General features: G+C 37.3%; 42 protein-coding genes, 3 tRNA genes and 3 rRNA genes (2 of these 48 cut by a window edge). 28 read left to right on the forward strand and 20 right to left on the reverse strand.

From position 1 onward, the window contains the following. Positions 1–649: the 3' portion of a glutamate-1-semialdehyde 2,1-aminomutase gene (gene hemL, locus AC5SR4_RS10055; protein ID WP_495356118.1), read on the forward strand. It extends 638 nt beyond the left edge of the window; 649 of the gene's 1,287 nt are visible here — the last part of the coding sequence; the start codon falls outside the window, past its left edge; it ends in the stop codon at positions 647–649. 88 nt (positions 650–737) lie between these two features. Here hemL and AC5SR4_RS10060 read toward each other — a convergent pair whose 3' ends face one another. From AC5SR4_RS10060 to AC5SR4_RS10085, 6 genes are all read right to left on the reverse strand, one after another. Next, positions 738–1,202: a DUF4890 domain-containing protein gene (locus AC5SR4_RS10060; protein ID WP_495356119.1), complete on the reverse strand. Its 465-nt coding sequence runs from the start codon at positions 1,200–1,202 to the stop codon at positions 738–740. Between the two features lie 117 nt (positions 1,203–1,319). Continuing rightward, positions 1,320–2,534 carry a hypothetical protein gene (locus AC5SR4_RS10065; protein ID WP_495356120.1) on the reverse strand — a complete coding sequence of 405 codons (1,215 nt, stop codon included), beginning with the start codon at positions 2,532–2,534 and terminating at the stop codon, positions 1,320–1,322. A 344-nt stretch (positions 2,535–2,878) separates the two neighbouring features. After that, positions 2,879–4,927 carry a response regulator gene (locus AC5SR4_RS10070; protein ID WP_495356121.1) on the reverse strand — a complete coding sequence of 683 codons (2,049 nt, stop codon included), beginning with the start codon at positions 4,925–4,927 and terminating at the stop codon, positions 2,879–2,881. 66 nt (positions 4,928–4,993) lie between these two features. Beyond that, the gene (lysS, locus tag AC5SR4_RS10075; protein ID WP_495356122.1) at positions 4,994–6,685 is read right to left on the reverse strand and encodes a lysine--tRNA ligase; all 1,692 of its coding nucleotides are present in this window, start codon (positions 6,683–6,685) and stop codon (positions 4,994–4,996) included. Positions 6,686–6,804: 119 nt separating this feature from the next. Next, positions 6,805–7,242, reverse strand: coding sequence for a DUF1573 domain-containing protein (locus AC5SR4_RS10080; RefSeq protein ID WP_495356123.1), 438 nt, complete (start codon positions 7,240–7,242; stop codon positions 6,805–6,807). A 109-nt stretch (positions 7,243–7,351) separates the two neighbouring features. Continuing rightward, positions 7,352–8,407, reverse strand: coding sequence for a helix-turn-helix domain-containing protein (locus tag AC5SR4_RS10085; RefSeq protein WP_495356124.1), 1,056 nt, complete (start codon positions 8,405–8,407; stop codon positions 7,352–7,354). Positions 8,408–8,795: 388 nt separating this feature from the next. Here AC5SR4_RS10085 and AC5SR4_RS10090 point away from each other — a divergent pair, with 388 nt between their 5' ends. From AC5SR4_RS10090 to lipB, 3 genes are all read left to right on the forward strand, one after another. Beyond that, on the forward strand, positions 8,796–9,773 hold the full coding sequence (locus tag AC5SR4_RS10090; protein WP_495356125.1) for a glycoside hydrolase family 43 protein: 978 nt from the start codon (positions 8,796–8,798) through the stop codon (positions 9,771–9,773). An 84-nt stretch (positions 9,774–9,857) separates the two neighbouring features. Next, a complete protein-coding gene (locus AC5SR4_RS10095) occupies positions 9,858–10,016 on the forward strand; it encodes a YqaE/Pmp3 family membrane protein (RefSeq protein WP_495356126.1) in 159 nt (52 codons plus the stop codon). 29 nt (positions 10,017–10,045) lie between these two features. Next, positions 10,046–10,744 carry a lipoyl(octanoyl) transferase LipB gene (gene lipB, locus AC5SR4_RS10100; protein ID WP_495356127.1) on the forward strand — a complete coding sequence of 233 codons (699 nt, stop codon included), beginning with the start codon at positions 10,046–10,048 and terminating at the stop codon, positions 10,742–10,744. On the opposite strand, the gene AC5SR4_RS10105 is transcribed toward lipB, so the two are convergent. The 4 genes from AC5SR4_RS10105 to rnhB all read right to left on the reverse strand — a co-directional run bounded on the left by AC5SR4_RS10105 (position 10,741) and on the right by rnhB (position 15,615). Then, positions 10,741–11,112, reverse strand: coding sequence for a hypothetical protein (locus AC5SR4_RS10105; protein ID WP_495356128.1), 372 nt, complete (start codon positions 11,110–11,112; stop codon positions 10,741–10,743). The two genes, lipB and AC5SR4_RS10105, sit on opposite strands and share 4 nt — an antisense overlap. A 45-nt stretch (positions 11,113–11,157) precedes the next feature. Beyond that, the gene (locus tag AC5SR4_RS10110; protein ID WP_495356129.1) at positions 11,158–12,207 is read right to left on the reverse strand and encodes a nucleoid-associated protein; all 1,050 of its coding nucleotides are present in this window, start codon (positions 12,205–12,207) and stop codon (positions 11,158–11,160) included. Between the two features lie 300 nt (positions 12,208–12,507). Then, positions 12,508–14,940, reverse strand: coding sequence for a ribonuclease HII (locus AC5SR4_RS10115; protein WP_495356130.1), 2,433 nt, complete (start codon positions 14,938–14,940; stop codon positions 12,508–12,510). 75 nt (positions 14,941–15,015) lie between these two features. Further along, positions 15,016–15,615 carry a ribonuclease HII gene (gene rnhB, locus AC5SR4_RS10120; protein WP_495356131.1) on the reverse strand — a complete coding sequence of 200 codons (600 nt, stop codon included), beginning with the start codon at positions 15,613–15,615 and terminating at the stop codon, positions 15,016–15,018. A 456-nt stretch (positions 15,616–16,071) separates the two neighbouring features. On the opposite strand from rnhB, the gene AC5SR4_RS10125 reads away from it, so the two are divergent. The 7 genes from AC5SR4_RS10125 (at position 16,072) to AC5SR4_RS10155 (ending at position 25,759) form a co-directional block, all read left to right on the forward strand. Then, entirely contained in the window at positions 16,072–18,042 is a 1,971-nt protein-coding gene (locus tag AC5SR4_RS10125) for a putative porin (RefSeq protein WP_495356132.1), read from the forward strand. Between the two features lie 517 nt (positions 18,043–18,559). Further along, positions 18,560–20,077 (forward strand): 16S ribosomal RNA (locus tag AC5SR4_RS10130). 148 nt (positions 20,078–20,225) lie between these two features. Continuing rightward, positions 20,226–20,299: transfer RNA gene (locus tag AC5SR4_RS10135), tRNA-Ile, on the forward strand. A 138-nt stretch (positions 20,300–20,437) separates the two neighbouring features. Then, positions 20,438–20,511, forward strand: a tRNA-Ala gene (locus tag AC5SR4_RS10140). A 242-nt stretch (positions 20,512–20,753) separates the two neighbouring features. Then, positions 20,754–23,573 (forward strand): 23S ribosomal RNA (locus AC5SR4_RS10145). 112 nt (positions 23,574–23,685) lie between these two features. Next, a 5S ribosomal RNA gene (gene rrf, locus AC5SR4_RS10150) occupies positions 23,686–23,793 on the forward strand. The 16S, 23S and 5S rRNA genes sit together here with 2 tRNA genes alongside, the layout of an rRNA operon. A gap of 337 nt (positions 23,794–24,130) precedes the next feature. Beyond that, positions 24,131–25,759, forward strand: a complete 1,629-nt coding sequence (locus AC5SR4_RS10155) for a carboxylesterase/lipase family protein (RefSeq protein ID WP_495356133.1) — start codon at positions 24,131–24,133, stop codon at positions 25,757–25,759. Positions 25,760–25,818: 59 nt separating this feature from the next. On the opposite strand, the gene AC5SR4_RS10160 is transcribed toward AC5SR4_RS10155, so the two are convergent. After that, positions 25,819–25,891, reverse strand: a tRNA-Phe gene (locus AC5SR4_RS10160). Between the two features lie 180 nt (positions 25,892–26,071). Between AC5SR4_RS10160 and AC5SR4_RS10165 the strand changes: the two genes are divergently transcribed. From AC5SR4_RS10165 to AC5SR4_RS10215, 11 genes are all read left to right on the forward strand, one after another. Then, on the forward strand, positions 26,072–26,803 hold the full coding sequence (locus AC5SR4_RS10165) for a type III pantothenate kinase (RefSeq protein ID WP_495356134.1): 732 nt from the start codon (positions 26,072–26,074) through the stop codon (positions 26,801–26,803). Continuing rightward, on the forward strand, positions 26,800–28,107 hold the full coding sequence (bamG, locus tag AC5SR4_RS10170; RefSeq protein WP_495356135.1) for a BamG family beta-barrel-assembly machinery protein: 1,308 nt from the start codon (positions 26,800–26,802) through the stop codon (positions 28,105–28,107). Before AC5SR4_RS10165 ends, bamG begins: the two co-directional genes overlap by 4 nt. 18 nt (positions 28,108–28,125) lie before the next feature. Next, complete coding sequence (locus AC5SR4_RS10175; protein ID WP_495356136.1) at positions 28,126–29,508, forward strand: tetratricopeptide repeat protein; 1,383 nt, start codon at positions 28,126–28,128, stop codon at positions 29,506–29,508. Continuing rightward, on the forward strand, positions 29,508–30,062 hold the full coding sequence (gene lptC, locus AC5SR4_RS10180; protein WP_495356137.1) for an LPS export ABC transporter periplasmic protein LptC: 555 nt from the start codon (positions 29,508–29,510) through the stop codon (positions 30,060–30,062). Before AC5SR4_RS10175 ends, lptC begins: the two co-directional genes overlap by 1 nt. Positions 30,063–30,125: 63 nt before the next feature. Continuing rightward, on the forward strand, positions 30,126–30,320 hold the full coding sequence (locus tag AC5SR4_RS10185; protein ID WP_495356138.1) for an LPXTG cell wall anchor domain-containing protein: 195 nt from the start codon (positions 30,126–30,128) through the stop codon (positions 30,318–30,320). Next, entirely contained in the window at positions 30,321–31,610 is a 1,290-nt protein-coding gene (locus tag AC5SR4_RS10190) for a hemolysin family protein (protein ID WP_495356139.1), read from the forward strand. Positions 31,611–31,748: 138 nt separating this feature from the next. After that, complete coding sequence (locus AC5SR4_RS10195) at positions 31,749–33,878, forward strand: peptidylprolyl isomerase (protein WP_495356140.1); 2,130 nt, start codon at positions 31,749–31,751, stop codon at positions 33,876–33,878. Between the two features lie 214 nt (positions 33,879–34,092). Continuing rightward, positions 34,093–35,007, forward strand: coding sequence for a dihydrodipicolinate synthase family protein (locus AC5SR4_RS10200; RefSeq protein ID WP_495356141.1), 915 nt, complete (start codon positions 34,093–34,095; stop codon positions 35,005–35,007). Between the two features lie 104 nt (positions 35,008–35,111). After that, a complete protein-coding gene (locus tag AC5SR4_RS10205) occupies positions 35,112–36,593 on the forward strand; it encodes a sodium:solute symporter family protein (protein WP_495356142.1) in 1,482 nt (493 codons plus the stop codon). Between the two features lie 26 nt (positions 36,594–36,619). Beyond that, on the forward strand, positions 36,620–38,401 hold the full coding sequence (locus AC5SR4_RS10210; protein WP_495356143.1) for an L-fucose isomerase: 1,782 nt from the start codon (positions 36,620–36,622) through the stop codon (positions 38,399–38,401). A gap of 502 nt (positions 38,402–38,903) precedes the next feature. Then, entirely contained in the window at positions 38,904–39,548 is a 645-nt protein-coding gene (locus AC5SR4_RS10215; RefSeq protein ID WP_495356144.1) for a PQLLE family protein, read from the forward strand. A gap of 79 nt (positions 39,549–39,627) precedes the next feature. Here the strand turns inward: AC5SR4_RS10215 and AC5SR4_RS10220 are convergent, their stop codons facing one another. Both AC5SR4_RS10220 and AC5SR4_RS10225 read right to left on the reverse strand, forming a co-directional pair. Continuing rightward, positions 39,628–40,545, reverse strand: coding sequence for a GYDIA family GHMP kinase (locus AC5SR4_RS10220; RefSeq protein WP_495356145.1), 918 nt, complete (start codon positions 40,543–40,545; stop codon positions 39,628–39,630). After that, entirely contained in the window at positions 40,542–41,873 is a 1,332-nt protein-coding gene (locus tag AC5SR4_RS10225; protein WP_495356146.1) for a hydroxymethylglutaryl-CoA reductase, degradative, read from the reverse strand. The genes AC5SR4_RS10220 and AC5SR4_RS10225 overlap by 4 nt, the downstream gene beginning before the upstream one ends. A gap of 163 nt (positions 41,874–42,036) precedes the next feature. On the opposite strand from AC5SR4_RS10225, the gene AC5SR4_RS10230 reads away from it, so the two are divergent. From AC5SR4_RS10230 to AC5SR4_RS10245, 4 genes are all read left to right on the forward strand, one after another. Then, entirely contained in the window at positions 42,037–44,277 is a 2,241-nt protein-coding gene (locus AC5SR4_RS10230) for a S9 family peptidase (protein WP_495356147.1), read from the forward strand. Positions 44,278–44,306: 29 nt separating this feature from the next. Beyond that, on the forward strand, positions 44,307–45,872 hold the full coding sequence (locus AC5SR4_RS10235) for a peptide MFS transporter (protein ID WP_495356148.1): 1,566 nt from the start codon (positions 44,307–44,309) through the stop codon (positions 45,870–45,872). 11 nt (positions 45,873–45,883) lie between these two features. Further along, positions 45,884–47,650, forward strand: coding sequence for a peptide MFS transporter (locus AC5SR4_RS10240; RefSeq protein WP_495356149.1), 1,767 nt, complete (start codon positions 45,884–45,886; stop codon positions 47,648–47,650). A gap of 87 nt (positions 47,651–47,737) precedes the next feature. After that, positions 47,738–48,286: a thioredoxin family protein gene (locus tag AC5SR4_RS10245; RefSeq protein WP_495356150.1), complete on the forward strand. Its 549-nt coding sequence runs from the start codon at positions 47,738–47,740 to the stop codon at positions 48,284–48,286. 6 nt (positions 48,287–48,292) lie between these two features. Here the strand turns inward: AC5SR4_RS10245 and AC5SR4_RS10250 are convergent, their stop codons facing one another. From AC5SR4_RS10250 to surE, 5 genes are read right to left on the reverse strand one after another with little or no spacing between them, the layout of a single operon-like run. Next, positions 48,293–50,326, reverse strand: a complete 2,034-nt coding sequence (locus tag AC5SR4_RS10250; RefSeq protein ID WP_495356151.1) for a ComEC/Rec2 family competence protein — start codon at positions 50,324–50,326, stop codon at positions 48,293–48,295. A gap of 14 nt (positions 50,327–50,340) precedes the next feature. Then, positions 50,341–50,919: a C40 family peptidase gene (locus tag AC5SR4_RS10255; RefSeq protein WP_495356152.1), complete on the reverse strand. Its 579-nt coding sequence runs from the start codon at positions 50,917–50,919 to the stop codon at positions 50,341–50,343. Between the two features lie 9 nt (positions 50,920–50,928). After that, entirely contained in the window at positions 50,929–52,041 is a 1,113-nt protein-coding gene (gene lpxB, locus AC5SR4_RS10260) for a lipid-A-disaccharide synthase (RefSeq protein ID WP_495356153.1), read from the reverse strand. A 57-nt stretch (positions 52,042–52,098) separates the two neighbouring features. Then, the gene (locus AC5SR4_RS10265) at positions 52,099–52,383 is read right to left on the reverse strand and encodes a hypothetical protein (protein WP_495356154.1); all 285 of its coding nucleotides are present in this window, start codon (positions 52,381–52,383) and stop codon (positions 52,099–52,101) included. Next, on the reverse strand, positions 52,376–53,152 hold the full coding sequence (gene surE / locus AC5SR4_RS10270; protein WP_495356155.1) for a 5'/3'-nucleotidase SurE: 777 nt from the start codon (positions 53,150–53,152) through the stop codon (positions 52,376–52,378). Before surE ends, AC5SR4_RS10265 begins: the two co-directional genes overlap by 8 nt. Positions 53,153–53,331: 179 nt before the next feature. Between surE and AC5SR4_RS10275 the strand changes: the two genes are divergently transcribed. Both AC5SR4_RS10275 and AC5SR4_RS10280 read left to right on the forward strand, forming a co-directional pair. After that, complete coding sequence (locus AC5SR4_RS10275; RefSeq protein WP_495356156.1) at positions 53,332–55,470, forward strand: carboxy terminal-processing peptidase; 2,139 nt, start codon at positions 53,332–53,334, stop codon at positions 55,468–55,470. Positions 55,471–55,479: 9 nt separating this feature from the next. Continuing rightward, on the forward strand, positions 55,480–56,574 hold the full coding sequence (locus AC5SR4_RS10280) for an ABC transporter permease (protein ID WP_495356157.1): 1,095 nt from the start codon (positions 55,480–55,482) through the stop codon (positions 56,572–56,574). Positions 56,575–56,640: 66 nt separating this feature from the next. On the opposite strand, the gene yiaK is transcribed toward AC5SR4_RS10280, so the two are convergent. Both yiaK and AC5SR4_RS10290 read right to left on the reverse strand, forming a co-directional pair. Beyond that, entirely contained in the window at positions 56,641–57,645 is a 1,005-nt protein-coding gene (gene yiaK / locus AC5SR4_RS10285) for a 3-dehydro-L-gulonate 2-dehydrogenase (protein ID WP_495356158.1), read from the reverse strand. 24 nt (positions 57,646–57,669) lie between these two features. Then, positions 57,670–57,671: a 2-nt sliver of an RNA polymerase sigma factor gene (locus AC5SR4_RS10290; RefSeq protein WP_495356159.1), read on the reverse strand. 601 nt of this gene lie beyond the right edge of the window; just 2 of its 603 coding nucleotides fall inside the window; the start codon falls outside the window, past its right edge; only part of the stop codon is in view: it crosses the right edge, with 2 bases visible at positions 57,670–57,671.

A 57,671-nucleotide genomic window follows, 5' to 3' on the forward strand; every position in this document is an offset into this window, starting at 1 on the left:
ATGTGTGCCTCCCAAGAACAACTTTTTACAAAAGCTTAGAGACCTTTGTGATGCCAATAATATATTATTGATTTTTGATGAGGTTATGACGGGTTTTCGTTTAGCAAAAGGGGGTGCTCAAGAACTTTATGGTATTAAAGCCGATATTGTTTGTTTTGGAAAGGTTATTGGTGGCGGACTGCCCGTTGGGGCCTTTGCAGCACGTAATGAGATCATGAGCCATTTAGCACCCTTAGGTCCCGTATACCAAGCCGGCACATTAAGTGGTAACCCTTTAGCTATGGCAGCAGGATTGGCAATGTTGACAGAGCTTAATAACGATGCTAACATATTTAAAAGATTGACCGATAAAACTGAGTACTTACACAAGGGAATAGCAAAAGTATTAAATGAAAACAAGGTTACGCATACCATAAATAGAGTAGGTTCTATGATCTCGGTACACTTTGATGGTGCTGAAGTCATCGATTTTAAAACAGCAGCAAAAGGTAATAACGAAACCTTTAAAGCCTTTTTTCATGGTATGTTGAATGAAGGTGTTTATATAGCCCCAAGTGCTTTTGAAACTTGGTTTATTACAGATGCTTTGTCTTATAAAGATTTAGATGCTACCATTATGGCCGTTAACAAAGTAGCTAGCACCTTATAAAAAAAGCGTACCTGTACAGGTACGCTTTCATCAACAAACTATAATCAATAATTAACCAAATAAGTATTAATTACCAACTACTAAACAATCATCTTCGCTTTTTAAATCCATCACCTTTTTTCATATTAGCCATTTTGTTAGCCATTCTTTCACGAGATTTTTCCCACTTTACATATTGCTCACTACTTAATATGGTTTTCATATTAGCTTTCATGGCAATTTGGTCATCTAAACGTGCATTCATCATTTCAAGGCGTGCTTCTTTTGTTGGTCTTTCCAAATCACCGTTAGCTCTTTTTTCCCTAAAAGCTTCCATCATATCTTTACGTTTCTTGGCATTTTCAAGATTGATCTTATAAATAGCTTCTTGTTGCGATTTATTTAAGTCTAAATGTAAGGTCATTCTTTTAGTCTTTAGATTAGCAGCTTCCTCTGGGGTAAGCTTACTCATTCTATGGGCCATATCCATTCTGTTTGGCCTATCTTTTCTTTCTCCCTGCGCAATGCCTTGTATAGAAATTAAGGCCAGTGCTAGTATTAATAATTTTTTCATAGTATAACAGGTATTGTGTTTAATTACCTATAAGACTTTGTGAAATTAAAAAGGTTTAAAAGCAGTTATAATTTTAACTGTAAGTTAACAAACAACAGTTTAAAAAAAGCAAAAGCACTATTTAAGAATGGGAATTTTTATGCTAACACAAGTTTGAAAATCGGGAGCATTGTTTACACGGAAATCCTCATTGATGTATAGTGATAATAAAAATTTAGGATGTCCATAGGTATATATAAAAGTCCAATACGATAAAGCACGGTATAATGTAGAGATACCGTGTTGCCAACCGCCATTAATTTCTTCCCATTTTCCAATGAGCCGATAATAGGAACGCTCTTTTACCTTGTTGTATCGCGATTGAATTTGATAATTGGCACTTATTGAGTTAAAGTGATTTCTTTTTGTATACTTTGTTAGTTCTATGCTCCCTTCAATAGTTGCTAAAAACGGATTATTTCCTAAATCCACATTATCCTTAAAGTCAATAAGATTTTTATGCAAAACGTTCATACCTACAGCCGTATTGAGCTCATAATTATTTTTTAGCTTAAAGACTTTAATAGCATTTGCAGACACACCAAAATCTAAAGAGGTATTGTATTTAGAAGTGTTAATGCCCAAGTGACTTCCAAAATTCATATATATACCCTTGGTGTTGTTAATATCCAAATTAGGATAGTAGTAATGGCTAAATTCAATACCATTTATCAAGAAATCGTTGTTGTGCAATTCCAGGACCTTGCCATTACGGTCGGTGTATTTAAAGTTTAGTTTGTTTAGTCCATAATAGCGTCTGCCATAGGGGTCTTCACCACCAGCAATATTACTGTGGAACCACTCCAAAAATTCATCACTTGTAAACAAAGAAAAAGGGTACTTGCCTTTAGTAATTAAATTAGTGCGTAAAGTTACACCCAACTCTTGCCTTTTTGTTAAAGGCATATTAATTCCCAACCGAAACTCTTTAATAACCGCATCAATAACAATGTTCATATAGTCTGCAGGAGTTTGCTCTTGATTTATAAAGTAAAAATTTCGGTGGTACCAAATAAGTTTACTTTGTTCTTTTCTTACCTCGGGATCTTTAGGTATGTAGGTCTCTACAAAAGGTTGAAAGTTGTTGCCACTAATAGAGCTAAAAGAAACAGTAGTGTTTTTAGGAGGAGCAAATTTAAAATTCTGGTTAATACGTGCACTAAAAATACCAAAATGATGTGTAGCCAATATACTAGGCCTGTCTATACCGTTTTTAAACAGTAAACTATCTTGTTGTGCTGTTAAAACAAAACAAAAGCATAAAGAAATTGTAAGGGCAATTTTTTTTAGCATTCCGTAAAAATATATAAAGTTTTTTAATTGTTTTAGGGAAGTGTATTATTGAAATATTAAGGGTGAAAAAAGCAGTTTAAAAAGCATGTTTTCTTAAATAATTAACATTTGGTAGTACTTGGTCTTAAATAAGTTTTAAAATTTAAAATTATAATGTTAAACATTTCTAAATAACTTCATAGATTAAAAATTAATTACAAATCTTTGCACTGTAGTTAATTTGAGGACATATAATTTTCGTCAAAAAATTTCATACTTTTTATTGAAGATTATTTAGTTAATAAATTAAGTTTAGTTGGTTAGTTTGTAAAAACCCGGTGATTCTAAGTTACCGGGTTTTTTATTTAATCGTTATTAAAATGAAATTGTAACAGCTTATATAAATGTTCTTTTTTAAATGGCTTTGTTAAGTAGTTGTTCATGCCATTTTCAATAGCTTTATTTATGGCATCGGTAGTTACATTGGCAGAAAGTCCAAAAATCACCACATCCTTATCCAATTTTCTTATAATTCTAGTCGCTTCCCAACCATCCATCTCAGGCATATGTATATCCATAAATATAAGTTGGTACCTTTTTTTCTGTATCCTATTTAAAGCGATTTTTCCATTTTCGGCTGTATCGGATTTTAAGCCAATATCAAGCAGGAACTTTTTAAGTACCATAATGTTAAGTTTATTGTCATCAACAATTAAAACGCTTAAATCAGAAAAGTTAATATTTCTTTTGGTATCGGCAAGCGTATCTTTTTCATAAGCTTTAGTAATATTAAAAGGTACCGAAATAGTAAATTTAGTGCCTTTTTTATGTTCGCTTTCTACAGAAATATGGCCACCCATTATAGTTAGTAAATCCTTAGAAATGGCCAATCCCAATCCACTGCCATCATATTGTTTCTTTATACTATCTTCAATTTGCGTAAACCTATTAAAAATAGTGTCAATTTTATTTTGAGGTATACCAATACCCGTATCTTGAATGGTGATGTTTATCTCTAATTGGTTTGCTGTAACAGTTTCAGAATAAGATACTAAAACACCTCCCTCTTTAGTAAACTTCAATGCATTTTTAAGGATGTTGTTAAGTACCTGTAAAAGTTTATTTAAATCGCCAGCTACATAAGTGCCCGTTACATTTTTAAAGTCGGTTTTTAAATAAAGCCCCTTTTTAACAAACAAAAACTGGTTAACTTCAACAAGCTCAGTTATTTTTTTAAAAGGGTTAAAAACAACCGTTTCCAATTCGGTTTTTCCAGATTCTATCTTATCTATTTCTAAAATGTCGTTTACTAAGTTTAGGAGATTACTTGACGACTTATCCATTAAATCTACATACTCCCTATGGGTTTTACTTAATTTCCCATCCTTTAAAAGTTCAATAAATCCAATAATGGCATGTAAAGGCGTACGAATTTCATGGCTCATATTAGACAAAAAATCAGTTTTAGCTTGCGAAGCCTTTTTAGCCCGATTCTTTTCCTGATTTAATTTTTCATTGAGTTGAGTTAATGCTAAATTAGAAGCAATAGCTAATGATGAGGCTTTTTTGATTCTTAAATAAAAGTAAACAAGTAACGCTACAATAAGTGCTAAAAATAAACCAACAGAATAAGCTATATTTATAATGTTTTTGCCCTCGGCCATAAGTAATCTATTAGTAGGATATACCTTTAAATGCCACAATTGTTTATCTGCTACATCTGCTACTATGTTATTTGAATAAACAATATTCTTATTGGTTTTAAGTTTAATGTTTTTGTTAACTTCATAAAAAAGGGTGTTTTCATCATCAAAAAGTTCAATCGCATATTGGTCTTCAAGATAATCAACGAATCTGTCAAATTTGGTATTAAAATCCATGCCACCCGTTATGGTTCCTTGAAAGGCATTGTTAAAATATACAGGCACATCTACTAAAAAAGCATGACCGTTTTGCGTTAATTTTAGCCAAGAAGTAATATTGGTTTTTCTACTTTTTGAATGTTTAATCCATTCGTCCCTACGGTATTCTAGCTTAGAAATATTTAAGTTTAAAGCTTGCTCATTGCCCTTGTAAGGATTTATTTTTTTTATAACCATAGAGCTGTCAATCCACTCAATAAATTTAAAGGATGGATTTTGCTGCAGCAATAGTTCGGCGTCATGTTCCCAATTTTTAAAATAGCTTCCATTGGTAAATTCCAGCCTGCTCTTAACATTCTCTAGTCTAGAGATGTCCGATTTAAGTATTTGGCTAAACTCATCAGATAACAATTGTCCTGCATTGTATAAATCCTCTTTAATAACAGTATAGTGGTTATTTATGGACTTTAGGTATATAGAGGTAATAACTGTTACAAGAGATGTAAAAGTGATTATAGGAATAATAATGTCTGAATTTATTTTCTTTATCATATACTACCAACCACTCTTGTTTTTTGTAAGAGCTAAAGATAACTTTTTATGTGGAATAAGAGGCTATTACGCGATATATTCAACCATTAAATGGTCGTCTGTTTTAACCACCTTGGCTACTTTCTTGCCTGTTAATCCTTTAATGGTTTTGTCCCATTTTTTGTTACTTAAACCAGATTGCTCTTTAAGGGTATTTAATGCTATAGGCGAGTTGGCTTTAAGTGCATCAAATACGGCCTTTTCGTCCTCGTTTAGTTCTACTTGCTTTTTCTCAGGTCGCATTTGCGGGAAAAACAAAACCTCTTGGATAGATTGATTGTTGGTTAAGAACATAACCAAACGGTCCATGCCTATACCCATACCCGAGGTAGGGGGCATTCCATATTCTAAAGCACGTAAAAAGTCGTAATCAATAACGCCCGTAGCTTCATCATCTCCCTTTTTAGCCAATTCTATTTGGTGCTCGAAACGTTCCCGTTGGTCAATGGGGTCGTTCAACTCAGAATACGCATTTGCAATTTCCTTACCACATACCATGAGTTCAAAACGCTCAGTTAATTCCGGATTCTCGCGATGTTCTTTACATAACGGACTCATTTCTTTGGGGTAATCAGTAATAAAGGTTGGTTGAATATAATTTCCTTCACACTTTTCACCAAATATTTCATCAATAAGCTTGCCTTTGCCCATGGTATCATCCACTTCAATACCCATTTCCTGGGCAGCAGCCCTAATTTCTGCCTCCGTTTTGCCCGTAATGTCAAATCCTGTAAAGTGCTTAATAGAATCTGCCATGGTTACCCTAGCATAAGGCGCCTTAAAATCTATCTCATGCTTACCAAAAGTGGCTTTTGTGGTACCATTAACTGCTATAGCACAATGCTCTAACAAGCGCTCACAAAAATCCATCATCCAGTTGTAATCTTTATAAGCTACATAGATTTCCATGGCCGTAAACTCGGGGTTGTGGGTACGATCCATACCCTCGTTTCTAAAGTTTTTAGAAAACTCGTACACCCCATCAAAGCCACCAACTATTAAGCGTTTTAAATACAGTTCGTTGGCAATACGCATGTACAGCGGAATATCTAAAGCATTGTGGTGTGTTACAAAAGGTCTGGCAGCAGCACCACCAGGAATAGACTGTAGCACAGGTGTTTCTACCTCAAAATAGCCAGCATCATTAAAAAATTGGCGCATGGCGTTAAAAAGTTTAGTACGCTTTACAAATACGTTTTTAACCTGTGGGTTTACCACCAAGTCGGCATAGCGTTGCCTATAACGATGTTCAGGATCTGTAAAGGCGTCATATACCACACCATCCTTTTCCTTAGGTAGTGGCAGCGGCTTTAAAGCTTTACTAAGTAAGGTGAAATCTTTAACCTTTACGGTTTTTTCACCAACTTTAGTGGTAAACAAAACCCCTTCAATACCTATAAAATCTCCAAAGTCCAATAGTTTTTTAAAGACTTCGTTGTACTTGGTTTTGTCATCTCCAGGGCAAATCTCATCACGGTTAAAATAAACCTGTATTTTACCTTCAGCATCCTGTATTTGTGCAAAACTGGCTTTTCCTTGAACTCGAATAGACATTAAGCGCCCAGCAATAGTAACCTGTTTGCCTTCTTCAAACGCATCTTTAACCTGTTTGGAGTTAAAATTAACAGGGTAAAGATCAGCTGGGTAGGGGTTAATTCCTAACTCGCGTAGTTTGTGTAGTTTTTCTCTTCTAACGATTTCTTGTTCTGAAAGCTGCATGCTAATTAATTTTAAATACGGTGTTTTGTTACAGACGCCTGCAAAATTACACTATTTTCAAAATATTAGCATACAACTTATGGGTAGATTTTAATTTAGGAACAAAAAGAAAAGGAATCTTATTTAGAGGCTTCTTCCAATTTTAAAACTTCACCTTTAATTCGCAGTAACTTAGCGCTTTCTGAAGCATTTGATAGTACTGTGATAGTCTTTTTAAACATACCTATTCTGTTGGTGGCATATTTTACTTTAATTTCGCTGGTTTCGCCAGGCATTACAGGCTCTTTGGCGTAAGAAGGTACGGTACAACCACAAGAGGTTTTCACGTTTGTAATGATAATAGGAGCCTTGCCCGTATTGGTAAATTTAAATGTACGCTCGCCATTATCGTTTTGGTGAATGGTACCATAATCTATAACATCCGTTTCAAAAGTTAGAACACCAGCATTTTTATTAGCTGTTGCATCTTGAGCAAAGTTTGTTGCGTAAACAAATAAGCATAATAGCAACGCTATTCTAGAGGTTGCCGTTTTTAATGTGTTGATTGCATAATTCATAATGTTTTGTTTTTTGATTATCAATGTGGCAAACATCACAAATAAATTGCCAAAAACACAGAAAACGAAGGTTTAAATGAGTACTAGTACCAGGGTTGATTTTTTGTAACTAACTGTTAAATAATGATTTAATTTCATCACGCGATTGCACGTTCAGTTTCTTGTAAATATTGTTTACATGGGTTTTAACTGTACTTAAACTAACAAAAAGAGCAGAGGCAATTTCTTTATTAGACTTTTCTTCAAGTAACAAGCCAAGAATGTTTTGTTCCTGTTTAGTAAGCTGTTCCTTAGCTTTGGTTATGGTTTTTGTTTGTTGGTTTTTGCGGGTTAACCAAAACCATACATTACCAATAATAGATAGGCCTAGGGTTAAGTACAGTAAGTAATCCCAATTAAAATTAGAACTATCTAGATTATCAATTATATATTTATCAGAATTTAATTCGGCCCGGTATTGCTTGGTATAGGATGCATTGGGGTATTGCTCATTAAGTCGGGTTAACAAGGCATCGTAGTACGGGTTTCTTTTTAGGTCTTCTAAATAATGCTCATGTAGATCGTTGCGCCTATCCGATAAAAATGCATAAATATAAAGTTCTGCAATAGGCTCATTAAGCTTTTCGCCAAAATCCTGTAAGGTTTTAAACCATTTTTTATTGTTAAGCTTGCGGTTTGCTTCACTTCTAAACTCACTAAAAGCAAATTTCATTTCTTCCTTTAGCGAATCTATCCTAACAAAAGCAGATGCTTTTTCGTTGGTGGAGTTAATGTCGCAAAACATTTGCTTATCAAACGAAAAAGGAAATACAATGGTATCGTTGTTTTTTGCTATAAATACCACCTCCCTGCTATCATCGCAATACCCATCAAAGTGGTTTTTGTTTTGTTCCTCATCAAAACAATTGTCAACATGAATTCTGTAAATTCTATTATCACTTTCCAGTTGGTTGCCCGTAAAATGAAAGTACCCCAAGCTATCGGTGGTTACTTTGGCAATAATCTGTTCAAAATACACTCCAGAAATCTTTCGGTAATCCTCAATAATAGAGAGGTAAACATTATTGTGCCACTGCTTATTATCTACATGGCCGCTAAAGCTGTACTGCGCTTTTACAGTAAAAGACGCCAATACAAAAAGCCACAAAAGCATGTTTGTTCTCATGCTACTAAACTACTATAATTTATTTTAAAATGAAATATAGAAAGTGCCATCTGCCAAAAATAAAAGTGCTATTGCTATTTTACAAAATTGTGGGACTATTTGGGACTAAATGGGACGATTTGGGACGATTTGGGACTAATTGGGAATACCCCCTAAAAAAAGGAGTGTTTTGTTCGAGGTTTGTTCGAGGTTTGTTCGGGGATTGTTCGGGTGTATTTTTTTAAGATGGGGGTTTGGCTGAAGAAAGCTAGGTTTAAAGTAGGAGAAGTGTGGAGTAAATACTAAAAAACACAACATCCTTTTTAAAACAAGAAATATTATTGATTTATAGTGTTATGTGGAATTTAGTTACGGAAAGATTATATTTAACCAAATAAACAAAACAACTATGAAGTTAATAAACCGTACCATTTGGGGTTACACTATTTGTAAATTATTATTGCTACTACTAGGTGCAATTACAGTATTTGGGTGCAAGAGCCAAGACAATGAGGTTTACCTCTTTTCATATTTTAAAGACAATGGCGCAGATGGGTTGCATTTGGCAGCCAGTACCGATGGTTACCACTGGGAAGCACTTAATAATGGCGCCTCTTTTTTAACCCCCCAAGTGGGAAATGATAAATTAATGCGCGACCCTTGTATTATTAAAGGGGGCGACAATAAATTTCATATGGTATGGACGGTAAGTTGGAAGGAAAGGGGTATTGGCTATGCCAACTCTACAGATTTAATTCATTGGTCGGAACAAAAATACATTCCAGTAATGCACCACGAGCCCAAGGCAAGAAATTGCTGGGCCCCCGAGTTGTTTTATAATGAAAGTAAGCAAGAGTATCTAATTCATTGGGCCACGACCATTCCGGGTAGATTTAAATTAACAGACACTTTGGGAGACTCTAATTATAATCATAGAATGTACTATACTACAACCAAAGATTTTGTGAATTTTACAGATACTAAGTTGTTTTACGACCAAGGTTTTAATGTTATTGATACGCACATAGAAAAAGAGGGCGATAAATACATTATGTTTTTAAAGGATGAAACGCTATTGCCACAACCCGAAAAAAATATTAGGGTTGCTACAAGTGAAAGATTAGAAGGCGGGTATTCCAGCCCATCAGAGCCCATAACCCCCAATTGGGTGGAAGGTCCTACAAGCATGAAGATAAATGGAGCGTGGATTGTGTATTTTGATATGTACCGACAACATAAAATGGGAGCAGTAAAATCTGCCAATTTAAAAGACTGGATTAATATTTCTGAGCAAGTTACGTTTCCTGAAGGTACCAGACACGGCACTGTTTTTAAGGTAAGTGAGCAGGTTTTAAATAATATAAAAGCATTGAATGCTACTAACTAAGTGTTTTTGTGAACCTAAAGTTGTAACAATTTAAAGGGAGTGGCGTCAAGTTAACGTCATCAATCAATTAAATTAAAAATTAAAATGAGTTTCTGGAGAGTTTTACTGTCTATAATATGTCCGCCTCTAGCGGTTTTAGATAAAGGCTGCGGTTCAATTTTTATAGTGTTCTTATTATGGCTTTGTGGCTGGGTACCTGGGGTTATTGCAGCCTTGGTTATTCTTAATAATCCAAAGAATTAAAACTAAAAAATATCGTAATTTTGCAGTCTATGAATAAGCAAATTGAACTGCAGGATTTAGGGCTTAAGGATTATAAGCAAACGTGGGATTACCAAGAGGTGTTGTTTAAAGGTATTGTAGATACCAAAGTTAAGAACAGGCGTGAAGACACAAGCCTTAAAACCAATAATTACTTCTTGTTTGTAGAGCATCCGCATGTATATACTTTGGGAAAGAGTGGCGATGCAGAAAACATGCTTTTAAATGAACAGCAACTTACCGAAAAAGGGGCAACGTTTTACAAGATTAATAGGGGGGGCGATATTACATACCATGGACCTGGTCAAATAGTTGGATACCCTATTTTAGATTTAGATAACTTTTTTACTGACATACATAAATACCTGCGTTTTTTAGAGGAAGTAATTATTTTAACGCTTGAAGAATATGGTATAAAAGGGGAACGGAGCACTGGTGAAACAGGGGTTTGGATAGATGTTGGTACACCTTTTGCCCGTAAAATATGTGCTATGGGCATACGTGCAAGCCGTTGGGTTACCATGCATGGTTTTGCATTGAACGTAAATACTAATTTGGGATATTTTGATAATATTATACCTTGTGGTATACGCGGTAAGGCCGTAACGTCTTTAAATGTGGAGTTGCGCCAAAGAACAATTAATGAAACAGAGGTAAAAGAAAAACTTTTAAAGCACTTTACAAATCTGTTTGAAGCTGAGTTTTTTTAATTGCATACAAAGTTTGGTGACTTCCAGATAATGACATCATTCTCCATAATGGTGGTGCTGAATGTATCATCACCAACAAAGCCCAATACTTCACCTTCGCAATTATAAACAACATAGGCGCTATTACATGTAGTGCAACAATTACCTAGAATAAATATGGTATTGCCATTGTAATCGGTCTGGGAAATGTAAGCCTCGCCAGACAGCCCCAAACTAGATGCTTTTTGTTCTTGTGCGAGATCTTTCAGCCAACCTAAGTCTTTTATAGGATTTGTAACATTACAGGTATTACTAAGATAGGCATCGTCTTCTTTGCATGCACTATATATAAATACTGCAAATAATAATAGAAGTGTTATATTTTTCATAAAGCCGTTTTAGTACATAGATGCAATAAATTGTTTATGGTTGCGTTAGTTCTCGACATTAAAGAAAACTTTGTAATAGTGCATTTTCTTTTCGTCGTCGTAACCACGCTCTAAATACTCTGCCGAGGCATCAGGTGCATCGATATCCAGTTTAATTTGTATATTGGTATCTAGCTTAATGTCAGTTTTAATCTTCTTCTTTTCTTTAGTAACAACACGTTCAGATACATCAAATTGGTTTCTTATTACAAGATTTTGTTCGCCTTCAAAAGTCTTTTTATAGTCATCAAATAAGACTTTGTGCTTGTCTTCTTCAAAAATATCATCTTTAAAGTTTTCTATATTAACCACTTCATGTTCTTTAAAAAAGTCAATTGTTTTGGCTAAAAAGGTGTTTTGTTCTTGGGCGCCGTAACTGGTTTTTAAGATTTCGGTTGAAAAGTCTTTGCAAAGTGCTATGTATTGTTGGGTGTGCGAGTTGGCATCATCTGCATATTTAATGTTTAAAAACTGATGGGTCCAATAATGCGCATCATAACTATTATTGTCAACACTAAAAACTATGGGGCCTTCAGTATCTGATTGATTTAATATTAAACAGCCTTTATCTACTTTTTTAGAACTAATGCCCTTTTGTACCAACACATCGTAGCTGTTATTTTCTAGATAGGTTTGAAAAAAGTTCACTTTGTTCTCTATTTTAAAAACACCCAGGGCATTGGTTGTTATGTCGTTAAATTCTATACTTTCAAACATAACAACCAACACATCACCTGTTTTTATGTTAGCTGATGTGGACTGCTCATATAAATGCATAACAATATGTTTTGAAACCTCTACAAAAGCCTCGTTATCATTAAAAATTTGGCTGCTATAGCTATTAATTTCATTTAATGTAATGTTGGCGTGGTGGTTAAAACGGTAGCTTTGTACTAAACTGCTAAAAGCTCTTAACATAAAGGGGAGCATAAGGTCGTAACTGGCTTCATCAAAATCAACTAATTTCTCTGAAAAGGCATTTTTAGTATCGTTAAATTTATTACCTACTTTGTGAATAATACATTTTGAAATAGAGGCATTTTTTCTTGAAATCATGGTTTGCTTTTTAATAATGCAATAGTACTAATTTCAACAGAAATAAGCATAAAAAAGAACGCCAAAGCAAAAACTTTGACGTTCAAGATTTGAGGACTTGGGTAGTGGTTAGTGTAAAAAAAAAAGTTAATGCATAGGTGTTTTATACCGAGACAGGGCTCAATATAAAAATTACCTGAGTTGTTTTATGAAATGAGATGTTGTTTAAATTGTTGATTAATAGCTGGCTTAAAGATAAAAATTCCTTTTACATATACAAAAGGTTCTATGAAATACTTTGCCAGTAGAAGAATGAAAGCTTTAATTTAATTGATACAATAAAATAGAGTTGCTTTCGCCTTTGGTTACAAATTCTAAGTTTCTGTCTTTATTAATATTGTCTAGTTGCATTACAGAGTTTCCATATACAGGGAAATTGGGCAGTAATTTTGCCTGGCTATCGTATAGGTACACTTTATGGGCCTGTAAATCGGTAATGGCCACATATATTTTGTCGTATAAGTAAAACAGTTCTGGTTGTGTGTAATTGCCGTAATCAATCTCTATGGTATGGCTTTTTATGGTAAGTTTATTGTCACTTTGGGCCACCAATGATTTGCTGGAGGTTGTAATGGCATGCTTTTCAGACAGATTAAGATTTTGGGTAGACACGCCGCCCTGGGTATCAATGAATATAATTTGGCCCTCGGCGGTTGTAGTTGTAAAAGTATTGTTGTACAAAAATACAGGCTGGTTGGATAATGTTACGGATGTTTTTGGGGTAACTCTGGTTCTACCGGTCCTGCTTAAAATATAAAGCTTGTTTTGGCTTTTTAGTACCAAGTAGTCCTTGCTACCAATTCTAAAATGCTTAGGGGTGTTGGTTATGGTACTATTGGCAGATTTAAATGTAAACCCATTTACAATGTTGGCCTTTACATTATACATCAACACGTTTTTACCTTGGGTAACCAATAGCCTGTAGTTTTTGTTCTTATCATAATCGAAAACGGCCAATGGTTGGGTGATTTCATCATTAAATATCATGGGGAATGGTTTAACATCATTCCCGTTTCTGTCAATAACATAAACACGGCTAGGTGTAGCAAATGCCAGTTGAAGTCTGCCGTTTTTGTAAATATCAATTTGTTCAATAGTGCCCAAAATGGCTCCGTTGATTTGTTTCTTCCAAAGTATTTTTCCTTTATTGGATATTAAATACAAATTGTTTTTAACATCTTGAACCACTATTTCTTTTTCTTTGGTAATGTGGTTGGTTACAAATTGGGGGTTATTTAAGATGTCGGTATCTAATTTTATGTTCAATTCTTCTGAAACAGCATTTTGTAAAGCTCTTGCCTTGCTCTTTTGTATAACACCATTTACATGTGCAAAATGAGTGTCATAAATAAACTGTAGGGCCGATGCGTTATAATCTTTTAAATTAAAAGCTGTTGTTTCTTCAAAATTAGTATTTATCGCTTGTTTTAATGTTGCTGGATTTGTAACTACTAGTAATGAAGATGCGTCGCTAAGTTGTTCTGCGATGTTGTTGAAAAAATCTTTCTCGTTTAGGGTGGTTTTGTTTTGGTAATTAGTAATAATGCTTTGCAGTAATTCCATATTGTCGGCAAACACAAAAAAGTTATCCAACAAACAATATTTGCTAGCATTTTTAAAGGTTATTAGTGGGTGGAATGTTGTGTAGAACAATTGGGGTTCACTAAAACTATAAATGTCTATTTGCCTAAAGGTTTCAATCTTGCTCTGTTCGCTAATAAGGGCATCTTCTGTAGCGATAACATCTAGTGAATTTAAAACGATGGCACGATCTTGATCTTGGTAAATAACACCCACTTCGGCCACATCATCAAACAAAGATGTGTTATTCACTATACTATCTTTTTTGTTGAAGCTAGATAGGTTGCTTATAAATGTTTTGGAATTATTGAAGGTAAAACTTAAAAAACCATCACTATTGGAAGGTGTTATGGCTTTTGTTAGGTTTTCTTGAGGGACTGTGTTTTTAAAGATGTTTATGAGACTATTGCTAGAATCGGTAGCCTTTGTAATACCATTAATGTAAATGGCATCTTGACTTATATCGGCATCTATGGCAATATAATTGGTGAATGATCTTAAGTTTAGTGAATCTTCAATAAAGAGCGTTTTTATAAATGGGTTATCGGCTTTAATAATCGCAGATAGTGTTTTGTCGTCACTTGTGGTTTTATATGTTTCCAGTAAATCTGCGTTGGTTTTGGGGCTTGAAAAAACGGTATTGATAATATTTTTTGATGATGTGGCAAAAAACACGCTATCTATTACGGTACTGTAAAACACCTGGTTGTTCAAGGTAGACTTTGTTATAGTTTTACTCTTGCTGTTAAGAGTTTCCTCTATATAATTTTTAAGGGAGTCTGTTTTAAATAGCTGCGGATAATATTTTGTAATTACCGAATATTGAAGACTGTCTTGGTCATCTTTAGAAAGGCAAATTAGCACAGTGCCTTTTGGGTTTAAAACTGTAACGGCTTCTAATTCATTCTCCAGATTTTTATAGGAATTGCTTGCTGCAAATTTTTGCAAAAAATCACTATTGTGAATATTGCTTTTTAAATTCTCAAAATTTGAAGTTTTAATAACCAAAGAAGCATCTTTAGGAACAAAATCTATAAGGTTTAAGCGATTTGTTTTGGTGTTTGTACAACTAAAAAAGAGTATTAAGAAGAGTGAAAAACAAAGAAATCTCATAAAATGAATTAGTTTTTACAAACCTACATATTTTTCGTCTAAAGTCTTATATGCTATTTGCTCAATTCTCTACCCTTAAAAATCCAATTTTAATTGTTCGGGAAGTAATCTAAAGGATTTTCTGTGGTATTTGGTTATGCCATATTTTTTAATGGCCTCGCGGTGCTCTTTAGTTGGATAACCTTTGTTTTGTTTCCAGTTATACATGGGGAATTCTTTGTGAATGGTATCCATATAGGCATCTCTATATGTTTTGGCGAGAATAGAAGCTGCTGCAATGCTTAAATATTTGCCATCACCTTTTACAATAGTTTCGTAAGGTATATTTAAATAGGGTTTAAATTTATTACCATCAACTATAATAAACTTAGGCTTTGTAGTTAGTTGGTCTATGGATTTATGCATGGCCAATATAGATGCATTTAGGATATTTATAGTATCAATTTCCTCTTGAAAAACATGAGCAACACCAAAAGTAAGAGCATCAGCTTCAATAATTGGTTTTAAGAGCGCTCTTTTGTGTTCGCTAAGTTTTTTAGAATCTGTTAAAATAGGGTTCTTAAAATCATTATTGAGTATAACAGCTGCAGCAGTAACTGGACCCGCTAAACAACCACGCCCTGCCTCGTCTGTACCGCATTCTAAATCTAAATTGGAATGATTAATTAATAACATAGGTGTAAAAATATTGTCAAATCTATAATTTTATACACATAAACAGCTATGTGTTCGTAAATAATAGTACTCTTTTTTAACAACCTTACAATAGCTATTGTAATATGTGCATTTTTAAGTAGTTAGTTTTGATTATATGCTAATTATAGCACGGTAATTTTGATAAAAAAGTAAATTCATTTTGTTTTTTGTTTAATATTTTTTTGTTTTTCAAATACAATTTTTGTTTATTTAAGATAATATTTAGATGTTTGCAATCGACTAACTCAAATAAATATTTTAAATTCGTCTTAATAAAGATGGTAAATATTTAAAAACAAAGCCAACATTTTGTGTTGGCTTTGTTTATTTAAAATATTTGCACTTTCATAACGTTCAAATAATTACTTTTGTTTTCAAAAATTGAATAATAGAATGTGCATAACGAACAGGTCGTTATTATCTGAAATTTTAAGCATGCAAATTAAACCTCAAAAAAGAATAGTAAATACCAAATGTATATTTAAATTAATTCTAGGTTACTTTTTACTATTTCAATTAAGTACAGTTTTTGCACAAAAGAAACCCAGTAGAATAGGTAGGGAACTAGGGCTAGGAGAGGTTAATGATTCGGTTAAATCCATTAAAGATCAAACTAAGATTACCGATTACTTAATTATTTCGCATGCAAATGATACGACCTATGTAGACACTACATTGACCATAAAAAAAGAATATAAATTTAATTACCTAAGAAAAGACAATTTTGGATTGATGTCTTTTTCAAACCTAGGGCAGACTTATAATAGCTTAACCTATGATTTTCAAAGTGTAGATTTAATGCCCGCTTTTGGTGCACGGGCACGACATTTCAACTACATGGAAATTGAAGATATAAATTATTATCGGGTACCGACACCTTTAACGGAGTTATTTTTTAAGACAGCTTTTGAGCAAGGACAGTTGGCCGATTCGTTTTTTACAGTAAATACATCGCCACAATTCAATTTCTCAATAGCTTATAAAGGACTACGCTCATTAGGTAAATACCAACACATATTAACAAGTACAGGTAATTTTAGGTTTACAGCTAACTTCCAAACAAAAAACAAAAGGTACCAAGCAAAAACCCATATAGTTACACAAGACTTAATGAACCAAGAAAATGGAGGTTTACAAGAAGATAATGTAGAATATTTTGAAACTGGTGATGAGGAATTTTTAGATCGTTCTATTCTTGAAGTTAATTTTGAAAATGCAGAAAGCATATTGTTAGGAAAGCGTGTGTACCTAGATCATGAATATAGGATAGTTAGGAAACGGGATTCTTTATCAAAAAACAAATTGAGTTTAGGGCACATCATGTCTTTTGAGGATAAATATTATCAATACGATCAATCTAGTGCCAATAGTTTTTTTGGTAGTGCTTTTGATTCTAAAATAAAGGACCGTTCTACATTAGAAAATTTTTATAACCAGTTACAGTTAAATTACAGTAATAACCTATTAGGTGATTTGCAATTTAATATTAGCAACAACAATTATAATTACGGTTATGATAAATTGGTTGTGTTAAATGGTAGTACAATTACCAATAGGTTAAAAGGAGATGTGTTTTCGGCAGGTGGGAAATACTATAAAGAATACAAAGGGTTTAGTTTGTTGGGAGAAATGGGAGTTAACATATCTGGAGATTTTGACGGTAATTATATAAGAGGAACAGCCTCATTTAAACTTAATGATGATATTTTTGTTAATGCAGCTATAAATCATAGCTCTAAAGGGCCAAACTATAATACACTCTTATATCAAAGCGATTATATTGATTACAATTGGCAAAATGGTTTTAATAATATAGAAACCCAGCAAATAGCTTTTCAATTAAGGTATAAGGACTTGGCAAATATCAAGGCAGACTATTCCGCAATAAGTGATTATGTATATTTTAAAAAGGATGAAACTTTACAGCAAGTTAGGCCATTTCAAAATGATAGAACTATTAATCTTTTGCGTGTTAAACTTGAAAACGAAATTAAAGTTGGAAAGTTTGCTTTAAACAACACCATTTTATACCAAAATACCGCAGACATTAACAAAGTATTAAATGTGCCGCATATCACAACACGTAATACATTGTATTTTTCTAGTCATGTATTTAAAAAGGCGCTTTATTTACAAACAGGCGTGACTTTAAGATACTTCACCAAGTACTATATGAATGATTACAGTCCGTTGTTGGCAGAGTTTTATGTTCAAAACGATCGAGAGTATGGAGACTTCCCTATGTTGGACTTCTTTTTAAACGCAAAAATTCGTCAAACACGTATCTATTTAAAGGCTGAACATTTTAATTCTGCTTTTACTGGATATGATTATTATTCAGCACCAAGTTATCCTTACAGAGATTTTACTGTACGTTTTGGAGTTGTTTGGAACTTCTTCTTGTAAAAAAATAAATCTCTTGTGGTTTGTTTTTATCTAAAAGGGGTGTGCTTTTATAATTATTTTGAGTAACAGTTAGGGGTATTGGGTATCATTTCTTTTCCCGTAACTCCCTGAGAATAAGGTGTCCGGTTTGGGGTTGTGCGAAAGGTCAAAAAAAAGGTCAAAAAAAGTTTGGTTCGAACGGAAAAAGGGTCGTATGTTTGCACCCGCAAAAACGGGTATGTCCGTTTGGGCGACGTTCAGGAGATAGCACAGTGGAATAGAAGTTTGGGGGCGATAAAAAGGCCCCGAAAAAAAACTTTGGAAAAAAAGCACAAAACTATTGCGGGGATAAAAAAAGGGTTTTATATTTGCACCCGCTTAAGCATTAAAGGGCTTAGGTGAAGCAAAGGAAAGAAGTTCATAGACATATTGAATCGACAGCGTAGACTAAGTTTTCGGACTTAGTTGAATCAAAGAGAACAGACCATTTTGAGTACCGGAAATTCAATTTCGAGTTGTTAAGATTATTAAAGATTTAACGATGAAGAGTTTGATCCTGGCTCAGGATGAACGCTAGCGGCAGGCCTAACACATGCAAGTCGAGGGGTAACAGGGAGCTTGCTCCGCTGACGACCGGCGCACGGGTGCGTAACGCGTATACAATCTGCCTCTTGCTGCGGGATAGCCCAGAGAAATTTGGATTAACACCGCATAGTATTATTGGGCCGCATGGTTCAATAATTAAAGGTTACGGCAAGAGATGAGTATGCGTCCTATTAGCTGGATGGTGCGGTAACGGCGCACCATGGCAACGATAGGTAGGGGCCCTGAGAGGGGGATCCCCCACACTGGTACTGAGACACGGACCAGACTCCTACGGGAGGCAGCAGTGAGGAATATTGGACAATGGGCGGAAGCCTGATCCAGCCATGCCGCGTGCAGGAAGACTGCCCTATGGGTTGTAAACTGCTTTTGTACGGGAAGAAACCCCCGCTCGTGAGCGGGGCTGACGGTACCGTAAGAATAAGGATCGGCTAACTCCGTGCCAGCAGCCGCGGTAATACGGAGGATCCAAGCGTTATCCGGAATCATTGGGTTTAAAGGGTCCGTAGGTGGGCGATTAAGTCAGAGGTGAAATCCTGCAGCTCAACTGTAGAATTGCCTTTGATACTGGTTGCCTTGAGTCACTGTGAAGTGGTTAGAATATGTAGTGTAGCGGTGAAATGCATAGATATTACATAGAATACCGATTGCGAAGGCAGATCACTAACGGTGCACTGACACTGATGGACGAAAGCGTGGGGAGCGAACAGGATTAGATACCCTGGTAGTCCACGCCGTAAACGATGGATACTAGCTGTGCGGGATTCGTTCTGCGTGGCTAAGCGAAAGTGATAAGTATCCCACCTGGGGAGTACGTTCGCAAGAATGAAACTCAAAGGAATTGACGGGGGCCCGCACAAGCGGTGGAGCATGTGGTTTAATTCGATGATACGCGAGGAACCTTACCAGGGCTTAAATGTAAGTTGCATGATCTAGAGATAGGTCTTTCTTCGGACCACTTACAAGGTGCTGCATGGTTGTCGTCAGCTCGTGCCGTGAGGTGTCAGGTTAAGTCCTATAACGAGCGCAACCCCTGTTGCTAGTTGCCAGCGAATAAAGTCGGGAACTCTAGCAAGACTGCCGGTGCAAACCGCGAGGAAGGTGGGGATGACGTCAAATCATCACGGCCCTTACGTCCTGGGCTACACACGTGCTACAATGGTGGGGACAGAGAGCAGCCACTTCGCGAGAAGGAGCGAATCTACAAACCCCATCACAGTTCGGATCGGAGTCTGCAACTCGACTCCGTGAAGCTGGAATCGCTAGTAATCGCATATCAGCCATGATGCGGTGAATACGTTCCCGGGCCTTGTACACACCGCCCGTCAAGCCATGGAAGCTGGGAGTGCCTGAAGTCCGTCACCGCAAGGAGCGGCCTAGGGTAAAATCGGTAACTAGGGCTAAGTCGTAACAAGGTAGCCGTACCGGAAGGTGCGGCTGGAACACCTCCTTTCTAGAGAAAGACGACCGGAAAAGAAAAAAAAGGGAAAAAGAATGTTTGTTCTCATTGCTGTTGATTTAAGATATATTAGTTGTTGGTTGGCAGTTGATAGTTGTTGGTACGGACCGATAACGAGCGACCAAAAACCGATGGCCAAAAGAGTCTCATAGCTCAGCTGGTTAGAGCGCTACACTGATAATGTAGAGGTCGGCAGTTCGAGTCTGCCTGAGACTACAGGATGATTTTGGGTTCAGGGTTCTGGATTCAGGGTTAAAAAAAAGGTTCATTAAATATTGAAAAGGAAATTCTAGAAGCGGGTTAGCGGGTTATGAAACTCATAACTCATCACTCCTAACTCCTAACTAGAGAAATGGGGGATTAGCTCAGCTGGCTAGAGCGCCTGCCTTGCACGCAGGAGGTCATCGGTTCGACTCCGATATTCTCCACAGACTGGCTGTAAGCGATAAGCTGTAGGCCAAGAGCAAGCAAAAAAGCTTAGGGCATATGGCCCAAGGCGTAAAGCTTGGCCAAGGTTCATTGACATATTGGAAAAAGATACATGAAAAAAAAGCGATTGATTGGGATCAATTACGAGCGATCCCAGATTAATCAAAACGATCGATGTACATTTAATGATATCTATTGTTAAAAGTACAAAGATATGTAACTCATAAAAAAGCAAAAAGTACAATAAGCTAAGCAAGGGCGCATGGGGAATGCCTAGGCTCTCAGAGGCGAGGAAGGACGTGATAAGCTGCGAAAAGCCGCGGGGATCGGCACACACGAATTGATCCGCGGATGTCCGAATGGGGCAACCCAGTGCAGTGAAGCTGCATTATCCTTTACAGGAGGCGAACCCGGGGAACTGAAACATCTAAGTACCCGGAGGAAGAGAAAACAAAAGTGATTCCGTCAGTAGTGGCGAGCGAACGCGGATTAGCCCAAACCGGTGCTGTTACGGCAGTGCCGGGGTTGTAGGACCACGCCATTCGATACAGATTGAACCGGAGCCGTTTGGAAAGACGGGCCATAGCGGGTGACAGCCCCATACGGGCAAGATCTGTAGAGATAGTGGTATCCTGAGTAGTGCGGGGCACGTGAAACCCTGTATGAATTTGCCGGGACCATCCGGTAAGGCTAAATACTCCTGAGAGACCGATAGTGGACCAGTACCGTGAGGGAAAGGTGAAAAGAACCCTGAATAAGGGAGTGAAAGAGAACCTGAAACCATGCGCTTACAAGCGGTCGGAGCCCATAGGGGTGACGGCGTGCCTTTTGCATAATGAGCCTACGAGTTACCGTTGCTGGCGAGGATAAGGCATTAAGTGCCGGACCCGTAGCGAAAGCGAGTCTGAACAGGGCGCTTTAGTCAGTAGTGGTAGACGCGAAACCGTGTGATCTACCCATGGGCAGGCTGAAGCTGTAGTAACATACAGTGGAGGGCCGAACCGGTTGACGTTGAAAAGTCTTCGGATGACCTGTGGGTAGGGGTGAAAGGCCAATCAAACTCGGAAATAGCTCGTACTCCCCGAAATGCATTTAGGTGCAGCGTACCGTTAGTTTTATAGAGGTAGAGCTACTGATTGGATGCGGGGGCTTCACCGCCTACCAATTCCTGACAAACTCCGAATGCTATAAAATGCTGCGGTGCAGTGAGGGCATGGGTGCTAAGGTCCATGTCCGAGAGGGAAAGAACCCAGACCATCAGCTAAGGTCCCCAAATGTATGCTAAGTTGAAATAACGCGGTTGGACTGCTTTGACAGCTAGGATGTTGGCTTGGAAGCAGCCATTCATTTAAAGAGTGCGTAACAGCTCACTAGTCGAGCGGTCCGGCATGGATAATAATCGGGCATAAGCATACTACCGAAGCTATGGCATCGATAAGATGGGTAGGGGAGCATTGTAGTGTCGTCGAAGGGGTGCTGTGAGGCGCCCTGGAGAAGCTACAAAAGAAAATGTAGGCATAAGTAACGATAATGCGGGCGAGAAACCCGCACTCCGAAAAACCAAGGTTTCCTCAGCTATGCTAATCAGCTGAGGGTTAGTCGGGACCTAACGCGAACCCGAAAGGGGCAGTGGATGGACAACAGGTTAATATTCCTGTACCCGCTCAAGACAAAAGTGACGGAGGCGTGAATTTGGTGCGAACTGACGGAATAGTTCGTTGAAGGGCGTGGTAACACCCCGATAGTACACTGAGGCTCCGGCCGAGGTGATAATCCAGAGTAGCGACTTCCAAGAAAAGCGATTGAAGCGGCCCGTACCCCAAACCGACACAGGTGGTTGGGATGAGAATTCTAAGGAGCTCGAGAGATTCATGGCTAAGGAACTAGGCAAAATAGACCCGTAACTTCGGGAGAAGGGTCGCCACGCCTCGGCGTGGCCGCAGTGAAAAGGTCCAGGCGACTGTTTATCAAAAACACAGGGCTATGCTAAATCGAAAGATGACGTATATGGCCTGACACCTGCCCGGTGCTGGAAGGTTAAGTGGAGATGTTAGCTTCGGCAAAGCATTCAAATGAAGCCCCAGTAAACGGCGGCCGTAACTATAACGGTCCTAAGGTAGCGAAATTCCTTGTCGGGTAAGTTCCGACCTGCACGAATGGTGCAACGATCTGGACACTGTCTCAGCCATGAGCTCGGTGAAATTGTAGTATCGGTGAAGATGCCGATTACCCGCTGTGGGACGAAAAGACCCCGTGCACCTTTACTATAGCTTAGTATTGGTTTTGGACAAGTAATGTGTAGGATAGGTGGGAGACTTCGAAGCGGCGTCGCCAGGCGCAGTGGAGTCATTGTTGAAATACCACCCTTTGCTTGTCTAGAGTCTAACCCCCGTTGGGGGGACAGTGCTTGGTGGGTAGTTTGACTGGGGTGGTCGCCTCCAAAAGAGTAACGGAGGCTTCTAAAGGTGCCCTCAGCACGCTTGGTAACCGTGCGCAGAGTGCAATGGCATAAGGGTGCTTGACTGAGAGACCCACAAGTCGATCAGGTTGGAAACAAGAGCATAGTGATCCGGTGGTTCCGCATGGAAGGGCCATCGCTCAAAGGATAAAAGGTACGCCGGGGATAACAGGCTGATCTCCCCCAAGAGCTCATATCGACGGGGGGGTTTGGCACCTCGATGTCGGCTCGTCACATCCTGGGGCTGGAGAAGGTCCCAAGGGTTGGGCTGTTCGCCCATTAAAGTGGCACGCGAGCTGGGTTCAGAACGTCGTGAGACAGTTCGGTCTCTATCTACAGTGGGCGCTAGAAATTTGAGTGGATCTGACCCTAGTACGAGAGGACCGGGTTGGACAAACCTCTGGTGCACCAGTTGTTCCGCCAGGAGCACTGCTGGGTAGCTACGTTTGGAAGGGATAAGCGCTGAAAGCATATAAGCGCGAAACCCACCACAAGATGAGATTTCTTTAAAGGGTCGTGGGAGATGACCACGTTGATAGGCTACAGGTGTAAGGGCAGCAATGTCAGAGCCGAGTAGTACTAATAACCCATAGGCTTATTGTACGCCTGTTTTTTTTAGAGTACAAACAATAATTTTCGTGTATATTGACCTAAAAAGGTCCTTTTTCCAGTATGTTAAGATATTAGGTCCCGTACCAAGTACGGGATAAAGATTTAAGGTGGTTATAGCGACGGGGCTCACCTCTTACCATTCCGAACAGAGAAGTTAAGCCCGTTAGCGCCGATGGTACTGCGAAAGTGGGAGAGTAGGTCGTTGCCTTTCTTGGGTCCCGGACATTCATTTGTCCGGGACCTTTTTTTTTGGATAGGCCCCGACCTGTCGATAACCGGAAAAAGCCTCTGGGAACCCCAGTGTTTATAAGGCTTAAAAAACGTGACTATGATTTTTTTTTTCTAAGCAGGAAATTATAATTTCTTAACTGCAGAATTTATTTTTCATGCTTATGTTTTTTAGTGGCATAGGCAGAGATAAAGTGTAGATTTTTTTTTCAATAAAATACATCATTTTATTTATTCTTTTTGAAAATTTGTACATCCTTTTTGTTTTATAATTGAAAACTTTATAATTTACTGTCATTCAATTATATATTTTAATTCTTATGAAAAATAAATCGAAAGGAAGTATTGATTTTTCTTGTAATATCTCTGATGAGGAACTGTTCAGTCGTCGTAAATTTATCAAGACCACTGGAATGGCAGTTAGCTCTGTCGCTGCAATGTCTTCTCCTTTGTTTGGATCTGCATTTTCTCAGCAGGATCCTATTGCTCAAACCAAGTACGGGAAAATTAGTGGTATCAAACAAGCGGGTGTTAATGTTTTTAAAGGGGTTCGCTATGGCGCAGATACTTCTAAGAGACGTTTTCAACCGGCATTACCACCTGAAAAATGGACTGGAATTTTAAAAGCTACAGAATATGGTGCTTCAGCTCCACAAGGACGCCGTGGCGTAGATTATAGTGAAGATTGTTTGTTTTTAAATATTTGGACTCCGGGACTGAAGGATGGCGGTAAGCGTCCAATCTTATTCTATATCCATGGTGGGGCATATTCCAATGGTTCAGGATCTTCCTCTTTATATGATGGTACAAATATATGCAATCGGGGGGATGTAGTTGTTATTACTGTAAATCATCGTCTTAATGCCTTTGGGTATTTATATTTGGGGCTTCTTGGAGGGGAAGAGTTTCAATATTCCGGTAATGTGGGGCAACTGGATTTGATAATGGCATTAGAATGGGTTAAAGAACATGCAAAAGCCTTTGGAGGTGACCCTAATAATGTGACGGTATTTGGTCAATCCGGCGGCGGTGCTAAGATAGCATCATTGATGGCAACACCAATTGCGAAAGGATTGTTTCACAGAGCCTGGACTATGAGTGGTCAACAAGTTACCGCCGCAGGCCCTAGAGCAGCTACCCAAAGAGCAGAACGGTTATTGGAAGCTTTAAATATAAAACTCAACGAATTAAACAAAATTAAAGACATCCCCGTAGATGCTATACTGGAAGGCATAACAGTTAGGGATTTATCACGTGTTGAAGATAGAAGTCTTTACTTTTGTCCTGTGATGGATAGTGTGGTGTTGCCAACACATCCATTCTATCCTAAAGCTTCACCTGTTTCAGTAAATATACCTATGGTCATTGGAAACACTAAAAGGGAAACCCGTGCTTTTTTAGGAAGAATTCCAGGGGTTGAAGCATTAACTTGGGAACAATTGCCGGGTCTAATTCAAGTTAATCAATACGTAGACATTAGAGCGGATGTTGTTATTGAACGCTATCGGGAAATGTATCCGGAATATTCTCCAACTGAAGTATTTTTTGCGGCGACTACAGCTGGGCGCTCATGGCGAGGAGCTGTTATGGAAGCGCAGGAACGTGCTAAACAGTCTGGTGCTGCTACGTATGCTTACCAATTAGATTGGGGTAGAGCGAGTCATGCATTGGATATTCCATTGGTGTTTGATAATACAGAAGTGCGATCGTCTTTATCCGAAGGGAATGAAAAGGACAAGGAAATGGCTCGGATTATGAGCGAAACATTATTAGCTTTTGCCAAAACAGGAAATCCCAACAATGCAGCAATACCAAACTGGGAATCATATTCTATTGAGAAAAGAGAAACGATGATTTTTGATCTTCCAACGCGAATGGAAAATGATCCCAGAGGTGGTGAGCGCGAATTATATAGTCGTGTACCTTTTGTGGAAAGGGGCACGTACTAGTATCAGTAGCGATTAAAAACAAAAAATCCCGTAAACAGTAATGTTTCGGGATTTTTTTGTGGTACCTCCAGGAATCGAACCAGGGACACAAGGATTTTCAGTCCTTTGCTCTACCAACTGAGCTAAGGTACCTCGCTAAAGCGGTTGCAAATATATATTGATTTTTGTTATTCGGCAAGAGAAATTAATAAAAAATATGATGGTCCATGTGTTTTTTGCTTTATTCTAATTAGGTGTTTTATAATCAATATAATAAGTTAAATAGGGGTAATAATTATTTGTCATTTTGTAAATTTATAGCTTTTAATAAACATGAATTTAATTATTGATATTGGAAATTCTTTTGCTAAGCTTGCAGTTTTTAGTAATAATGAACTGAAAACTAAGCAAATGGTTGCATTAGATTCGATTATAGCTCATATAGTAAACATCAAGAAAACTCATAAAGGTGTAAATAAGGCCATAATATCATCAGTTTCTAATCTAAAAGCAGTTGATATTGAAGCTATTAAGAAACATTTTGATTTGTTGGTTTTAAGCGCTTCCACAAAGCTGCCTTTTATTAATCTTTATAAAACACCTAAAACTTTGGGAGTGGATAGAATTGCTCTAGTTTCTGGTTCAGTAAATAGGTTTCCTAACAAAAATGTGCTAGTAATAGATGCGGGAACCTGTATAACATATGACTTTGTTTCTACACAAAACGAATATCTTGGAGGGAGTATTTCTCCAGGGCTACGAATGCGCTATTTGGCCCTAAATAATTTAACAGCAAATTTACCGTTATTAGAAACAGAAATACCAAAAAACCTTATTGGTAACACAACAAAAGATGCCATACATGCTGGTGTTGTTTATGGTGTTTTAAATGAAATAGAGGGGATAATTGATACATATAAGCAAAATTATTCAGATTTAACAGTTATTTTAACAGGAGGAGACTCTAATTTCTTGTCAAAACAATTAAAAAGTAGCATATTTGCCAACTCCAATTTCCTTTTAGAGGGATTGAACTTTATTTTACAATTTAATTCAAACGAATGATAAAAAAACTTGTATTAATTTTTATTGCAGTCATTGTATTTAAAAGTTACGGGCAAGAGGGGGTAGCCTCACCTTACTCATTTTATGGTATAGGAAGTCTAAAATTTAAAGGTACTGTTGAAAATAGAAGTATGGGTGGGTTAAGTATATATACAGATAGTATACATGTTAATTTAAGAAATCCAGCCTCCTATGCAAGTGAAAATTTAGAACTTTGGAATAAAGACAATCGACCTGTTAAATTTACCGTAGGGGGCAGCCATACGAGTTCGGATTTAAAAAGTAACTCAGGAAGTGATAAAGCATCGTCAACAACTTTTGATTATTTAGCACTATCTATTCCAGTAGGAAAATTTGGTTTTGGTTTTGGGTTGCTTCCTTATACATCAGTTGGATATAAATTAGAGTCGTTAAACAGTGAAGGTAATATTTCAAATAGGTTTAGGGGAGAAGGAGGTTTAAATAAAACATTTTTAGGAATAGGTTACCAAATTACAGAAGGACTAAGCATAGGTATTGATGTTCAATATAATTTTGGTAATATTCAAAATAGTACGGTAGCATTTGATTATGATAACGATGGTGATTTAATTCAATACCAATCAAGGGAAAACAATAGATCTGATTTAAGCGGATTGAATGTTAATTTAGGTGTTTCCTACAAGAAAATGTTAAATGAAAAGTTAGAGATTGTTTCTGGGTTTACCTATACACCAGAAAGTAGTTTAGCTTCAAAAAATGAAAGATCTTTTTCAACTATAACTATTTCGTCTTCAACAGGAAGAGAGTTTGAGCTCAACACTATAGATGTCGACTTAGAAGCACTTGGTTTAAAGGACACAGATTTGGTATTGCCATCCAAGTATTCAATTGGTGCTGGTATAGGAAAACCTAGAAATTGGTTTATTGGTGCGGAGTATACTTTACAAAAGACAAGTGATTTTTCTAACGCACTGTATACTAGTAGCGCAACTACTTATGAGGATGCTAATACAATTTCTTTTGGTGGATTTTTTATTCCAAACTATAACTCCTTTACAGGTTATTTTAAAAGAGCTACTTATAGAGCAGGTTTACGCTTTGAAAAAACAGGTTTAAATATAAATGACGAATCAATAAAAGAGTTTGGCATATCTTTTGGAGTAGGCTTACCAATAGGAAACGGAATCTCTAATGCCAATCTAGGATTTGAGTTTGGAAAACGAGGGACGGTTAATAACAATTTAATACAAGAGAATTTTATAAATTTTCAAATAAGTTTATCTTTGAACGATAGATGGTTTGAAAAGCGTAAATATCAATAACAGAATAAAATAACGATCATGAAGACGAAAATTACATTTTTATTAGCGCTATTGTTTGTAGGGCTTAATTTAAGTTTTGCACAGCAAGATGAAGAGTGCGTAACTAAGCTTTCCATATTCCATGAATATGTAAAAGCAAAAAATTTTGATGCTGCCTATGAACCGTGGATGACGGTAAGAAACAAGTGCCCAAAATTCAATAATGCTATATATGTTGATGGTGAAAAAATATTAGAAGATAAAATAGAGAAATCTACTGGTGCTGAAAAAGCTGCTTTTATAAATGATTTATTAAAACTTTGGGAACAAAGAGGCGAACATTTTGCAAGTAAAACACCTAAAGGACAATATGCAGCACAGGCTTGCCAATTGATGTATGATGAAAGAGTGTTATTGAACAAAACAGACGAGGAACTGTACAGCTGTTTTGATACTGCTTACAAATTAGACAAAGCAACATTTACAAACCCCAAAAGTTTATACACGTATTTTTCTTTGATGGTTGATTTATACGATGCTGGGAAAAAACCTGCAGCAGATCTATTTAATAAGTATGATGACATTGCAGAGAAAATAGAAGAAGAAGTAAAAAACTATTCTGAAAAATTAAATGTAATTATAGAGAAAGAAGAAGCTAATACACCTTTAACTAAAAAGGAGCAACAATATAAAAGATATTATGAAAGTTATTTAACAGCTTACGATCAGGTTGCTGATGGTATTGATAAAAAGTTGGGTGACAGAGCAAATTGTGAAAATTTAATTCCACTTTACAAAAAAGGATTTGAAGAAAACAAAACCAATGCTGTTTGGTTGCAAAGAGCTGCTGGTAAAATGTCTGAAAAAGAATGTACAGATGATCCATTGTTTTTCGAATTGGTAAACGCTTATCACGAATTAAGTCCTTCGGCGAATTCTGCTTATTACTTAGGAATTCTTAAAGATAAAGAGGGTAAACCCAATGAAGCTATTAATTTCTATGAACAAGCTCTTAGTTTAGAGACTGATAATTTTAAGAAAGCAAAACTTTATAATTCAATTGGTTTAAAATTAAAAGCTAAAGGAAGTTATAGTAAAGCTAGAAATTATTTTAGACAATCCCTTAAACTAAATCCCTCAAATGGACGTCCACATTTATCAATTGCAGCTATGTATGCAGCAAGTGCAAATGATTGTGGAGATACTACATTCAATAAAAGAGCGGTATATTGGTTAGCTGCAGAAGAAGCTAGAAAAGCAGGTCGAGTAGATCCAACTTTAAGCAAATCATCAGCGCAATCTGTAGCAAGTTACGAAGGAAGAGCGCCATCTAAATCAGAGATATTTAGTTGTAGTTGTTCAGGTCAAGTAATAAAAATTGGATGTTGGATAGGAGCTTCGGTTACCGTTCCACAAATTTAATGAAAACACATATTAAAAATAATATATTGAACATAGTCACCGTAATTACGGTGACTATGTTTTTTTCATGCGATAGTAACTTCAAACAGGTTCAAAAAATAGGTATTTCAGAAAATGAACCTATTGGAATAGCAGAAGATATTAATTTAAAATATACCGATTCAGGTAGAGTAACAGCCAATTTATTGAGCCCTAAAATGTTGGATTTTACAAACAGGGACTTTCCTTATAATGAGTTTACTGAAGGTATAACATTGTACCTATATGACGATGACAACAAAAAGAGTATAGTAGTCTCAGATTACGCTATTATTTACAATGCCACTAACCTTATAGACCTACAGGATAATGTTGTTATCACAACAAGCGACAATAGAGTTTTAAGGACCAATCAATTGTATTACGATCAAAAAAAAGAATGGTTGTTTACCAATAAGCCTGTAACATTTACCACAGAACAAGATAGTATAAGCGGTAATGGCTTCGATTCTAATTCTAAATTCACCAATGCACAAGTTTTAGAGGTTACAGGTTATATAAATATTGAAGACTAATTTTACTTATATTTACATATTGCTACAGGCAAACTAAAAACTTTCAATTTTTAAACTATACAAATGAAATACTCTAAAATTTTTCAATATGCTTATTTGGTTTTTGCCGTACTGTTTTTATATGATGGTATAGTTAAATGGGGCGATGGCACCAATGGTGCATATATTTCATTAGGATTGGCAGCTTTAGCTATTTTTATGTTTTTCTTTAGAAGGCGGTTTAACAAAAAGTTTGACAATAGGGATAATACAAACTAAATGAGTGTTTCAGTACTTATTATCATTGTTTCATTATTGCTCTCAGCCTTTTTTTCAGGTATGGAAATAGCATATGTGTCTTCCAACAAAATACATATTGAAATTGAAAAAAAACAAGAAGGTGTACTTTCTAAAATTCTAACAAAACTTACAGCAAAACCTTCAAAGTTTATTGCTACAATGTTAATAGGAAACAATATCGCTTTGGTAATTTATGGATTATTCATGGGCGATATATTAGTTAGCTGGTTTAAATCGATGGTACCAACATCCAATACCTTTATAGATTTAATGTTAACAGATTTTAGCCTATTAACCCAAACCATTATTTCTACACTACTTATTTTAATTACCGCTGAGTTCTTGCCTAAGGTGTTTTTTCAAATATATTCCAATTCTCTAATAAAAGCATTGGCCATACCCGCTTACTTGTTTTACATGCTATTTTCTTTTGTTTCAGATTTTGTTATTTGGATTTCAGATTTTGTTTTAAAACATTTTTTAAAAACAGAAGGCGATCAAATACAGCTTGCATTTACAAAGGTAGAATTAGGCAATTATATAAGTGAGCAAATGGAATCTGTAGAAGCGCACGATGAAGTAGATTCTGAAATACAGATTTTTCAGAATGCTTTAGAGTTTTCAGAAGTTAAAGCCCGTGAAGTTATGGTACCTCGTACCGAAATAACAGCGGTTGAGATTAATGATTCATTAAAAAGCCTTAGTGCTCTGTTTACCGAAACGGGGTATACTAAAATTTTGGTTTATAAAGACACAATTGATGATATTTTGGGTTATGTTCATTCTTTTGAATTGTTTAGAAAACCCAAAAATATCAAAGCTATGATGCTTCCTGTTGAGTTTGTGCCAGAAACAGTTTTGATTAAGGACGTGTTGAGTGTGCTTATAAAAAAGCGAAAAAGTATTGCCGTTGTTTTGGATGAATATGGCGGTACTTCGGGGGTAATGACCGTAGAAGATATTGTAGAAGAATTATTTGGGGAAATTGAAGATGAGCACGATACAATAGATTTGATAGAAAAGAAAATAGATGACGAAACGTTTATGTTCTCTGCGCGTTTGGAAGTAGATTATGTAAATGAAACCTATAAGTTGAATTTGCCCGAAAGCGAAAACTATGAAACACTAGGAGGCTTAATAGTGAATCATACCGAAGAAATTCCGGCGCATAATGAAATCGTTAAGATAGATACATTTCAGTTTACAGTTTTAGAAGCATCAAACACAAAAATTAATATGGTAGAACTTAAACTTTTAGAAGTAGATTAACTAAAAATAATTAAACAACCAACTACTTTTATTATTAAGCAGAAAATAGTATTTTCGCGCACAATATTTTGCCAAATACCAATTGGCAACCAACTTAACAAGCAAAGTCCCAACAAGGGTTTTTAAAATTATCGACAGATGGCAGTATTAAATAAGATTAGACAACGTTCCCTATTTTTAATTATAATTATAGCGTTAGCGTTATTCTCTTTTGTGTTAGCAGATTTATTTAAAAGCGGAAGCTCATTTACACAACAATCACAAAATATAGTAGCAACTATAAATGGTAAAGATATTACCAGAGAAGACTTTTTACAAAAAGTAGAAGCAGCTCAGCGCCAAGCAGGTCCAAATGCAACCAACGCACAAGTAATGAACCGTGTTTGGGAACAAGAGGTAAGACAGGCCGTAATGGAATCCCAGTTCGAAAAGTTAGGCATAACCGTGGAAAAGGATCAAATGCGTGACCTGTTAAAAACAGCTTTGGCAACTAGTCCAGAATTTTTAAATGAAGCAGGATTGTTTGACGAAAATAAGTTAAACGAATACATTGCTAACCTACAAGAAACATCACCAGTAGGATATGAGAGTTGGGTTAATTATGAAAAGTCTTTAGCAAATAATGGTTTACAGCAAAATTACTTTAACATGGTTAAGGCTGGTTTAACAGGAACACTAGCCGAAGGTGAATTAGAACACAAGCTAGAAGGCAATAAAGTAGATATAAAATATGTTCAAGTAGCTTACAGCTCCATTCCAGATAGTCTTGTTAAAGTTTCAAAATCAGATATTTCAAACTATATAAGCAAGCATAAAAATCAGTATGAAGTAGAAGCTTCAAGAGACATCAAATTTGTTCAGTTTAATGAAGTTGCATCAGTTGAAGATGAAAACGCCATTAAAGCAGACATAGAAGCTCTTTTGAATGATAAAGTTGAGTACAATGAAGTTTCAAAAGCAAATGAAACCATTGTTGGGTTTAAAAACACAACAGATAATGAGGATTTTGTTAATGCACATTCTGATATTAAATTTGATAATCGTTTCTTGTTTAAATCTAGTTTGCCGGCAGCAGTTTCCGATAGTATCTTCAGCCTTAATGAAGGAGAAATTTATGGTCCTTATAAAGACAATGGTTACTATAAAGTATCTAAGCTAATTGCGGTTAAACAAATACCAGATTCAGCTAAGGTAAGACACATATTAATTCCATTTTTAGGATCGCAAAGTGCGGGTCCAGACGTTACACAAACCGAAGCTCAAGCCAAAGCCACGGCCGATAGCTTATTAGCAGTTATAAAAGCAGATACATCTAAGTTCCCTGAGTTGGTAGAAGCATTTTCATCAGATCAGGGTAGTATTGAAAATGGAGGTCAATATGATTGGCACCCTTATAATACTATGGTTCCTGAATTCAATGAGTTTGAGTTTGAAGGAAATGTAGGAGATATAGGAGTGGTTAAAACTGTTTTTGGATTCCATATTATTGAGATTGAAGGACAAAAAGCCAAGAAAAAAGCTGTACAGGTAGGCACTATAGCGAGAAAGATAGAGCCATCTGAAGCTACTATAGATAAAGTATTTAGAGATGCTTCTAGTTTTGAAATTGCTCTTGCAGACAAAGACTTTGAGGCATTGGCAAAAGAAAATAATTATACCGTACGCCCAGTAAATGGTATAAAAGTACTAGATGAGAGCATACCAGGTGTTGGAAACCAAAGACCCATAGTGCGTTGGGCTTTTGAAGAAACAACCAATGTAGGCGATGTAAATCGTTTTAACATACCTAATGGGTACGTAATAGCCCAATTGGTAGCAAAGCACAAAAAAGGATTAATGCCAGTTGAAGAAGCATCGGCCAGCGTTATGCCAATTATTCGTAAAGAAAAGAAAGCTGAAATGATTAGAGAACGTGTATCCGCCTCTAATTTAGAAGATTTAGCCGCTGCTGAAAATACAAGCGTTAAAACAGCTTCAGCCATTAATATGAAAAACCCAACTATATCTGGTGCAGGAAGAGAACCTTTAGTAGTTGGAGCAGCCTTTGGTTTAGAAGAAGGCGAAACATCAAAATTAATAGATGGAGCCAATGGTGTATACATGGTTCAAGTAACAAAAGTAACACCTGCGGTAGTATTAGATAGTTATCAAGCTGCAGCAAACAGAGTACAACAACAAAAAATAAGCGTTGTAACAACCAAGTTATACAATGCTTTAAAAGAGGCAGCGGATATTGAAGATAACCGTGTAGAAATTCAAATTCAGTAAAAAGCACAACCTTTTACTTATACATACAAAAAGGCGTAAACATTGTTTGCGCCTTTTTATTTATGCAATAAACCAACGGTCTATTTCGTAATAATACCTTATCTGTAATCAGTACATTTGATTATGCAATTTATTTTCATATTTTTACTCAATGATGTAATCGATTGCAGCTAACTAAAAAAGATAATTTTTAAACTCAATTAAACCAATATATATGGTAAGTGGCATTATTCCTCCTTTAGTAACACCATTATTATCCGACAACCTTTCTCTAGATACAAAAGGGCTTAGCAACCTAATAAACCATATTATAGATGGTGGGGTACATGGCGTGTTTATTCTAGGAACTACAGGAGAAGCGACTAGTTTAAGTTATAAAACCAGAATAGAAATCATTACAGAAAGTTGTAAAATAGTTGATAATAGAATTCCAGTTTTTGTTGGTATTTCAGATACGTCTATTGAAGAGAGTTTGCATTTGGCCCATATAGCCCATCAATCGGGTGCTTCGGCAGTAGTTGCAGCACCACCATTTTATTATGGACTGGGACAAGAAGAACTGTACAAATACTATTGGAGTTTAGCAAGCCAATTACCCTTACCACTTTTCTTGTACAATATGCCCTCGCATACAAAAATCAATATCGATAGAGGTACCGTTGTTCGTTTATCTGAACACCCCAATATTATTGGTTTAAAGGATAGTTCGGCCAATACGGTTTACTTTCAATCGCTTTGCCATCTGTTAAAGTCAAAAAAAGACTTTACATTATTAGTTGGACCCGAAGAGATTACTTCCGAAACGATCTTAATGGGTGGATGTGGCGGTGTAAATGGGGGAGCAAATATTTTTCCCAAACTCTATGTAGCCCTTTACAATGCAACTATAGCTAAGGATTTTGACCGTATTAAGGTACTGCAAAACCTGGTTATGGAAATAGCTACTAAAATTTATACCTTGGGCTCTTACGGGTCTAGTTACCTAAAAGGCATGAAAGGAGCCCTTTCTGCATTGGGTATCATTGAGGCTAATATAGCGCCTCCATTTAGCACGTTTGACGAAAAAGAAAAACAAGAAGTTATTAAGAACATAAAGCTAATTGAAGCAGAAATAGCAAAAGTACTTTAGTGTTACTACACTATAACCCTAACCACGTTATACCTACTTGTGCTAAAAAAGGATGCTTTATCTATTAATGAAAAGTAACCTAACAACTAACTAAAATAGTATTAATGAACACAATCGACATCATTGTTTTTTTTATATACATAGCAGGTATAGCCCTTTTTGGCGGATCCTTCTTCAAGAAAAATAAAACATCATCATCCTATACACTAGGCAATAAAGATATTCCAGGTTGGGTAGTAACCATGTCTATTTTTGCCACTTTTGTAAGTAGTATTAGTTATTTAGCATTACCGGGCAATGCCTTTCAATCCAATTGGAATGCCTTGGTTTTTAGTTTGTCGCTTCCTATAGCAACACTAATAGCTGTAAAATACTTTGTACCATTATATAGAAAAATTAACAGTCCGTCGGCATACACGTTCATGGAGCAACAGTTTGGTCCTTGGGCCCGCATTTACGTTTCAGTATGTTATTTGTTAACTCAGCTTATGCGCATAGGTACTATTTTATATTTACTAGCACTTACACTAAATGCTATTGTGGGCTGGGATATCGCTACCATTATCATCTTTACGGGTTTAATAGTCGCAGTATATTCCATGTTAGGGGGCATTACCGCCGTGCTTTGGACCGATGCCATACAAGGCATTATATTAATTGCAGGGGCAGTGGTTTGTATTGGTTATATGTTTTTTAGTATGCCCGAGGGGCCCTCACAGATATTTACCATAGCAGCAGAAAACAATAAATTTAGCCTAGGAAGTTTTAGTTTAAACCTGTCTGAACCCACATTTTGGGTTGTTTTAGTGTATGGTGTATTCATTAATTTGCAAAACTTTGGAATAGACCAAAACTATGTACAGCGTTATATGGTTTTAAAATCTGATAAGGAAGCCCAACGCTCTGCATTGATTGGCGGACTCATATACTTGCCCATTTCAGCGTTGTTTTTGTTCATAGGAACCTCATTGTTTTCATATTACCATTCGGCAGCAACACTGCCAGTAGAACTGCAGGATATGGCCAAAGGCGATAGTGTTTTTCCGTATTTTATAGTAAACGCTTTGCCTACAGGCATAACAGGTTTATTAATAGCTTCAATATTCGCAGCAGGGATGAGTACCATTTCAACTAGTTTTAATAGCTCGGCAACCGTGTTTTTAACAGATTACTATAACAAGTATTTTAAAACAGATGCTTCCGATAAAAAACGCATGCAAGTGTTGTACACAGCTTCAATAATCATAAGTATTTTAGGGATAGGCATTGGTATTGCCATGATAAATGTTAAGAGCGCCTTAGATGCTTGGTGGAAACTATCATCCATTTTCAGTGGTGGTATGCTCGGGCTTTTTCTATTGGGCATATTTACTACTAAAACAAAAAACGTTAAAGGAGCCATTATTGGAATGATAGCGGGTATATTGGTCATTCTGTGGTTAACGCTTTCCAATAGGTTTTTTGGTGAAGATGCTATTGGTGCCTCCTTTCACACCTATCTAACCATAGTGTTTGGTACTATTGCTATTTTCTTAGTAGGCTTTTTAGCATCCATAGTGCTAAAACCTAAAAAAACACTTTCATAATTATAGAAATTCAAAAACCATATAAAATGAATTATAAAAATTTAATAGGGCAGTTACCAAAAATAGGCATTCGTCCCGTTATAGATGGCCGGTTGGACGGCGTTCGGGAATCGTTAGAGACCACAACCATGAACATGGCAAAGAACGCTGCCGAATTTCTGTCCAGTAACCTAAGGCATGCCGATGGCAGTAAGGTAGAATGTGTTATTTCAGACACCTGCATAGGTGGGGTAGCAGAAGCGGCCGCATCGGCCGATAAATTTGCAAGAGAAGGCGTGGGCGTAAGCCTTACCGTAACACCGTGCTGGTGCTATGGAAGCGAGACCATAGATATGGACCCCCTTATGCCAAAGGCCATATGGGGCTTTAACGGTACAGAGCGCCCAGGAGCCGTGTACCTAGCTGCAGCTTTGGCGGGGCATAACCAAAAAGGGCTTCCCGCATTTGGTATCTATGGAAAGGATGTACAGAATAGTGGCGACGAAAGCATACCCGGGGATGTACAGGAAAAGCTGTTGCAGTTTGGTAAAGCAGGCTTGGCCGTAGCGACCATGAAAGGCAAGTCATACCTGTCCATGGGGTCCGTTTCCATGGGGATAGCAGGATCCATTATTGATGCCGATTTCTTTGAGAGCTATCTGGGCATGCGCTGTGAAAACGTTGATATGTCGGAGTTCATCAGACGTATAGAACAAGGAATTTACGATAAAGAGGAGTATGAAAAAGCATTGGCGTGGACCAAAGCTAAGTGTAAAGAAGGTAAAAACTATAATCCTGATGGCAAAATAAAATCCAGAGAAGCATTAGATGCCGATTGGGAGTTTGTGGTAAAAATGGCTCTGATAGGGCGCGACCTAATGATAGGCAACCCCAAGCTTAAGAATCTGGGCTATGCAGAAGAGGCCCAAGGCAGAAATGCCATATCAGCGGGGTTCCAGGGGCAGCGCCAATGGACCGACCATTTCCCGAACGGGGATTTTATGGAGGCCATATTGACCTCGTCCTTCGATTGGAACGGTATCCGCCAGCCCTTCATGTTTGCTACCGAAAACGATAGCCTGAACGGCATTTCCATGCTGTTCGGCCACTTGCTAACAGGTGCCGCCCAAATATTCAGCGATGTTAGGACTTATTGGAGCCCCGAGGCCGTAAAGCGCGTAACAGGGCATACCCTAACAGGCGATACAGCCAATGGGTTTATACACCTTATCAACTCAGGGGCCTCGGCACTCGATGGTACCGGCCAACAATCCATAGACGGGAAACCGGCCATGAAGCCCTGGTGGGATATAACAGAGGCCGAAGTAGAAAAATGTTTAGAGCACACCACCTGGGGGGCCGGCATGTTGGAATACTTCAGGGGTGGCGGTTACTCATCAACCTTTAAGACCAAAGGGGGCATGCCCGTTACCATGTGCCGTATAAACATAGTAAAGGGCATTGGCCCCGTACTGCAAATTGCCGAGGGAAAAACCATAGACCTGCCAGACGATGTGCACCATGCCCTTAACGAGCGCACCAATCCCACATGGCCTACCACTTGGTTTGTGCCCAATTTAACAGGGCAGGGACCATTTAAGGACGTGTACAGCGTTATGGCCAATTGGGGAGCCAACCATGGCGCCTTTACTTATGGACATATTGGTGCCGACTTGATTACCTTGGCATCTATGTTGCGGATTCCCGTAAACATGCACAATGTACCAAGCGATAAAATATTCCGACCCAGTGCCTGGGCTTCTTTTGGCATGGATCCTGAATCTTCAGACTATAGAGCTTGTACAACCTATAAGGCATTGTACGGGTAATTTTTCTATACATTACGGTTAACCGTAAAATTATTTCAAAACATTTTGTGAGAGTACCCCAAAAGCTTCAGGTTTTTGGGGTTTCTTTATGAAACACAAACATAATTATTAAAAAAACAACCTGTTTGTGTTAGTCTTAATGCTTTATAAATAAGGGTTATGGTAAATCTTGCCTCAAAAAATGTTAAAATATCATTTTTTTTTGCCCCAATTGTGGTTAACCGTAAAATAGTTTAAAACCGCCTTTTTAAGTTTGTCTCAGAAGAAGGCATAAAGTTTCTTTAAACTTAAAACTGTTTAATAATCATGAAAATAACCTATAAGAGATCCGTCATAGTTAACCTTGTAACTAAAACCTACAAGTCAGTTGAAAATATAAGTATGAACCCTTCCATAAAATGGCTCGTGGCTACAAAAAGAGGCAATGTAGTACTGCGTAAATGTCTTAAAATATAGAAACTCGGTTTTATAAATTAAATAGCACTTTAAATTAAATTAAATAATGAATGGTACAATAGATTCAAAATTATCCAAATTCACCATTACTATTGAGAATTCTTTAGGAAATGAAGTTATAAAGGCAGGTGTATCGGCCTTTGGTTATGATGAAGTTAAATTACAAGAAGGTCTTGCCTTGTTAAATCAAACAAAAGATTTACACATTCTACAAAAGAAGGAGTATGGAGACCAATATGAAGCATCCGACGAATTGGGTACTGCCCATGCCTCGGCGCAAAGTACTTACATGGCTCATGTAAATATAGGTCGTGTAGCATTTAAAAACGAACACGGTTTACGTGAAGCATTACAGTTAGATGGCGCAAGAAATAAGTCTTACTCAGGATGGATAAAGCAAGCCAGTGTGTTTTACGCCAATGCCTTAAAAAGTGATGAAGTTAAAGCAAGTATGGCAGCCTATGGTATAGACGAGGCCAAGTTATTGGCAGCGCAAGCTGAAGTGAAAAACGTAGAAATACTTTTGGCTGCCCAATACAAAGGAAAAGAGGAAGCACAAGACGCTATGGCTAGAGACGAAGCTTTTGACGCACTTCAAGAATGGATGAGTGATTACACGGTAATTGCACGCATAGCACTTACAAAAAATCCGCAATACCTAGAAATGTTAAGTGTTGTAGAGCCCTCATAAAAAAATTAGATATAGTTGGCTGGGTTATTTGTTTAATTATGTTTGGCCTGTCGTGCATTTGCATGGCAGGTTTTTTTGTTTAATAGGGTAGTACCATATTGCTATAAGGCAATAGCGTATAAAAGCCTTTACTTTTAAAATATGGAGCAGGATCTTCCTGCGAAGTAACCAAAACAAAATCACCGCCCCAAGCCCCTAAACTTTTAACACTTCCATTAAAATCCTTAAACAAGGCCTGCTTTACAGGTTGCTGTTTTATAACTTTAGAAATGGTGTTTTCGTGGGCATTCAGTAATGTTTCAAAGGCTGCTAAAGTTTTGCAATCTATAAGTTTTTCAGTAATATCATTAATCTCAGAAATAGCAGTTCCCAAATTCGTTTTGTTAGCTTGGTACGTAGCAATACCATCTCTACTGTTTTGCTTTTTGTTTAAATACACAAAATACAAATGCGCTTTAAAGTCTGGTTTAAAAGGCACCTGTTTAATAACAGGTTGCATATCCTTTAATTGATAAGTAATGGCATGGTTGTGCTGTGCACAGGCAATATCGTAACCACTGCCCCCAAAGGTTTTTTCTAGCAATTGAAAGGCGTTTACATGGGCCCATTGTGCCACATTATTAATTAAAGTAGATGAGGTGCCCAATCCCCAATCCTTTGGAAATGACAAAGCGGTAGTTATTTGATAGCCTGTTTTAGAATTTAGGAAATTGGTATTTAAAAGTTTAGCTGCCTTTAAAATTTGAAGGATTCTTTTAGCAATAGCATGCTGTGGCACGGTTGCAGGGTTTGCAATATCATTAAGGGTAAATACACCCTCAAACCAAACAGCGCCATCTTTATTAAGGCTTTTCCAAACAATGTGGGGGGTATCCATAGGTTGTACATCTAGTGTTTGCCCAAATACTGTAGGCAAAGCAAGCGATAAAGCCCCATCTAAAACCACATACTCTCCAGTAATGAGTAATTTTCCATTGCTTTGAAAGTTCAAACTCATAACTCTGAATTCTGAATTCTTAATCGAGAAAGCGCCTCAACCACTGCACTATGCGATACCGTATGGGTTTTAAAATGCTCGGTTAAAGTAGCCTTTTCAGCATCGGTGGCTTCAAACTGATTTAAAATATTCATTAAATGCATTTTCATGTGCCCTTGTTGAATGCCCGTAGTAGTAAGTGATCGCAAAGCCGCAAAATTTTGGGCCAAGCCAGCCACAGCCACAATCTGCATCAATTCTTTTGCAGTTGGGTGGTGCAATAATTCCAAAGAAAGCTTAACCAGTGGGTGCAAGCCTGTAAGTCCGCCAATAGTTCCCAAAGCCAATGGAATGTCCATCCAAAACCGAAATACACCATCTTTAATTTCAGCATGTGTTAAACTGCTATAAGAGCCATTTCTAGCAGCATAGGCATGGGCACAGGCTTCTACAGCCCTAAAATCGTTGCCCGTTGCCAATACCACGGCATCAATACCATTCATAATACCCTTGTTGTGGGTTACAGCACGGTAAGGTTCAATTTCAGCAATTCTCACGGCTTGTACAAACTTGTTGGCAAACTCGGTAGTAGATATGCTTTTATCCACATGCAAATCCTCAACCTTACAACTCACCTCCGCACGTACCAAACATTCTGGCACATAATTAGAAAGAATGCTCATAACAATCTGGATGTTTTTTTCATTAGCAGAAAATCCATCAAAAGTTAAAGCTTCCTCCTTAAAAGTTTTGGCAAACTGCTCTAGGCATGAGTTTATAAAATTAGCACCCATGGCATTTAGGGTTTCAAAAGAAGCGTGTAATTGGTAATAGCCCTCCATAGCGCTTGTTTTATTACACAGTTCTATATTTAAAATGCCACCGCCACGTTTTTCCATGTTTTTGGTTATGGGTGCAGCGGCTTGTATCAGCTTTGGTTTTACTTTATTAAAATAACGTTGTAGGGTTTCAAAATTACCATGGTACATAAAATGTACCTGTCCTATTTTAGTAGTAGAAATAACGTTGGTTTTAAACCCGCCACGGTCCATCCAAAATTTAGCCGCTTTACTGGCGGCGGCAACAACCGAGCTTTCCTCTATAGCCATAGGAATAGTGTAAAGCTTATTGTTTATTAAAAAATTGGGGGCCACACCTAATGGCAGGTAGTAATTGGTTATGGTGTTTTCAATAAATTCGTCATGTAATTGCTGTAACTTTTCGTTGGTGTTCCAGTATTGTTTTATAATACGTCTGGCGTCTTTGGCATTAGAAAAGTAAGTTTCAACTATCCAATCAATTTTTTTAGATTTTTCCAGTTTAGAAAACCCGGCAATAGATTTACTCATAAGTGTTGCTTTACGCTGCAAAGATAGGATATTCTAAAAAGGAATGTGGAGAATCTTTAATTTATGAATGTTTCCCAGACGTTATTTAAGTGTTAATAAAAAAGGTTTTTTGCATAATTTTTAGTAAACTTGACCACATTTTGTGAAATAAATATTTTTTTTGATGAAATACCAATTATTTTTCTTTTGTGTTTGTGCTTTTTTTGTTACAGCACTTTCAGCCCAAACAAAAGAAATTAGCTTAGAAGAGATCTGGAACGGAACATTTAATACAGTAAAAATAGACGTTTTACATTCCATGGCCAATGGCAGGCAGTACTCGGTTTTAAATTTTAATAGAAGTGATAGAAGTGAATGTTCAACGTCTATTGATGTTTACGATTATAAAACCCTGGAAAAGGTAAAAACCCTTGTATCATCACAAGATATTGATGCGCTCAAGTGTTTTACAGACTATACATTTAGTAATGACGAAGAAAAAGTGCTATTGGCTACGCAGCAAGAAAAGATTTACCGCTATTCAAAGAGAGGCCTTTATTTTGTGTACAACATTAAAAATAAATTGGTAACCCAAGTTGCCGATGTGAAAATTCAGGAACCAACCTTTTCGCCCGATGGCAGTAAAGTGGCCTATGGTTATAACAATAACATATATGTTAAGGACTTAAATTCTGGAACAACTACACAAATAACGTTTGATGGCGAAAAGAATAAAATTATAAATGGCATTTCCGACTGGCTTTATGAAGAAGAGCTTAAGCTTGTTCGTGCTTTTGAGTGGAATGCCGATGGCACTAAGATAGCCTACCTTCGTTTTGATGAAACCCTTGTGCCCGAGTTTTCCATGGATATTTATGGCGATAAACTTTACCAAACCCAACAGGTGTTTAAATATCCAAAGGCTGGTGAGCCTAATGCTATTGTTTCGCTTCATATCTATAATGTTGATACTAAAAAAAGCAACGCCATAAACGTAGATAAAACCTATGGTGAATTTTATATCCCTAGAATTAAATGGACCCATGATCCAAATGTTCTAAGTGCGCAATACCTTAACAGAAAACAAAATGCATTGGACTTATGGTTGGTGGATGCTGAAACCAATACTACCAAATGTGTAATTGCCGAAACGGATGAGGCCTTTATTCGTGTAACGGATAATCTAACCTTTTTAAAGGATAATAGCTTTATTTGGACCAGTGAGAAGGATGGATACAACCATATTTACCATTATTCTAAAACGGGCGATTTAATTAACCAAGTTACCACAGGCCTTTGGGAGGTTACCAAGTATTATGGCTATGATGCCAAAACCGATCGTATATTTTATCAATCTACAGAGAATGGTTCCATCAATAGAGCAGTGTATGCCATAAAACTTAACGGGCGTGATAAAACCAGATTAACAAAAAGCGATGGTACTAACGAAGCTTCGTTTAGTGCAGACTTCTCATATTTTATAAATACATTTTCCAGTGCTACAACACCACCAGAATATACATTAAATAGTGCCACTACGGGTAATGTTGTTAAGAGTATTAAGGACAATGATGCACTGGCACAAAAACTTTCAGAATATATAACATCCAAAAAAGAATTCAGTACTATTCACGTAAATGGGTACGATATGAACATGTGGATGATTAAGCCCGCCGATTTTGATGCCAATAAAACGTATCCACTATTCATGTTTCAATATTCAGGGCCTGGTTCGCAAAGAGTGGACAACAAATGGCACACCAGTAACGATTATTGGTTTCAACATTTAGCACAGCAAGGCTATATTATTGCTTGTGTAGATGTGCGCGGTACAGGTTATAAAGGTGCCGCTTTTAAAAGGTTAACGCACCACGAGCTGGGTAAATATGAGGTTGAAGACCAAATAGCTGTTGCTAAACAATTGGGGGCCTTACCCTATATTGATGCCTCTAGAATAGGTATTTGGGGGTGGAGTTACGGTGGCTTTATGAGTAGCAGTGCCTTATTTAAAGGCAATGATGTATTTAAGATGGCCATTGCCGTTGCCCCTGTAACAAGTTGGCGCTTTTACGATTCTGTTTATACTGAGCGCTATTTGGGGCTGCCACAAGAGAATGCCAGTGGATATGATAACAATTCACCTATTAACCATGTGGATAAGCTTAAGGGCGATTTTCTTTTAATTCATGGTTCGGGAGACGATAATGTGCATGTGCAAAACACCATGCGACTTGCCGAAGCTTTAATTCAAGCCGATAAACAATTTGATTGGGCCATTTACCCCGATAAAAACCATAGCATTTATGGAGGAAATACGAGATTACATCTTTTCAAAAAAATGACTAACTTCATCAACGAAAATTTAGGTGATAAGATTAAGAAAACAAAAGCAAAATCTAACATAGAATTGAAGATTAAAGGATAAAACTAATAAACTAACTCAATATACAACTTATGGCAAATGCGACTAAATTACCACATCAAAAAGAATTATTTGGACAACCAATAGGATTATATATTTTATTCTTAACGGAAATGTGGGAACGCTTTTCTTATTATGGTATGCGAGCATTGTTGGTTTTATACATGACTACTTCTACTTTAGGAGATGACCCACGAGGTGTAGGTTTAGGTTGGACAAGTAAGGAAGCATTAGCATTATATGGTTGGTATACGATGTTAGTCTATGTTATGTCCATTCCTGGAGGAATGATTGCAGATAAATTAATTGGACAAAAAAAATCAGTTTTAGTTGGTGCAATTATTTTATGTTTAGGTCATGGTGTTTTGGTTTTAACAGATATATGGGCTTTTTATACCGGATTAGCTTTAGTGATTTTAGGTGTGGGCTTATTAAAACCAAACATTTCAACTATGGTAGGGGGCTTATACAAAGAAGGTGATATTAGGCGAGATAAAGGATTCAGTATTTTTTATATAGGTATTAATTTAGGGTCCTTTTTAGCTACAATGTTTGTTGGAGTTGTTGTTGCCAAATGGGGGTGGCATGCTGGTTTTGGTTTAGCTGGAATTGTAATGTTGATTGGCTTGTTGAATTATATTTTAGGCCAAAAATACTTAGCTAAAGTTGGAAATTTAGAACAATCAACTGAGGGGCAAAACGAAGTTTCTTATGGTAAATTATATTCAAAATTGTTTAAATCTAAAAAGCATCTAATAATAGCAGGAATCTTGTTATTACTTTCAGTTTATGGTTGGTATACTATGGATTGGGGGTATGGTCTTTTGTTCATTTTTTTAACTGCAATATCATCGTTACTTATGATGATATATAATGAATTAGATAGTCAATTGTACAAAGATCGATTTATGGTTCTTTTACTTTCTTTTATAATGGTTATTATTTTTTGGGGAGCATTTGAGCAAGCAGGAGGTTTAATGAATTTATATACTGAGACAAAAACAGATAAAATGCTATTTGGATGGAAAGTTCCAACTGTAATGTTCCAAAGCTTAAATGCAGGATTTATTATTTTATTTGCGACTTCGGTAGCAGGATATTGGGCTTCAAGAAAATTGAAAGGAAAAGAAGCTTCTTCACTATTTAAAATGGCATTGGGAATAATTATCATGGGTTTTGGATTTTTATTTATGGTTTTTGCGGCTATGGAGTTTGAAAAATCTGGATCGTCAAATATGATTTGGCTTGTTCTCGCATATTTTTTCCATACAATTGGCGAATTATGTATTTCTCCAGTTGCTCTATCATTTATAACAAAGTTAGCCCCAGTAAAATATGCATCTTTAATGATGGGAGTTTATTTTGCAGCTACCGGTTTAGGTAATAAAGTAGCTGGAATTGTTGGAGAATCAGCTTCTGATTTTGGTGAATATACTGTTTTTTCAGGAATCCTAATTTTTACAGTGATAATAGGTATATTATTTACATTATTATTAAAGCCTCTTAAAAGACTAACCCACGGAGCCGAAGATAACGAGCGCAACTTGGTGGAAGATGAAATAGCCGAAGGCTATAAACTAGCAGATAAAACAACCTAAAATTTATATACATGAGTACAAATTCAACCGATCAATATTTTAAAACAACAGTTCTAGGGCATCCCGCAGGGCTATTTGTATTGTTTTTTACAGAAATGTGGGAACGTTTTTCCTATTATGGCATGCGTGCTATTTTAGTAATATTCTTAACAGGGTCCCTTATTGGCGACAACCCTGGTTGGGAGTGGGGTACACCTGCGGCCCTATCGCTTTTAGGAACGTACGCCATGCTGGTATACCTTACACCTCTAATTGGTGGTTGGTTGGCCGATAATAAAATAGGATATAAAATGGCCGTGGTTATTGGTGCCTTGCTCATGACCATGGGGCATGCATCTATGGCGGTTGAAACACCCATGTTTTTATACATTGGTATCGCTTTTCTAATTTTAGGGAATGGCTTTTTTAAGCCGAACATGACATCCATCATCTCCAAGATGTACGAAGGGCATGATGAAAAGAAAGACGGGGCCTATAACATTTTCTACATGGGCGTTAATGCTGGAGCATTTTTAGGAATTATGCTATGTGGATGGGTAGGAGAAAAAGTTGGTTGGAGTTATGGCTTTGGCCTGGCAGGAGTGTTTATGTTATTGGGGATGCTTCAGTTTTATTTTGCACAACCCTTGTTTGGCAATATTGGTGATAAACCTGTAAAAGTTGTGAAAACTGCAGAGGGAGCAAAAGACATTTCAAATGAAAAACCAGTTGTAAAACTAAACAAGTTTTTAACCATCGATTATTTATTGATTGGGGTCTTTACAATTTCCGCACTTATTTTTATTATAAACGATCCACTTAGTAAAATTGGTAATATTCAAACATTTAATTTTTCAGTCGCAGGTATGAGCGACTCACTCTTTTTTGCCCTTTTAGCAGCAGTGGTTTTTGTTTTATTATTAATAATAAGAATACCAAGATACGTTGCTATTGAGCGTGATAGAATGATAGCATTTGCTATTTTCAGTTTGTTTACCATTTTCTTTTGGGCTGCTTTCGAGCAAGCAGCAGGTTCTTTACCACTTTATACTAGAGATTTTACAAACAGACTTTTAGAAGGTAATGCTGCAACTACATTTAAGATTGTAGATTTAATAGTAACGGTCGTACCATTGGCCATAATTACATATGTGTTGCTTAGTTTGTTTAGACAAACCTTTAATAGAATAGGATTGTCCAACACCATTTTAGGTTGTAGTTTTGTTATTGTTTGGGGTATAGTAATCTATAAATTGTATATTGAATACCAATCAACTGAAACGGAGGTACCGGTTACTTGGTTTGCCATTCTTAACTCATTGTTTATTATTATGTTTGCGCCACTATTTACCAAATGGTGGGATAGCCGATATAATCCACCTGCTTCTGTAAAATACTTTTTAGGATTGCTATTACTGGGCTTAGGTTTTGCCTTTTTGGCTTTTGGTGCCAGACATGTACCTGCAGGAGCAGAGAGTGCCAGTTTAAGTATGGCTTGGTTGGTGCTGGCTTATTTGTTTCATACGTTGGGTGAACTTTGTTTGTCGCCCATGGGATTATCTTATTTAAGCAAGCTTATTCCAGCTCGTATGATTGCCTTTATGTTTGGAGTGTATTATTTGGCAATTGCCATAGGAAATAAATTGGCACATTATATTGGAGGTGATATAGAAAAGATTACCCAAGAGCACAGTTTATCCACCTTCTTTTTGATCTTTACAATTATACCTATTGCATTGGGTATTGTTTCATTATCGCTACATCCGTTGCTTAAAAGGCTCATGCATGGAGTCCGTTAATCGAAAAAATAGTTAAAAAATATTCAAAATGCCCCAAATTTGGGGCATTTTTTGTAAGTTCGGAATAAGTTTTGCAACAGAATGACTATGAAAAGAACAGTATTTATATTGCTTTTAGCTGTTTTAACTTCGGTTGGCAGTATGGCACAGGAGATAAATTGGATGACGCTGGAACAAGCAGTGGCACTTCAAAAAAAGACCCCTAAAAAGATTATGATTGATGTTTATACCAATTGGTGCGGACCGTGTAAAATGCTTGACAAAAACACTTTCCAAAATGCCGATGTGGTTAAGTATGTAAACGCGCATTACTATGCAGTAAAGTTTAATGCCGAGGGTAATGAAAGTGTGAATTACAAAGGAAAAACATTTTCAAATCCTGGTTATAAACCAGAATTGGCAAACCGACGAAACGCTGCCCATGAACTGTCGCGTTATTTTCAAATTCAAGCCTATCCTACCATTGTATTTATGGATGAAAAAGGCGATTTAATTGCACCCATAAAAGGCTATAAAACGCCACCGCAATTAGAGTTGTATTTAAAGATGTTTAAGGCAGATGACCATAAAGGCATGGACTCGCAAGAAAAATTCAATGCTTACTATACAGCGTTTAAACCCGAATTTAAAGGTTAACAATTACTAAAGGTTAATAATAAAAGCGCCCTTTTTACCCGTTTGGTGGAAAGGGCGTTTTCTTTTTTTGCAGGTTGTTTGCCACCTTTCAATATAAGATTTGTAATTACTGCCATCGGCAATAATGCATTTGGGGTTTAAGGAATCAATTAAACGATTTATATTTATTTTGGGCGATTGCCTTAGCAGTACATAATCTGGGTGAAACGACTTTACATTGTAAATGCCCAAACTATCAACAACCAACAAGCGCATGTTGTTAAAAATGTAAACAGATTGCAGGGTGTCTTTTTCAATGTGCTTAATATGCTTCCCAACGCTATATTGGGATATGGTGCTATTGTTGGTAATAGAATCAAAATCACTAGAAAGGGTCATCCTACCATGTGTTGTATGGCCCATTAATGTATGTCGGTTTGCGTGAAAGATGATAAATTCCTCATGATGTCCAGTTGCAGTATGGTATATTAGAGTTAATTGACCAAACATGAAGGCTATTAAAAACGCTGTTAAATTTAAATAATGGCGTTTTATTATAAATAGAATGCCCGTAATAATTAATAAGTAGCTAGCTAGTACGTACCCTATACTAAAAGGGATTTCCTTAACTATAAAAGCGTCTTGTTGTGCAACCCAGGCAATAAATTGATTTAAGTAGGTTATAAGGGTGCCATAAGTGCTTGCTATTAGGTTTGGCAGTATATTTAAAACAGCCAGAAAAATAACGAGCAGCCCCAAACCTAAAATACCACCCAGTACGGGAATAACAATTAAGTTGGATATAAAGAACAAGCCAGGAAACTGATGAAAATAGTACAGGCTAACAGGAAGGATCCCCAATTGGGCGGATAAGGTTACGGTAAGGGTACGCCAATAAAAATGAACAATGTTATTCTTTGGCTGCCAGAGTTTATGCATTAAAGGTTCTATGCTTACTATGGCAAATACAGCTAAGTAACTTAATTGAAAACCAACATCAAATAAAAACAGGGGTTTAAATAGCAGGATAATTAGCATGCTTATGGCCAAGGTGTTGTATATGTTGGTAGGTCTTTTTAAATGCATAGCAATGGTTAAAACGCTAAACATGGTTACCGCACGGGTCACAGAGGCCGATAAACCTGCTATAATGGCAAACCCCCATAAAAAGGCTACCAATAAAATAGTTTTTAAAAGCTTACCGTGTTTAAGGTGTTCTAGAGGTTTAAATGCAAAACTTAGTATTATTAAAATAATCCCCACATGCAAACCCGAAACAGCTAAAATGTGTATGGCCCCTGCATTGGTGTAACTGGTGTAAACAGCTTTACTTATATCTTGGCGTTGGCCCAGCAATAGTGCATTGATGATCGCCAATGTGTTTGGTGTAAAATTATAGGGCTTTAGTTTATTGTTAATGTGGGTTCTTATAGTATTGGCTATTCCAAAAAGCGTTGTGGTATGGGTACTCACTTTAAGGAGTGCTTTATTGCTAATAGTTATTTGATGATATACATATTGTTTTTCTAAATAGCTTTTGTAATCAAATTGATGCGGATTTAATGCTGGTGCTATAGCTTTTAAAGTTGTTTTAGTAATAAAAGTGTCGTCCACATCCAAAGGTTTGTGCAAGCTGTCTTTTTCAACAAGCAGTAGTAGTTTTCCCGTTACCTGCTGGTGGTCCATCCCAAAAAGGGCCACCATATATTTGTTGTAATAGCGATTGGGTTTTAAAACCTCGCGTATTCTAAAAGTAATTGTTTTAAGGGTGTCGTTGGGTGTTGCCAGAAAATGGGTGTAGTGGTTGGCATGGTTTTTTTCATCATGCAACTGGGTTGTTAAAATGCCTACCCAAATCATGGTAACCAAACTTAACAGGCCAAACCAGGGTGTTTTTGTAAATTGTTTTTTGGCAATCATGTACAAAACCAATAGCCCTACTAGGCATAAACCTATCGCATAGCAACTTATAAGCAAAGGAATGTCAATTAAAAAAGCCAAAACAATGCCAGCAATTAGGCAAAGGGTTAATTTAATGATGGGGAAATTAAGCAGTTTCATGCCAAATGCGTACACTATAAAACCCTACGAACTTCAACAAAGGCTTTCTTCCAGTAATCTTCAGAAAGGTTAGAGATAATAACACCACTGCTTGTGGTGGCATGGATAAATGAGATATCTCCATTTTCTATAGTAATAATAAGCCCTACATGGTTAATTTCATTACGTCTGTTTCGGGTTTTAAAAAACAACAAATCGCCTTTAGAAGCTTTTCGCAGGGGCACTTCCTCACCCAATTTAGCCATATCCCTTGAAATTCTGGGCAATATAACCTCGTGGGCTCTAAACGATTCAAACACCAAACCAGAACAATCCATACCCGCTCTGGTAGCGCCGCCCCATTTGTATTTTACCCCCTCAAACGCTTTAGCATAGTCTATAATATAATCGGCTTTAGACTTATATGGTGTTTCTAAGCCGTCTGGTGTGGTTGAAGTGTTGTCATTTACACGGCGATCACTATCATTACTATGGGCATCATCACTTTTAATAATATAGGTGGAAGTGTTTGCTTTTTTTGCTTTTGCCCGTTTAGACGATTTACAACTATGCAAGCAAAGTACAATAAAGAGTAGGGTCATGAGGCGTTTCATTGGTATTGTTTAACTTTTTAAAGATTTAAAAATCAGTTTTGCGGTTTTTTCACTGGCTCCTTTGCCACCAAGAACTTTTTCCAGTTCGTAATAGTTTAAAAATATTTTACGGCGTTCGTCTTCATCCAAAATACGAGTGAGCTCTTTTTTAAGGCGTTTCTTGTTAAAGTCATTTTGAATGAGTTCCGTCACCACCTCCTTGTCCATAATAAGGTTCACCAGCGATATAAACTTTAAGGTAATAATCCTTTTGGCTATTTGATAGGATATGGCACTGCCTTTATAGCAAACCACCTGGGGTATTTTAAACAGTGCGGTTTCAAGAGTGGCCGTGCCCGATGTTACCAAAGCAGCCGTAGAAACACTTAGTAGATCATACGTTTTATTGGCAACAAATTTAACATTGTTAGATTGTATAAACGATTGGTAAAAACTGTAGTCCTGACTAGGCGCACCAGCAATAACAAATTGGTAATCGGTAAAATCGTCTACCAAGCTAAGCATCACAGACAGCATGTTTTTAATTTCCTGTTTTCTACTGCCGGGCAATAGGGCAATAATGGGTTTGTCGTTTAACAGGTGGGTTTTTCTAAATTCAAATTCACTTACTTGCTCCCTATCTGCAATGGCATCAATAAGCGGGTGCCCAACAAACGTAACCTCATAGCCATACGTTTCGTAAAAGGGTTTTACAAAAGGTAATATTACGTACATGGCATCAATATCCCGTTTAATGGCTTTTACCCGGCTTGCCCTAGAGGCCCAAACCTGTGGCGAAATATAGTAGTTGGTTCTAAACCCTGCTTGCTTGGCCCATTTGGCTATACGCAGGTTAAAGCCCGAATTATCAATAAAGATAATCACATCTGGTTGAAATCCTTTAATGTCTTCCTTGCAGTTGGAAATATCCTTAAAAATGGCAGACAGGTTCATGATAACTTCGGCAAACCCCATAAACGCGCGTTCCTTGTAGTGTTTTACCAAGGTACCGCCAACCGCCTGCATGAGGTCGCCACCCCAAAACCTAAAATCGGCATTCACATCTTCTTTTTGCAATGCTTTCATTAGGTTAGAACCATGTAAATCACCCGATGCCTCGCCAGCTATAATGTAATATTTCATACTCTCTACTCTCTACTCTCTATTCTCTTCTCTCTGTTCTCTTCTCTCTACCCCACATCAAAAAAGCTTAAAAACAAAGGTAAAAACAGCAATAAAAATAGTTATTAATAACACGCCCCGTGCTCTATAGTCTTGTCTTTTTCTTATAAAAACAAAAAAAGCCGCTAAATTTAGGATAGCTCCCAAACTAATAAGTTTACCTAAAAAGCCTTCACGCGAGGCCGCTACAATAACGGTTGTAAAATCGTCGCCTTGCCCCAATAAAGTGGCTGCAAAAAACAATCCAATACTATTGGCAATTAAGCCAACCAGTATGCCTATAAAAATCTCCTTTTTAATCATTAAAATTCCAAGTATTTAAATTTTGAATAAAGTGGTGCGCCGTTAAATCAAATTGCACAGGAACCACCGAAACATAACCATTTTCCAGGGCCCATTCATCGGTGTCTTCACCACCATCTAAATTAACAAATTTTCCTGTAAGCCAATAGTAATCCCTGCCTTGCGGGTTTTTACGCTTGTCAAATTCCTCAACCCAATTCGCTCGGGCTTGCCTGCAAACCTTAATACCTTTTATGTATTCTTTAGATAGGTTGGGTATGTTCACATTAAGCACAATGCCTGTAGGTAGGCCATGTTTTAAAACATTCTCGGTAATGGTTTTTACAAAAGCCTTCGAAGCCTCAAAATTGGCGCTCCAGGTATAGTCCAATAACGAAAATCCAATAGCGGGAATCCCCTCAATACCAGCTTCAATGGCAGCGCTCATGGTACCGGAGTAAATCACGTTTATAGACGCGTTAGATCCGTGGTTAATACCAGATACACACAGGTCGGGTTTGCGGTATAATTTCTCTCTAATGGCCAGTTTTACACAATCGGCCGGGGTACCAGAACAGCTAAATTCTGTTTGGGGGCCATCGTTTACTTGAATCTGTTCAACATACAGGGTAGAGTCGAGTGTAATGGCATGCCCCATGCCACTTTGTGGGCTGTCGGGTGCCACCACCACCACATCCCCTAAGGTGTTCATTATACTAACCAGGGTTCTTACTCCGGGTGCATTAATACCATCATCATTGGTTACTAAAATAAGTGGTCTGTCTGTCATATAGCATCAAAAAATAATGTGTCGCTAAAATACGTAATTTCCTTAGGAAACGTTTTAATTATCCAGTTTAACAAAAAATTAGTAGCTTTCAACCCTGTTGGCATGGTTTTTTCTTTATTTTAGTAAAAAAATGTTGGGCATTTATTGAGCCATTGAATATTAACCGAATGAAACAAATTATGAAAAGGAATATAAAAGTTCTATTATTGTCGTTACTGTTGGCCTTTGCGTCGTGCAGTTTTACCACCAAAAAGTTTGATAACCCAGATAAAGATAAATTATTAATTCAGGTAATAACCTTTGTTTTAGAGCAAGGCCATTACGACCCATTAGCTTTTGATGATGATTTTTCACAGGAATTGTTTTCCGATTACATCGAGATTCTCGATCCGGTAAAGCGTTATTTCTACGCATCGGATTATGCCGATTTTGAAAAGTACAAGTTTACTATCGACGACCAAATCAAAGCCTCAGACATTACCTTTTTTAATGTGGTACACGAGCGTTTAATAAAACGTATTTCTGAAGCTAAAGAAATTTATAAAGAAGTGCTTTCCAAGCCCTTTGATTATTCCATTGATGAATCTTTTGATACCGATTCCGAAAACAGTGAGTTTGTAAAAAACAAAAAGGAAATGAAAGAGCGTTGGAGACAACAGCTTAAATTTTCAACGCTTACCAATTACGACGATCTGTACGAGCAGGAAAAAATGGCTAAGGAAAAAGATCCATCCTATAAGATGAAAAGCGAAGCCCAAATTGAAAAAGAAGCCCGCGAGTCTACCTTAAAATCCATTGATGTTTACTTTAATGATAATATAGACGACTTAAGACGTGAGGATTGGTTTGCCATTTATGTAAATACCCTTGTTGAAGAGTTCGATCCGCATACCTATTACCTGGCTCCTAAAAACAAAGAGGATTTTGATGAAAGAATGTCTGGAAAACTAGAAGGTATCGGGGCACGTTTGCAAAAGCGTATGGACTATATAAAAGTGGTCGAACTAATTTCTGGAGGTCCAGCATGGCGTGGTAAAGAACTGGAAGTAGAGGACTTGATTTTAAAAGTAAAGCAAGAGGATGAAGAATACCCCGTAAACATTGTGGGTATGCGTATTAACGACGCCATAAAATATATTAAAGGCCCTAAGGGCACTAAGGTAACCTTAACCGTTAAAAAGGTAGATGGCACCATTAAGGACATTACCATTACCAGAGACGTTGTAGAATTGGTAGAAACCTATGCCAAATCGTCTGTTGTTAAAAAAGACGACATGACTTTTGGGGTTATTAACCTACCATCATTTTATGTCGATTTTCAAGATTACAAAAACATCAATGCAGCCAAAGATGTAAAGGCCGAAATAGAGCACTTAAAGGCCGATGGCATTCAAGGCTTGGTATTAGATTTAAGAAATAATGGTGGGGGCTCCTTGCCAGCCGTAGTAGATATGGCCGGTTTATTTATAAAGGATGGTCCTGTGGTACAAGTGCGTTCTACGGGCGAAGCCAAAGAGGTGTTAAAAGACCGGGACAAGTCCATTTCATGGGATGGTCCATTGGTAATTCTGGTAAACGAAATATCAGCCTCAGCCTCAGAAATCATGGCAGCAGCCATGCAAGATTATAAGCGTGCCATTATTATTGGTGGTAGCCAAACCTATGGTAAAGGAACGGTGCAAAACGTTATCAATTTAAATAACTTGCTGCGTAACAATACCAGTGGCGATCTTGGTGCCCTGGCACTAACTACCCAAAAGTATTACAGAATCAATGGGGGGTCTGTGCAGTTGGAAGGCGTTAAGAGTGATGTAAAAGTTCCAGGACGTTTTAGTTTTATCAATGTTGGCGAAAAAGATAAAGACAATCCATTACCTTGGGATGAAATTGATGCCGCCAATTATACCCCTTGGGAATATTATTTTGATTACGATGCTACCATTGCGAAAAGTAAGGAACGTATGAGTAATAATGAACAGTTAAAACTTATTGAGGAAAATGCCAAATGGGTAAAAAATCAAATTGATAACACAGTGGTGCCCTTAAATTACGAAACCTATAAAACACGAGTAGAAATGAATGAAGAAGAGTCTAAACGCTTTGATGCCATCAACAATTACAAAACCAATTTAACGTTCGATTCTACAGCCTATGAAAAGTCCTTGTTTGTGCAAGACACGACCGATTTAAAGGAAAAACGTAAGCGTTGGCATGAAAGCTTAAGTCAGGATATCTATATAGAAGAGGCGCTTAATGTCTTAGAGGACTTAAAAGCGGCCTATCCTATTAAAAAAGTAGCTGCTACAGTGAAAAAATAAATCGTATTTATGAGTCATACATCAAGCTCATTAAAGCAATTGGCGCTCCAAAAGTTTAAAAAGAACTTTTGGGGCGTTTTTAGTTTTGGCTTTATTGTTTTGGTAGGGCTTGTATCGGTGTTTGCCTATGTTTTTGCTCCCGATAATTCACAGTATGCCAATCAAATGCATTTGGCCATCCATTCCAAAAAGCCCGGATTTAAAGTAACCATGCTTACCATACCTGCACAGGTAGATAGCCAGCAAAGTGCCTTTGGTAAACTGTTTTTTGGGCATGTTAATGCAGATACCGAAATTCCTATTTCAAACTACCGCGTTAGTGGTGATACTTTGGTTTATAAAGCCTATGCTTCCGATGGTTTGGAAGGGGTAGAAAAAGCCCTTAGTTTAAATGCATTTCAGGACCAACCAGTCGATCATTACATCACCGAAAAAACCTTTGTATTTGGTACCGATAAATACGGTAGGGATTTATTGAGTCGGGTTTTGGTAGGGGCCAGAATTTCGTTTTTTATTGGCTTTGTGGCCGTATTTATTTCGTTGCTTATCGGGATTTTTATGGGGAGCCTGGCTGGGTTTTATGGCGGCAAGGTAGATGCCATTATTATGTGGATCATTAACGTAACCTGGTCTATACCCACCTTACTGTTGGTTATTGCCATTACTTTGGCATTGGGTAAAGGCTTTTGGCAGGTTTTTATAGCCGTAGGGCTTACCATGTGGGTAGAAGTGGCCAGGGTAGTGCGCGGCCAAATAATAAGCGCCAAGGAAATGCAGTATGTTACAGCGGCACGGGCTTTGGGTTACAATGATTTTAGGATTATAACCAAACACATTTTACCCAATATCATGGCACCGGTCATTGTTATATCGGCGGCCAATTTTGCGGCGGCCATTTTAATAGAAAGTGGCCTGAGCTTTTTGGGTATTGGGGCCCAACCACCTATGGCCAGTTGGGGTGCCATGATAAAAGACCACTACAATTACATTATTTTAGGAAAACCCTATTTGGCCATGATTCCAGGGCTTTGCATCATGAGCTTGGTAATGGCATTTATGTTGGTAGGGAATGCTTTGCGCGATGCTTTGGATGTTAAAGGGTAGTTCTTGGTCTCAGTCTCAGTCTCAGTCTCGGTCTCAGTCTCAGTTTTTGGATTTAATTAGCTATGGTTAATTCAGCAAGTCTAATACCTCTTGCCAAACCACATCGCTTACGGGCATGCCTTGTTTTAGGTTTTTGGCTTTAATTTGTGGAGTGCGCTCCCCAGGATAATACATTTTAGTGCCTGGTTGTATGGGCTGGGCTTGGTGGGTATAGTCTATAATTTCTTTTAGGAGCGTTTCCCTAAAATGGGCATCTTTAAACACTTCTGGGTATATGCAAATATATACTTGCGATACCCCTACTTCATAACTTCTTAAACTAATTTTATAAGTGGAATCGCCCGCAGCAAGCACTGTAGCTAGCATATCGAGTACCAGGGATAGGGCAGAGCCTTTCCAATAGCCTATGGGCAAGCCACGACCGTTGGATAGAATTTTTTCAGGGTCGTTGGTAAGGGCATTGTTTTCATCCCAGCCCCCTGGGTATGGCAGTTGTTCGTCTTTTAGTTTATAGTCGTTTACCTTTCCAAAGGAAAATTGCGATAGCGCCATGTCCAGCACAATATGCCCTTCTGCTCTGGGTATGGATATAATCAGGGGGTTGTTTCCAATCCTGCTATCGGCGGCACCCCAGGGTGGCATATTGGGTTTCGTGTTGGTAAACAGTATGGAAATACAGCCCGCATTGGCAGCTTGCCAGCCGTAGTAACCGCCCCGCATCCAATGGTTGGTATTGCGCAGGGCCACAATGCCCATGCCGTGTTCTTTGGCCAATGCAATGGCCCTATTGGTACTGCTTATGGCATTTGTAATACCAGGTCCTAAACGGCCATCCCAGCGTTCTATATTGCCAAAGCTTTCTACTTTTTCTATATCCTGGTTTACGTCAATAAACCCCTTTTCAATAAACTCAATAAACAATGCTACCCGGTTAATGCCGTGCGAACTAATGCCACAAAGGGTGTTGTCTGTAAACACCGCAGCTAAGGTTTTGGCCCTATCGTCTGTGCAGTTGTATTTTTTAAATAGTTTAAAAAGGGTGTCCTGCATCTGTTCAAAAGTAATTAGCATAGCTCGCGTTTTTAAGGGTATTTGTT

The sequence above is a fragment of the Aestuariibaculum scopimerae genome (assembly GCF_059428085.1).

What these genes read in the sequence shown, in the direction of transcription:
- AC5SR4_RS10060 (WP_495356119.1), bottom strand. Translation starts at nt 1,202, where the DNA reads ATGAAAAAATTATTAATACTAGCACTGGCCTTAATTTCTATACAAGGC.
- AC5SR4_RS10065 (WP_495356120.1), bottom strand. Translation starts at nt 2,534, where the DNA reads ATGCTAAAAAAAATTGCCCTTACAATTTCTTTATGCTTTTGTTTTGTT.
- AC5SR4_RS10070 (WP_495356121.1), bottom strand. Translation starts at nt 4,927, where the DNA reads ATGATAAAGAAAATAAATTCAGACATTATTATTCCTATAATCACTTTT.
- lysS (WP_495356122.1), bottom strand. Translation starts at nt 6,685, where the DNA reads ATGCAGCTTTCAGAACAAGAAATCGTTAGAAGAGAAAAACTACACAAA.
- AC5SR4_RS10080 (WP_495356123.1), bottom strand. Translation starts at nt 7,242, where the DNA reads ATGAATTATGCAATCAACACATTAAAAACGGCAACCTCTAGAATAGCG.
- AC5SR4_RS10085 (WP_495356124.1), bottom strand. Translation starts at nt 8,407, where the DNA reads ATGAGAACAAACATGCTTTTGTGGCTTTTTGTATTGGCGTCTTTTACT.
- AC5SR4_RS10090 (WP_495356125.1), top strand. Translation starts at nt 8,796, where the DNA reads ATGAAGTTAATAAACCGTACCATTTGGGGTTACACTATTTGTAAATTA.
- AC5SR4_RS10095 (WP_495356126.1), top strand. Translation starts at nt 9,858, where the DNA reads ATGAGTTTCTGGAGAGTTTTACTGTCTATAATATGTCCGCCTCTAGCG.
- lipB (WP_495356127.1), top strand. Translation starts at nt 10,046, where the DNA reads ATGAATAAGCAAATTGAACTGCAGGATTTAGGGCTTAAGGATTATAAG.
- AC5SR4_RS10105 (WP_495356128.1), bottom strand. Translation starts at nt 11,112, where the DNA reads ATGAAAAATATAACACTTCTATTATTATTTGCAGTATTTATATATAGT.
- AC5SR4_RS10110 (WP_495356129.1), bottom strand. Translation starts at nt 12,207, where the DNA reads ATGATTTCAAGAAAAAATGCCTCTATTTCAAAATGTATTATTCACAAA.
- AC5SR4_RS10115 (WP_495356130.1), bottom strand. Translation starts at nt 14,940, where the DNA reads ATGAGATTTCTTTGTTTTTCACTCTTCTTAATACTCTTTTTTAGTTGT.
- rnhB (WP_495356131.1), bottom strand. Translation starts at nt 15,615, where the DNA reads ATGTTATTAATTAATCATTCCAATTTAGATTTAGAATGCGGTACAGAC.
- AC5SR4_RS10125 (WP_495356132.1), top strand. Translation starts at nt 16,072, where the DNA reads ATGCAAATTAAACCTCAAAAAAGAATAGTAAATACCAAATGTATATTT.
- AC5SR4_RS10155 (WP_495356133.1), top strand. Translation starts at nt 24,131, where the DNA reads ATGAAAAATAAATCGAAAGGAAGTATTGATTTTTCTTGTAATATCTCT.
- AC5SR4_RS10165 (WP_495356134.1), top strand. Translation starts at nt 26,072, where the DNA reads ATGAATTTAATTATTGATATTGGAAATTCTTTTGCTAAGCTTGCAGTT.
- bamG (WP_495356135.1), top strand. Translation starts at nt 26,800, where the DNA reads ATGATAAAAAAACTTGTATTAATTTTTATTGCAGTCATTGTATTTAAA.
- AC5SR4_RS10175 (WP_495356136.1), top strand. Translation starts at nt 28,126, where the DNA reads ATGAAGACGAAAATTACATTTTTATTAGCGCTATTGTTTGTAGGGCTT.
- lptC (WP_495356137.1), top strand. Translation starts at nt 29,508, where the DNA reads ATGAAAACACATATTAAAAATAATATATTGAACATAGTCACCGTAATT.
- AC5SR4_RS10185 (WP_495356138.1), top strand. Translation starts at nt 30,126, where the DNA reads ATGAAATACTCTAAAATTTTTCAATATGCTTATTTGGTTTTTGCCGTA.
- AC5SR4_RS10190 (WP_495356139.1), top strand. Translation starts at nt 30,321, where the DNA reads ATGAGTGTTTCAGTACTTATTATCATTGTTTCATTATTGCTCTCAGCC.
- AC5SR4_RS10195 (WP_495356140.1), top strand. Translation starts at nt 31,749, where the DNA reads ATGGCAGTATTAAATAAGATTAGACAACGTTCCCTATTTTTAATTATA.
- AC5SR4_RS10200 (WP_495356141.1), top strand. Translation starts at nt 34,093, where the DNA reads ATGGTAAGTGGCATTATTCCTCCTTTAGTAACACCATTATTATCCGAC.
- AC5SR4_RS10205 (WP_495356142.1), top strand. Translation starts at nt 35,112, where the DNA reads ATGAACACAATCGACATCATTGTTTTTTTTATATACATAGCAGGTATA.
- AC5SR4_RS10210 (WP_495356143.1), top strand. Translation starts at nt 36,620, where the DNA reads ATGAATTATAAAAATTTAATAGGGCAGTTACCAAAAATAGGCATTCGT.
- AC5SR4_RS10215 (WP_495356144.1), top strand. Translation starts at nt 38,904, where the DNA reads ATGAATGGTACAATAGATTCAAAATTATCCAAATTCACCATTACTATT.
- AC5SR4_RS10220 (WP_495356145.1), bottom strand. Translation starts at nt 40,545, where the DNA reads ATGAGTTTGAACTTTCAAAGCAATGGAAAATTACTCATTACTGGAGAG.
- AC5SR4_RS10225 (WP_495356146.1), bottom strand. Translation starts at nt 41,873, where the DNA reads ATGAGTAAATCTATTGCCGGGTTTTCTAAACTGGAAAAATCTAAAAAA.
- AC5SR4_RS10230 (WP_495356147.1), top strand. Translation starts at nt 42,037, where the DNA reads ATGAAATACCAATTATTTTTCTTTTGTGTTTGTGCTTTTTTTGTTACA.
- AC5SR4_RS10235 (WP_495356148.1), top strand. Translation starts at nt 44,307, where the DNA reads ATGGCAAATGCGACTAAATTACCACATCAAAAAGAATTATTTGGACAA.
- AC5SR4_RS10240 (WP_495356149.1), top strand. Translation starts at nt 45,884, where the DNA reads ATGAGTACAAATTCAACCGATCAATATTTTAAAACAACAGTTCTAGGG.
- AC5SR4_RS10245 (WP_495356150.1), top strand. Translation starts at nt 47,738, where the DNA reads ATGAAAAGAACAGTATTTATATTGCTTTTAGCTGTTTTAACTTCGGTT.
- AC5SR4_RS10250 (WP_495356151.1), bottom strand. Translation starts at nt 50,326, where the DNA reads ATGAAACTGCTTAATTTCCCCATCATTAAATTAACCCTTTGCCTAATT.
- AC5SR4_RS10255 (WP_495356152.1), bottom strand. Translation starts at nt 50,919, where the DNA reads ATGAAACGCCTCATGACCCTACTCTTTATTGTACTTTGCTTGCATAGT.
- lpxB (WP_495356153.1), bottom strand. Translation starts at nt 52,041, where the DNA reads ATGAAATATTACATTATAGCTGGCGAGGCATCGGGTGATTTACATGGT.
- AC5SR4_RS10265 (WP_495356154.1), bottom strand. Translation starts at nt 52,383, where the DNA reads ATGATTAAAAAGGAGATTTTTATAGGCATACTGGTTGGCTTAATTGCC.
- surE (WP_495356155.1), bottom strand. Translation starts at nt 53,152, where the DNA reads ATGACAGACAGACCACTTATTTTAGTAACCAATGATGATGGTATTAAT.
- AC5SR4_RS10275 (WP_495356156.1), top strand. Translation starts at nt 53,332, where the DNA reads ATGAAAAGGAATATAAAAGTTCTATTATTGTCGTTACTGTTGGCCTTT.
- AC5SR4_RS10280 (WP_495356157.1), top strand. Translation starts at nt 55,480, where the DNA reads ATGAGTCATACATCAAGCTCATTAAAGCAATTGGCGCTCCAAAAGTTT.
- yiaK (WP_495356158.1), bottom strand. Translation starts at nt 57,645, where the DNA reads ATGCTAATTACTTTTGAACAGATGCAGGACACCCTTTTTAAACTATTT.